Origin of the sequence: Cellulomonas fimi, assembly GCF_012952065.1 — a bacterium.
Taxonomy (GTDB): domain Bacteria; phylum Actinomycetota; class Actinomycetes; order Actinomycetales; family Cellulomonadaceae; genus Pengzhenrongella; species Pengzhenrongella fimi_A.
Genome location: NZ_JABCJJ010000020.1, coordinates 1 through 57671 on the forward strand (window position 1 = coordinate 1; position 57671 = coordinate 57671).

The window sequence follows — 57671 nt, forward strand, 5'->3', positions numbered from 1 at the left end:
GAACGGTCGGCTCGAGCACCTACGCGGCTCTGCCCTCGGCTTCCGCAACCTCACCAACTACATCGCCAGATCGCTCCTCGAGACCGGCGGATTCCGACCCCGACTACACCCTCGATCCGGATGAGCCCGTTACTGCTACGTTCAGTCCTGCCGGGGGCGACGTAGAGAGGCGAGGTCAGAATGCGGGTCGATCGCGAGAGCAACGTGACCAACCTTCCGCTCGTCCGGCCGACATTTCATGTCGTGCTTTGGTCGCGCTCGCCGTGGCACGAGGCGGGAACGACTCCCGGGTTCGTCGCTGACGAGTATCGGGTGCGAGACGTCACCGACGTAGTTGACGTCCTGGATTGGGCGCGCACGCGCTCCGCCATCTGGGGAGTTTACGTTGAACTCCAGGACGGCGATTCCACTCTTCTCGCGCGCATCGCAGGCACGGACCCGAGTGAAGGCGCCGCGTTTGAAGTGCGCGCCGTCCGGGACTGACCACAGGCTTCTTGACCGAACGAAGAAGGGGAAACCTCTCATGAACTTGCGATCAGTGCGCGCCGCATGCGCCCTAAGTCGTTGTCGCTTTGGTGGGCAGCCTGGGAGCGGCGCCGGCTGGTGCGGCCACCGGCCCCGGCGGGGCCGTCATCACATGTCTGGTCAAGTTCAACAACCCCCACGGGTCGACCCACGTGAGGGGGACGATCAACGCAAGCGTCACGACGACCTGCACGGCGCCAGTCGACGTGATTACGCCGTTCTTTAGACTCAATGATCTCACTCGCGGCCGCACGGCTTATGCCGCCAATACAAAGGTGTACAACACGAGCAGATCTTACGCTAATGCGGCATTGTCCTGCGCGCCGGGAACTTATCAAGGGACCGGTTCAGTGCAGATTCGATTCCCTGCGGGTTTTACACCGCGCTATCAATATCCCGAAGGCGCGAGTCAAGCACTTGGAATTGCGTGCGGAGTTGCGTATAGTGCGCCGACCGCGGCCGCGCAGGAGATTTCGCTCGCCCCCGGCACTCAGATCCTGGCCGACGGTTCGGTGGTATTGACTCTGACGGCCGAGCGCGAATAATCGAGTTCACCGCTTACAACGTTCGAGTACCGTCCGCCGCGGTTCGGGGAGCTTGGGCGCAGGACCACTGCCGCCATCTCCTGGTCGTCAGGCAGGCCAATGCGCTGCGCCTGGGCGGCGATGGCGCCGGATTCGACAATTCGAGCTCACCGACAACCGAGGTCACGGGTGATCCCCGCCCTTTCGGCGATTGCAGCATCGTCTGCCAGCGCTCAACTTGGTCAAGTTTAGATGAGAATCAACGACTATTCCGCAGGTGTCATGAGACAAGACGGCCGCCGGGGTGACCGCCGTGCAGATCGCGGAGAAACGCGGCGGGGTTCGGCGGGGTGTCGAGCCTCTCAGCTCGGCCCACGACGAGGCTGATCGCGCCGTCTTGCTCCAGGTTGACTAGGACCGTTTGCACGCCGGGTAGCGGGATCTCGGCCTGGGCATGACGCCGCCGGTGGCCAGCCCGCTGCCACGGTCGTCGGTGCGGTGGGCACCGGGTAGGGAGGCGCCACAGGGCCCACAGGTGGGTTGGTGACTTGTCGCGGCGCCGACCTGCCGCGATCCCGACGGCCGCTTCCACGAGCCGCCCGTTGCCTCGTGAGCGAACGGAGCCCTACCCAGTTGACTACGCCAGCAAAGCCGGGAGGCGGGGCATATCGAGCCACGCACGCAACTGGGACGTAACCTTGACAACCAGCACGTCTCCGCCCACGCCACCCGCGGCGTCGACCGTGTGCGCCCGGAAGTCCTCCGTCGTCACCACACCACCTGCGTGCCGCGCCGTCCACGACCGCAGCAGGTCGAAGAATCCCGCGTCCCCCAGCGCCCCCCGCACCGCGTGCAACGTCAACGCCCCGCGCTTGTAGATGCGGTCGTCGAAGATCCGCTCGTACCCCGGGTCGGCGAGCACCAGGTCCTGGGGACGACGTCGGAGCCGGGCGTGCCAGAGCCGGGCCAGCTCGTCCGCCGTCGGCCCGCCCGATTCCTCGGACCAGAGCCACTCCGCGTAGCAGGCCGGGCCCTCGTTGAGCCAGATGTGCTGCCATGACGCCACCGACACCGCGTTGCCGAACCACTGGTGCGCCAGCTCGTGCGGCACGAGCCGCTCGTCGTCGCTCCCGGGCAGGAGATGGTTGGCCCCGAAGATCGCCATGCCCTGCGCCTCGAGCGGGATCTCGAGCTCGTCGGCCGTGACGACCACGGTGTACTCGCCGAACGGGTACGGACCGAACAGGCTCTCGAAGTGCGTCACCATGCGCCCCTGGCTCGAGAACGCCGTGCGCGCGGCGGCTGCGAGCGTGGGAGGCACCACGGCGACCTGCCGGACCGGCTCCTCGGCCAGCACGACCTCGTCGTACTGCCCCACCTGCACGGTCGCGAGGTACGTCGACGTCGGCGCCCGCTGCTCGTAGACCCACGTGGTCGCCCCGGCCCGCGCGCGGCTCGACACGAGCGTCCCGTGCGCGACGGCGCGGTACGGCTTCTCGACCGTGATCGACGTGCGGTACGTCGCCTTGTCGTCCGGACGGTCGTTGCAGGGGAACCACGACGGCGCGCCCGTCGGCTGGTTCGCGCACAGGGCTCCGTCGGTGAGCTCCTCCCAGCCGACCGGCCCCCACGGGCTCGGCACCAGGACGGGTGCACCGGCGTACGTGACGGTCACCGTCAGCCGGGCACCCGCCGACGCCGTCTCCCGCAGCCGGAGCACGAGGCGTCCCGACCGGTGCGAGTAACGCGCGAGGGAGGCTCCCGAGACCGCGACCTTCCGGACCGCCAACCCGTGCAGGTCCAGGGCGATCGCGTCGACCGGCTCGAGCGTGACCACGGAGAGGGTCGCGGTGCCGTCCAGCCGGTGGCTCGCGACCCGGTACGTCAGGTCGAGGCCGTAGTGCTCGACGTGGAAGTCCCGCGCACCGTGGTTCGGCTGGTAGGGCTCGAGCGCGGTCGCGGCGCTCACGCGGCCCCGCCGCCCGCACCGACGCGCCGTCGTGCGTCGTCGGCCGCGTGCCACGGCGCGATCGGGTTGCCGACCCACCGGGTCCCGGCCGGGACCGCCTCGCCCCGCAGCACGAGCGAGGCCGGGCCGACCGTCGCACCGGCACCGATCCGCGCGGCCGGGAGCACGATCCCGTGCGGGCCGAGCGTCGCGCCGTCCTCCAGCACCACGGTGTCCAGGCTCATCACGCGGTCGTGGAAGAGGTGGGTCTGCACCACGCACCCCGGTCCCACGGTCGCGCCGTCGCCCAGGTGCACCAGGTCGGCCTCGGGGAGCCAGTACGTCTCGCACCACACGCCGCGGCCGACCCGCGCACCCATCCCCCGCAGCCACCACACCAGCGCGACGCTACCGGTCGCCGGGTCGGCGAGGTACGGCGCGGCCACGGACTCGGTGAAGGTGTCCGCGAGCTCGCCGCGCCAGACCGCCGAGCTCCACAGCGGGTGCTCCGTGGGACGGAACCGCCCGACGAGCACCCACTTCGCCGCGATCGTGACGAGCCCCGCGACCGCACCGGCCGCGCACAGCACCAGCCCCGCCGTCGCCGCCGCGACGCCCCAGCCCGCGGCCAGCGCGACGGCCTGCAGCCCGAGCACGACGCCGAGCGCGACGAGGCACGTGACGACGGCCGGCACGAGCCGGCACAGCTCCACCAGCCCGCGCAGCACCTTGAGCCGGGTGGGCGGCTCGTACGTCCGCGACGGGTCGTCGAGCGTCGCGGCGCGCGGCAGCTTGACCGGCGGGCTGCCCAGGTAGCTCAGGCCCGGCCGCGTGCGGTTCGGCGTCGCGGAGAGCACGGCGACCAGGCCGTTCTTCGCGACCGTACGTCCCGGCGCCGTCATGCCCGAGTTGCCCACGAACGCGCGGCGGCCGACCTTCGCCGAGGCGATCCGTACCCAGCCACCGCCCACCTCGTAGGGCGCGACCATCGTGTCGTCGGCCAGGAACGCACCGTCCCGCAGCCGCATCATCGACGGCAGCCCCACGACGGTGGAGATCTCCGTGCCCTGCCCCACCTGCGCTCCGAGCAGCCGCAGCCACGCCGGCGTCGCGACCGACGAGTAGAGCGGGAACAGGATCGTCCGCGCGGCGTCCATCAGTCGCTCGACGCCCCAGGCCTGCACCGCGACGCGCGAGCGGGCCGGGTGGTAGCCCTCGGTCAGGCCGCGGCTGCCGAGCCGGACGCCGACGACGACGAGCAGCGCGTAGACCGCGTACGCGACGAGCGCGGCGCCGGTCCCCGCCAGGAGCGCCGGGCCCACGGCCGCGCCGAGGTCGGGCGCGTCCCGCACCGCGAACCCGACCAGCAGGAGCCCGACCGCCGCCGCGACCAGCGGCAGCACGGCGAGCGCGAGCCCGACGCCCGCGTACGCGACGACCCACCGCATCCGCCCCGGGGAGTCGGGACGCTCCGCGGGCCAGGGGTGCCGCGCCTCGTGGGCCCGCCGCGCGGGCGACCCGATCCAGTACTCGTCGGACCCGGTGGTGCCGTGCACGGCCGAGCCGGCCGCGACGTCGGTCCCGGAGCCGACGACGGCGCCCGGGTAGAGCACGCTCCGCGCACCGACCGTGGCGCGCGGCCCGACGACGACGCGGCCGAGGTGCAGCGCGTCGCCGTCGACCCAGTAACCCGAGAGGTCGACCTCGGGCTCGACCGAGGACTCGCGCCCGAGCGTGAGCATGCCCGTCAGGGGCGGCACCGAGTGCAGGTCGACGTCGCGCCCGATCCGGACACCGAGCGCCCGCGCGTACAGGCCGACGTAGGGCGCGGTGGCGGGCGTGACCGCGCCGACGCCGTCCGCGAACCGCTCGGCCGCCCAGAGCCGCAGGTGGACCGAGCCCGCACGCGGGTACGTCCCCGGCCGCACCCCGGCCAGCAGCGCCCGCGCGGCGAGCGCGCTCAGGCCCATGCGACCGACCGGGCTGATGGTCAGCAGCCACCCGGCCGCGACCCACCACCACGAGACCGGGACGGCCCAGGGGACCGACCACGCCGCGTCCAGGAGCGCGTTGAGCGCCGCGAGCACGGTGAGCCATCGCAGGCCGACCACCGAGCGCACCACGACCAGCACGAGGAGCTGGAGCGCCTGCGCGCCGACCGGGACAGGGCGGACGGGCGCGACGACGGGTGGCGCGTCGTCGGGCGCGGTGCGGCGCAGCCCGTCCAGGTGCGCCGCCAGCTCACCCACGGTCGGGTTCGCGTAGACCGCCGCGACCGTCACCTCGGGGTAGCGGGTCCGGAGCGCCGAGACGAGCTGCGCCGCGGTGAGCGAGCTGCCGCCGCGCGCGAAGAAGTCGTCGTCCGAGGCCGCGGGGTGCACGCCGACGACCGCGGCCCACTGCTCCCCCACCCAGGCCTCGGTGCCGCGCAGCGTGCTCGCACCCGCCGGCCGGTCGAGTCCCTCCACCGGCCACGGGAGCGCGTCCCGGTCGACCTTGCCCGACGTGCGGGTCGGGATCTCGCCGACCGGCGCGAGCAGCGGCACCATCGAGCCGGGCAGGAGCTCGCGGAGACGGGCCAGCAGGTCCGGGGTGTCGAGGTCAGCCCCCTGCTGGTCGGCCACCACGTACCCGACGAGCAGCGACGCGCCGGCGGCCGAGCGCCGCACCGCCGCCGCGGCCGCCGCGACGCCGGGCAGCGTCCGGAGCGCCGCATCGACCTCGGCGAGCTCGATCCGGTGCCCGTTGACCTTGACCTGGTCGTCCGCGCGGCCGACGAACAGCAGGCCGGCGGGGTCGCGGACCACCAGGTCGCCCGTGCGGTAGGCGCGCTCGGGTCCGAGCAGCGGGACGGGCGCGAACCGCGCGCCGTCCAGCTCGGGGTCGAGGTACCGCGCGACGCCGACCCCACCGATGACCAGCTCGCCGGTCTCCCCCGCGGCCACCTCCTCGCCGTCGGCCCCGACCACAGCGAGGTCCCAGCCGTCGAGCGGCAGCCCGATACGGACCGGCTCGCCGGGGGTCAGGAGCGCCGCGCAGGCGACGACGGTCCCCTCGGTCGGGCCGTAGGTGTTCCACAGCTCGCGGTCGGGTCGCCACAGCCGGTCGGCGAACTCGGGCGGCACGGCCTCGCCCCCGAAGATCAGCATGCGGACGCCGTCGAGCGTCTCGGGCGGCCAGAGCCCGGCGAGCGTCGGCACCGTCGAGACCACGGTGATCTCGCGCTCGACGAGCCACGGACCGAGCTCCATGCCGGCGCGGACGAGCGCGCGGGGCGCCGGCACGAGGGTCGCGCCGTGGCGCCACGCGAGCCACATCTCCTCGCACGACGCGTCGAACGCGACCGACAGGCCCGCGAGCACGCGGTCTCCCGGGCCGAGCGGCGCGCCGGCGAGGAAGATCCGCGCCTCGGCGTCGACGAAGGCGGCGGCGCTCCGGTGCGTCACGGCGACGCCCTTGGGCGTGCCCGTCGAGCCGGACGTGAAGATGACCCACGCGCCGTCGTCGAGCGTCGGTCGCTCGGGTTCGAGCGTGCCGGCGGCACCCGGTGCACCCGGCGACGCGTTCCCCGCCGGCGTGGCGATCGGCGTGGTGATCGGCGTGGCGATCGGCGTCCCGTCCGGGCGCAGCAGCTCGACGTCGCCCATGACCACGTCGACCCCGGCCGCGGCGAAGATCGTCGCGGCGCGCTCCTCGGGGTCGTCGGCGTCGACCGGGACGTAGGCGGCCCCCGCGCGCAGCACCGCGAGGATCGAGACGTACAGGCTCACCGTGCCCGACGCCGCGCGGACCCCCACGCGGTCGCCGCGCCGCACCCCGGCGGCCGCCAGACGCTCCGCACGCCCGCGCACCGCCTCCGCGAGGGCCTCGTACGTCAGCAGCTCGTCGCCGTCGTCGATCGCCACGGCCTGTGGCCAGGCGGCGACCGTCGCCTCGAAGACGTCGAGCAGGGTGCGCGCTGCGGGTGCCCGGTGCGCGGCCCGGAGGGGGTCGCCGACCGAGCGGTCGTCATCCGCAGCACCGTCCGACGGCGTCGCACCGCTCATCCGCTCGGCCTCCCGACAGCGCCGCGGCAGGTCTGACGGGACGGTCCCGGAGGCCGCAGGTGTCCTGCGAGCGACTGTGGCACACCGAGGTGAACAGGGAGGGTTACGGAACACCGCGCCGCGTTCGCGCGTTCCCGTGTCCATGACGAGTGATGAACTTTCCGGCACCCAGCAGATCCGCCCGCAGCTCACGTTCGGTCTCGACACGTTCGGCGACGTGACCGTCGATCTCGAGGGCCGGCCGGTCCCGGCGCACCAGGTGATCCGCGACGTCGTCGAGGAGGCCGTCGTCGCCGACCAGGTGGGGATCGACCACTTCAGCGTGGGCGAGCACCACCGGGACGACTTCGCGATCTCGGCACCCGACGTCATCCTCGCGGCCATCGCGGCCCGCACCGAGCGGATCACGGTCGGGACCGCCGTCACCGTGCTCAGCTCCGACGACCCGATCCGCGTCTACGAGCGGTTCGCGACCATCGACGCGATCAGCAACGGCCGGGCGGAGATCACCGCCGGGCGCGGCTCGTTCATCGAGTCCTTCCCGCTGTTCGGCTTCGACCTGTCGGACTACGAGATCCTCTTCGAGGAGAAGCTCGACCTCCTGGCGAAGCTCCGCTCGGAGGGCCCGATCAGCTGGACCGGCCGCACCCGTGCACCGCTGCGCACGGAGGGCCTCCACCCGACGACGGAGCGCGGCAGCCTCCCGGTGTGGGTCGCGGTCGGGGGGAGCCCCGAGTCCGTCGTCCGGGCCGCGCGGCACGGCCTGCCGCTCATGCTCGCCATCATCGGCGGCGCGCCGGCGCGGTTCGCGCCGTTCGTGGACCTCTACCGCCGGTCGACGGCAGGCACGTCGCTCCCGGTCGGGATCCACTCCCCGGGGTTCGTCGCCGACTCCGACGACGAGGCGCGCGACCTGCTCTACCCGCACTTCAAGACGAACCGCGACCGCATCGGCCGCGAGCGCGGCTGGCCGCCCGTGTCGCGCGCGGAGTACGAGCGTGAGGCCCGCGAGGGCGCGCTCTTCGTCGGGTCGCCCGAGACGGTCGCGCACCGCATCGCGGACGCCGTGACGACTCTGGGCGTCGACCGGTTCGACCTCAAGTACGCCAACGGGCCGATGCCGCACGAGCACCTGACGCGGTCGATCGAGCTGTACGGGACGCAGGTGATCCCGCGCGTGCGCGAGCTGCTCGCCGCCGCGTGACCGCGGGCGCGCCCCGACGGGACGGCCCGGCCACTGCCACCGCCTACGCCGGCCGGGCGATGCAGTGCTCCTACTTCGACGCCGGACGCTGCCGGTCGTGCACCCTGATGGGCGTGCCGCACGCCGAGCAGGTGGCCGGCAAGGAGCGGCACTGCCGCGAGCTGCTCGTGGCGTACCCGGGGCTCGAGTGGCTGCCGCCGGTCGCCGGTGGCGGGTCCGGCTACCGCAACAAGGCCAAGATGGTGGTCGGCGGGACCGCCGCCGCCCCCACGATCGGGATCCTCGACGCCGACGGGCACGGGATCGACCTCCGGGCGTGCGGCCTCTGCAGCCCGGGCCTGCTCGCCGCTTTCCCCACGCTCGCGGAGTTCGTCACGCGGGCGAACCTCACCCCGTACGACGTGCCCGGACGGACCGGTGAGCTCAAGTACCTGCTGGTCACGGAGTCACCCGGCGGCGAGCTGATGCTGCGGTTCGTGCTGCGCTCGCAGGAGCCGGTGGCCCGCATCCGCAAGCACCTCCCCGCCCTTCGCGCCGACCTGCCGCAGCTGGCCGTCGTGTCCGTGAACCTGCTCCCCGAGCACAAGGCGGTCGTCGAGGGGGACCGGGAGCTCGTGCTCACCCGCACCTCGACCCTGCGGATGCACGTGGCCGGGCTCGACCTGCACCTGCGGCCGCAGAGCTTCTTCCAGACCAACACCGAGATCGCCGCGGCCCTGTACCGCCGTGCGAGCGAGTGGGTCGACGAGCTCGGGCCGGCGTCCCTGTGGGACCTGTACTGCGGCGTCGGCGGCTTCGCGCTGCACTGCGCCGACCCCACGCGCGACGTCGTCGGCATCGAGACCAGCGTCGAGGCCGTCGCCGGTGCGCGGCTGAGCGCCCGCGACGCCGGCCTGGGCCGCGTGCGGTTCGAGGCGGGCGACGCGACCGCGTTCGCGCTGGCCGCCGACGACGCGCCGGACCTCGTGATCGTCAACCCGCCGCGGCGGGGCGTCGGCGCGGAGCTGAGCGCGTGGCTCGAGCACTCGTCCGTGCGCCACGTCATCTACTCGAGCTGCAACGCCGTCTCGCTCGCGCGCGACCTGGCCGCGATGCCCTCGCTGCGGCCGCGGCGCGCGCAGGTCCTCGACATGTTCCCGCAGACCACGCACTACGAGGTGATGGTGCTGCTGGAGCGACCCTGACGGCGACCCGGTCGCGGCCTGGTCACGTTCGTCCCGTTCGACACCCGCGCGCGTGGCCGAGAATGGTGTCCACCGACGACCGATGAGGTGGAACCGTTCTCTCGGTCACCACACCAGCCCGAGAACCACGCCGGCTCGAGAACCACGCAGCAGGCGAGGCACGACAGGAGAACCCTCGATGCGCGACGACGCGGCCGGCGCGGTCCAGCACCGGGTCGTCCGCGTCGACCGGGACGCGCTCGCAGGGGCGGCCGGTCAGGGCGGCGCCTGGCAGCACCTGCCGGAGGTCGCCCGGGCCCGACGCCGCACCCTCGGCACCCTGCTCGTCGCCCAGGTCGCGGGGTCGCTGGGCATCGGGGCCGCGCCCGCCGTCGGCATCCTCCTCGCCGAGGCGGTCACCCGCTCGGAGACCTGGTCCGGCATCGCGCGCGCGTCGACGACGATCGGCGCCGCCTTCTTCTCCCTGGCCCTCGGTGCGCTCGCCGCGCGCCGCGGCAGGCGCACGTCCCTGACGCTGGCCTGGGCCGTCGCCGCCGTGGGCGCCGCGCTCCTCGTCGCCTCGCCGATCGCGGGCTCGATCCCCCTGCTCGTGCTCGGCATGCTGGCGATGGGAGCCGGGACGGCGGGCGGGCTTCAGTCACGCTTCGCGGCCACCGACCTGGCGCTGCCGGAGCACCGGGGTCGCAGCCTCGCGCTCGTCGTCTGGGTCGGGACGCTGGGCGCCGTCGTCGGGCCGAACCTCGGCGTGCCTGGGCTCGCCGTCGAGCGTGCGCTCGGTCTCCCGCCTCTCTCCGGAGCGTTCGCGATCGGCGCCGTCCTGCTCGCGCTCACCGCGACGCTGCTGCTCGTGATGCTGCGGCCCGACCCGTTGAGGATGGCGCAGCGGCTCGGGGCCCGCGACGGCGCGGCATCTGCACCGGCACCGGCACCGGCACCGGCACCGGTTGCAGCCGACCGTACGCTGGGCACGGTCGCCGGGACGCGCGCGGCGCTGCGGATGCTGCGTGCCTCGGCGGACGGCCGCTTCGCGTTCGTCGCCCTCGTGCTGGCGCACGTGTCGATGGTCTCCGTGATGACCATGACGCCGGTGCACCTGAACCGCCACGGCGGCACCGTGACCCTCATCGGGCTCACGATCAGCGCGCACGTCGTGGGCATGTTCGGGTTCGCACCCATCGTGGGTGCAGCCGCCGACCGGTTCGGCCGGGTGCCGGTCGTCGTCGTCGGCCAGCTCGTGCTCGCCTCCTCCGCCGCCGTGAGCATCGTCGGCGCCGGCTCGCACGCGGCTGTCGCCGTCGCGCTCGGGCTGCTCGGGCTCGGCTGGTCGGTCGTGACGGTGCCGGCGTCGACCCTGCTCACCGAGTCGGTGCCGGCATCGAGCCGCCCGCTCGTGCAGGGGGCGGGCGACGCCTCGATGAACGCGGCGGCCGCCCTGGGCGCGATCGCGTCCGGTCCGCTGATGGCCACGGTGGGCTTCCCCGGCCTCGCGCTCGCGGCGGGCGCCGTGGTGGTGCCGGTGCTGTGGATGGCAGCGCGACGGGGGGCTGCGCGCACCCGGTGAGTCGGCCCTGCCGTCAGCGAGCGACGCCGGACGGTTCGGCGTGCCGCGCCGCCACGGGTCCCGACGGCCGGGCACCCCCCAGCGTGATCCGGCGGCCGCGGATGACGAGCCAGAGGGCGAGGAGCAGCTCGCCGACGAACGTGAACGTGCTCACGGTGACCGGGAGACCGATCGGGAGCACCGTGCCGACGGCGTCGACCGCGTAGCCCACGCCCGCCACCATCAGCAGGACTCCGAGCCACGACGGGACGTAGGGCGCCCGGACGGCCAGCACGCCCAGCACCAGCAGGTGCAGGCCGAAGAGGACGAGGCCGGCGTCCCAGACGTCCGAGAACCCGGTCATCCCCGCGGCGACCTGGGTCTGCTGCGCCGCGGTGGCCACGCCTCCGTCGATCGTGTCGAGCACCCGGAGGACCTCGACCAGCTCCAGCACGGCGAGCAGGTACACACCGGAGTAGGCCAGGCGGAGCGCCGCGGCCAGCGCCGAGGCCGCCCGGTGTACGGGAGCCAGCACCCGGTACAGCGCGAACGAGACGACCACGTCCAGCGCGATCACCGCGACGAGGGTGACCACGCCGGCGACGAACAGCCCGTGCGAGGCCATCACGTCCGCCGTCGTCGCGGCGGCGTCGCCGACGGTGACGAGGCCCTCGACCGCGACGAGGGCGCCGAACGGGGCCAGGACGGCCATGACGAGCAGCGCCGTCCCTGCCAGGAGCCCGCCGCGGCGGACCGATCGCTCTGCGGTGGTGGGGCTGGCGCCGATCGCGTTCATGATGCGTCCGCTCTGTGAGGCCCGGTCAGGGCGGGGGTCGCCGCGACTCGATGTACCGTACTTTGTACGTGTACTAAGTACGGTACGGTCTTCCCCAGCGATCTGACAAGGACCGGGGAGGCGCCATGGCACACCAGGACGACGCGGCGGCGCGCGACGCGGCGGCGCCCGACGCGCGGCGACAACCCCTGACCCGGGCGCGGCTGCTGGCCGGCGCCATGGCGGTCGCCGACGCGGACGGCATCGCGGGGCTCACCATGCGATCCCTCGCCCAGTCGCTCGGGGTCAGGCCCATGGCGCTGTACCACCACGTGGCGAACAAGGACGAGATCCTCGACGGCGTCGTCGATGCCGTCTTCGCGGAGATCTACGTGCCGTCCACCGAGGGGGACTGGCGCACCGAGCTGCGCCGACGCAGCGTCTCCGCCCGGTCCGTGCTGCGCCGTCATCCCTGGGCGACGCCGCTCATGGAGTCACGGATGAACGCGGGACCGGCGACGCTCCGCCACCACGACGCCGTGCTCGGGACCCTGCGCGGCGCAGGCTTCTCGCTCGAGCAGACGGCCCACGCCTATGCGCTGCTCGACAGCCACCTGTACGGGTCGTCGCTGCAGGAGTCCGGCCTGCCGTTCGACTCCCCCGACGACGTCCCCGCGCTGGCCGAGGCCTTCCTTGCCCACTTCCCCGCGCCGTCGTTCCCGCACCTCGCCGAGTTCACCACCCGCCACGTGCTCCAGCCGGGCTACGACTACGGCACCGAGTTCGAGTTCGGGCTCGACGTCATCCTCGACGCCGTGGCGCGCCTGCGGGACCGGGCCGACGGACGGGAGGATCAGGCATGACCGATCCCGCGACCCTGCTCCGCCGCGCCGCCCTGCTGGCCGCGAGCGCCGTGCTCGCGGCGGCCGTGGGTCAGCGCACGATGGCGCGCGTGTGGCGCCTGCGGGCCGGCTCGCGCGAGTCAGTGACGCACGGCCGCATCGCTGTGCAGGCCGATCGATCGACGGGAGAACGCGATGACCCAGGAGCGTGACGAGGTGCGGGGCGGTGGCCGGGTGACGGACGGCGACGGCGTGCTGGACGGCTGCCGCGTGCCGGTCGTGCTCGCGCCGATGGCCGGCGGCCCCTCCACGCCCGAGCTGTGCGCAGGGGTGAGCGAGGCGGGCGGGCTGGGTTTCCTGGCAGCCGGGTACCTCACCGCCGCCGACCTCGCGGCACGCATCGACGCGACCCGACGGCTCACGGACCGCCCGTTCGGGGTCAACGTGTTCGTCCCGGGCTCGCCCGGCGACGCGGCGGCGGTCGCGGCGTACGCCCGTCGCCTCGAGCCCGAGGCGACGCGGCTCGGCGTCGGCGTCGGCCAGGCACGGGTGGACGACGACGACTGGACCGCCACCCTCGACCTGCTCGCCGGCGACCCCGTGCCGGTGGTCTCGTTCACGTTCGGCTGCCCCGCGCCCGAGGACGTCGCGCGGCTCCGCGACGCCGGGAGCGAGGTCTGGGTGACCGTCACCTCGGCGGCCGAGGCACGCCTGGCGCAGGGGTCCGGCGCCGACGCGCTCGTGGTCCAGGGAGCCGAGGCGGGCGGTCACCGCGGGGGCTTCACCGATGCCGACGACGCGACCGGGCTCCTCGCGCTGCTCCAGCTCGTGCGCGTGGTCAGCTCCCTGCCGATGATCGCGGCGGGCGCGATCATGACCGGGGCTGCCCTCGCCGGGGTGCTCGCCGCGGGGGCACGGGCGGGGGCGCTCGGGACTGCGTTCCTGCGTTGCCCGGAGGCCGGGACCGTCGACCTGCACCGGCAGGCGCTCGCGCGCGGGGACGAGCGGTCGACGCGGCTGACTCGGGCGTTCACCGGCCGCCTCGCCCGCGGGCTCGAGAACCGGTTCCTCCTGGAGCACTCGGCGCACGCGCCGTCGGCCTATCCCGAGGTGCACTTCCTCACGGCGCCGCTCCGCGCGGCGGCACGGGCGGCGGGGGACGCGGAGGCGGTCAACTTGTGGGCAGGGCAGGCGCACCCGCTCGGCACGGAGCTGCCCGCAGGCGAGGTGGTCGCGCGCGTCGCCGCGGAGGCCCGTGCCGCCGTGGAGGCGGTCGCCCGGCTCCTCGTCTGACTGCCGGCCGCCCGCCTCTCGCTCCTGTCCGGCCGCTGCCTCTCGCGCCTCTCCGGCCGCCCGCCTGTTCATCCGGCCGATCCGCACCGCCGCGCCCGTCCATCCGTCCGTCGGTCCGTCCGTGCGGAGCATGGTGCTCCTGGGGCCTGCGGGACGGGCCCACCGTGCGATCGGCCCTCAGGTGTCCCACCGGACACATGCTCCGCGCGGAACGACTGACGACGCCGGTCGACGACGGCGCGAGCGATGCAGCGTGGTATGGGCCGCCCAGCCCCCGTGCGATCAGGTGTTGAGAAGGATCGTCAGCGCGAGAGCGGTGGACACCGCCCCGAGCACCACGCCCGCCGTGACCCACCTCGTGCGCCGCTCGGCCCACGGGACGAAGGTGAACGGCGTCGCGAGAAGCGCGCCCGGCAGCAAGGCGACGAGCAGTGCCTGGTACACGTCCGAACGATGCGGCCCACCGGACGGGCACGACTCGAAGCCACACAGCATGAGGAGAGAGGCGAAGGCGATCGCCGCCGCAGGGTTGCACGCGAGCAGGACGAGCCCCACGAGGGCCCACCGAGCGGGAGCGCGGGGGCGCCCCGCCCGGGCCCCGCGGGAGGACCGGCTCCCGCTCACAGCTGCCGGTCCGACACTCGGCCGCTCCCGGTCAACTGCACCTTGCCCCCGATCACTCCTGCCACCTCGGCGACGGGCGTTGACCGCGACGCTCCACGAGTGGCGGATTCTGACGTTCAGCACGGTGCCACTGACGACGTGACGACGTGACGACCAGGCGGAGGGGCCCGGCATCGCCTGCGGGGCCCCTCCTGTCGCAGATCGCGCGGTCCGCGTCAGTCGTCGAACGTGAACCAGTTGAGGTTGACGATCCCGCCCGAGCCGCCGCCGCGGAACGTCACGTACACGTCACGCACGCCCCGCACCGGCTCGGTCACCGGTGCGCTCACGCTCGCCCACTGCTGCCACCCACCCGTGCTGGTGACCGGCACGCTGGCGACGACCGGCCCGGTCGGGCTGTCGAGCCGGTACTCGACCACTCCCCCGGCGGCGCTCTCGGAGGCGACGCGGGTCACGACCGCGCGCGGGCCCCTCGAGCCGAAGTCCATCCCCTTGTAGGTCAGCACGTCGCCCTCGTGCACGTAGCCGACGTTCATGCCGGGGCCGCCGTCCTCCGTGTCCTGGATCTCGGTACCCGTCTGCCGGTCGTGCGTCTCGGCCTGGATCTTGCCCAGCCCGGGGCGGGTGCCGAGCGTCCACGTGACCGAGTCGGTGCGCCGCACGCCGCCGATGGTCGCGGCCACCGTCACGACGTTCTGCCCGGGGTCGAGCGTGACGTCGTCCCATCGGAAGATCTTGTCGCCACTCGCGCGGCTGCCCAGCGGCCGACCGTTGAGCGTGGCCGAGACGGACGTCGCGTTCGAGTAGACCTTGAGGTCCGTCAGCGGGTCGGTGCGATCCGCCCAGCGCTCGCTCGTGATGTGCAGCGTCGGCGTCGACGCCCAGCTCGCCTTGTAGAAGTAGTACGCGTCCTTGCGCACCTGCCGGTCGCGGGTCACCAGGCCCTTGTCGTTGATGCCGGGCTGGTCGCCCTCGCTGCGCCGGTCGGACGCGAAGTCGAACATGTTCCACACGAAGCTGCCCCAGATGAAGGGACGTGCCTCGATGTCCTTCCAGACCCGCTCGTGGAACTGCGCCTGGTACTCCTCGGGGTGCCAGCGGCCGGTCGTCTCGGGCTTGAGCGGGTCGAGCGCGTGCTGCCTCGTGTTCGCGCCGGCCCCGTACTCGGAGATGCCGATCGCCTTGTCCGGCTCGGCGGCGCGCAGCTTGTCGGCCCACTGCCCGAAGCTCTCGCGATCCGGGCTGCCGTACCAGCCGAAGTACTTGTTGTAGCTCGACGTCTCGGCGTGCTCGGTGACCGGGCTGCTGTCGCTGAGGCAGCAGCTCGCGTACGTGGTGATGCGGTCCGGATCCTCGGCGTCGGCCAGGTCGGAGAGCCCGGCCAGCAGCTCGTTGGTCCGCGCGTCGTCAACCCGCTGCTCGTTGCCGATCCCCCAGAACACGATCGACGGGTGGTTGTAGTTCTGCCGGATCATCTCGGTGAGCTGCTGCCGCACGTTCTGCTCGAAAGCCGGCGTGTCCGTGTAGTCGTTGATGAACGGGAGCTCCGCGTACACCACGAACCCGCGCTCGTCGGCGAGCTCGTAGTCCTTCTGGTCGTGCTGGTAGTGCGCCATCCGGACGGCGTTGGCGCCCATCTCGCCGATGATGTCGAAGTCCTCGACGTGGTCGGCGTTGCTCTGGGCCCAGCCGATCTCGGCACGGTCCTGGTGCAGGTTGACGCCGCGCAACGGCAGGCGCGCGCCGTTGAGCGAGAAACCCTCGTCGGCGTCGACCGCGACGGTCCGCAGGCCGAGCGGCTCGGTGACGACGTCGACGACGCGGCCCGTCGCCCGGTCGATCACCTCGACGTTCGCGTCGTAGAGGTAGGGGTCGGCGACGCCGTTCCACAAGCGCGGCCGCGCGATCGCGATGATCTGCACGACCTCGGTCCCCTCGCCCGCCGCGAGCGTCGAGGTGCCGCTCGTCTGCTCGACGACGACGCCGCCGTCGGGCCGGGTGACGACCGTGCGGACCGCGAGGGTCCGGGCGTCGTCGTTGTTGTTCCAGAGCTTGGTCGTGACGTCGACCGTGGCGGACGAGGCCGAGACGTCGCGCTGGCGCAGGTAGACGCCCGGGCCCCCGAAGTCGAGCATCCGCACCTGCAGGGGGTCGACCGCCCAGAGGCTGACGTTGCGGTAGATGCCGCCGGAGAAGCTGAAGTCCGCGCGCAGCGGCGCGATGTCGGCGTCGGGCGAGTTGTCGACCTTCACCGCGAGCACGTTGTCGGCGCCGACCCGCAAGGCAGACGTCGCGTTGAACCGGAAGCGCGAGTAGCCGCCCTCGTGCCGGCCGAGGTAGACGCCGTTCACCCAGACGTCCGCGACCTGGTTGACGCCCGCGAACTGCAGGTAGAGCTGCTTCCCGGCCTGGTCGGCGGCGACCGTGAGGCGCTGGCGGTACCAGCCGATCCCTCGGTAGTAGTCGTCTCCTCCGTCGGCGCCGTCCGCGTCGTTCCAGGTGTGCGGGGTGGTGACGGCCTCCCAGCCGCGGTCGTCGAACTCGGGCGCCTGCGCACCGGCGACGTCGGCCCTGAGGAAGCGTCACCCGGCGTTGAGGTCGACGCGCTCGCGCAGGTCCGGTGGCGCGTAGGTGGCCGCCGAACCGGCAGTCGTGGCCGCGGTGGCTGGGGTCGTCGGGGTCGCGCCGACGAGCGCGGGCAGCAGACCCAGCAGGACGATGAGGACGACGGACTTCACGGCTCGCATGAGTGCTCCCCCTGTGGCCGCCCCGGGGGACCCGCGACGCTGCGGGTCGAGGCGGTGGGTGAAGTGTGCTCAGACCGGGTGAGATCGGCATCAAGTTGCCACTTGTTGCCCGCGCCGCAGCCTCGTCGGGGCGACGAACCGGTACACCGCCGCCATTCTGGGGGCCTCGAGGTCGAGGGCCGGACGTTCCCGCCGCCAGGGCCGACGTCCTCGCCCGGGTCTGAGCGCGCCGCCGGGCCATGGTCGTCGGCGTCACGCGGTCCGGACGACGTCGTAACGGGCGCACGCGAACTCGCCGTTGATGGCCAGCTCGGTCAGGCGCAGCTCGAGCCGTCTCGGCAGGAGCGGCGCACCCGACCCGAGCGTCACCGGCGCGTAGGCGATCACCACCTCGTCGAGCAGCCCCGCGTCCGCGAACTGGCCCGCGAGCTCACCCCCGCCCATGACCCAGACGTCACGCTCACCCGCCGCGTCCGCGAGCTCCGCGTGGACGGCGACGACGTCGCGGTCGGTGAACCGGACGTCCGCGTCGGGCGGCGCCTCGAGGTCGCGATGCGTGAAGACCCAGGTCGGGACGACGTAGTCCCAGGTGTCGAGGTGCTCGCGGATCCAGCGGTAGGTCGACGCTCCCATGGCGATGGCACCCACACCCTCGACGAAGGCGTCCGGCCCCATCGGTCCGCGCTGGTCGATGTCGCGGCTCACCAGCCAGTCGAGCGCATGGTCCGGTGCGGCGATGAAGCCGTCGAGGCTGCTGGCCACGTAGTAGGTCGTGCGGGGGGAGCGGCGTCCGGCGTCGACCATCCGCCCATCGTGACGCAGGACCGCCGCCAGGTCAGCCCGTGCCGCGGCGCAGACGGCTCCCCCCGCCCGCCCCCCACCGCGGCTCCGGGCCGGGGCGTGAGTTCGCTGGTCCGGCCTCGAGTTCGCTGATCCGGACCAGCGAACTGGGGACCGGACCAGCGAACTCGACGACACCGAGCGTGGGTGGTCGTCGTATCTGGCGCCGGGCACCCGCCTCGTTGGATCGTGGGCACCGGAGCACCGTGGCAGAGGAGCCTGGCATGCGCGACGACGAAGGTTCGGCGGGGCTCGTCCCGGCGCCCGTGCCGCTGGCCGGGCTCACCGAGATCCGGGTGCACGGGGTCGGCGGCACGACGCCCGAGACGCTGCTGGGCGACCTGAGCCCGACGATGGTCGCCGGCGACCGCGTCGCGGGCTTCTACCGCACGAGCGACGCCCAGGGTCGGCACCGCGAGGCGTACTCCTGGGGCGGGCTGACGTCGCGCTCCCGCTCGCGTGCGCTGTGGGCGCTCCTGCTCCCGTCGATGTTCGCCAACATGGCCGGGTGGATGGCCCAGCGCTGGGTCACGTCGGGCGACGTCGAGACGCGGGAGGCGCCGACCACCCGCCCCTTCCGGTGGGCCGCGCGGCTCGCGGCGCTGGCCCTCACCCTGAGCACGGCCGTGATGGTCACGATGGTGTGCCTCGACACGCTCGCGTACCAGTGCGGGGCCCAGGCGGCCTGCCGCCGCACCGGGTGGTGGACGGGGCCGCTCGACGTCGTCGCGCCGCTCGACCGTCCCGGCGCGCGGCTCGCGACGGGCGCCACCGTGGCGCTCGCGATCGCGCTGCTGTTCTACGTGCTCGCGAACCGCACCCGGTCGGCGTACGAGCGCGTCGAGCCGCCCACCCCCATCAGCGTCGACCAGGGCGCCCTCGACCCGGAGGCCTCGACGCCGACCCCGTCCCGACGGAGCGCCGCCGCCCAGGTGGGCGGCCTGCGTCATCCCGAGTTCTGGTCCGGCGCGCTGTGGCACACCCACCTGTCCCGGCTGCACCTCGCGGCGTGCCTCGCGGTCGTGGCGACCATGCTCGGCTGGCCGCTCGTGCAACTGGGGTCCGGCGCGCTCGCCGCAGCGGCGGTCGTGCTCGGCGGGCTGAGCCTCGTCGCCGTCCTCGCGGCCCTCGCGCTGGACGACGCCGCGCCCCGGCTCGCGATCGCCGTCGTGCTCGGAGCGCTGCTGGCGTTGGGGCTCGGTCTCTCCGCGGCCCTCGTGCTGCCGACCGCCGCCGCGACGGGGGCCCTGCCCGGGAGTCGCGAGGCCGTCAACGTGGGGTGGGGGCTCAGCCTGGTGCTGCTGGTCCCCCTCGTGGTGCAGCAGAGCGTCGCGTGGGCGCGGCGGCGGGCACTGGCGGAGTCGCCGGCCGGCCGGCGCCGCGTGGACGTGTTCCCCTGGGCCGGTCCTTTCGTCATGAACACCGTCGCGATGCTGATCGCGAACACGGTGCTGCTCTCGGTGATGGTGTTCGTGGCGCGGGCGCTCGGCCGGGTCGAGTGGGGGTTCGGGCCCGGGCCCGGTGCTGTGGGCACGCCCGGCCCCGCGACCCTGTGGGTCCCGCCGGCCGTCGGGTCGCTCGCCTCGGTCCTCTCGATCGGGCTGATCACGGTCACGGTGGTGTTCGCCGTCGTCGTCGGGCTCTGGCTCCGCCGCGCCGCCGGCAAGGACGCGGTCGCCGTGGAGGCCGATCTGCGATCGCGGTACGCGCGCGAGGGCGTCCCGCAGATCCAGTCGGTCGTCGAGCCGCGCACCGACGCGGCGTGGTGGCGGTCCGCGTTCGACCCGCCGCCGTTCGCCCCGATCTCCGCGCGGACTTCCGGCCACCCGAGCCGGTGGGTGCGCAAGGTCGCGCTCATGCGTCGCGTCGGGGCGCACTCGCGGGTCGTGGCCTGGCTGTTCGTCGTGTTCACGGGCTTCGCGCTCGTCGGCCTCGTGCTGTTCCTCGGGTACGTGTGGGTGCTCGGCCGCGGCGCGCCGATGGTGCTGGTCGAGCTCGGGACCACGGTCGCCGTCGCGCTGCCGCCGCTCTACGTGCTCGTCCTGACCGCGACGTGGCGCAACGAGCGCTACCGCCGCGTGCTGGGATCGCTGTTCGACGTGGGGACCTTCTTCCCGCGCTCGTTCCACCCGTTCGCGCCGCCGTCGTACACCGAGCGAGCCGTGCCGGAGCTCACGCGCCGCATCTGGCGGCTGCACGACAACGGCGGCAGCGTGGTGCTCACCGCGCACTCGCAGGGCAGCGTGCTCGCGGCGGCGGCGCTCGGCCGGGAGTCGGCGCGGCCCGGCGACGAGCCGCGCGTCGGGCTGGTCACCCTCGGCTCACCGCTCGCCAAGCTCTACCGGTGGGCCTTCCCCGCGCTGTTCAGCGACGGGTTCCTCGCCGGGCTGGCGAGCGGGGCCGCCGGCATCGGGCGGGTGCGCTGGCGCAACGTGCACTACCTGACCGACTACATCGGCGGCCCGGTCCGGACCGAGGGATCGGTGATCGCCGGGGGCATCGACGTCGAGCTCGTCGACCCGCCGACCCACCGCTACGTGTTCGACCAGCCGCTCCCCCGCGTGCTGAGCCACACGGGCTACTGGTCCGACCGCGCCTTCTGGCGTCAGGTCGACGAGATGTGCCAGGCGGTCCGGCCGGGCACCGCGGCGCCACCCGCGTCGGTGGACGGGCTCGGCACCGTGCACGACGGCGCAGGGGCCGTCGGCGACGCCGGCTCGCAGGACGCCGGCTCGCAGGACACGGTGGTGGCCGATCCCCGGATCCCGGTCCGGTACCGCTGAAGCCGGACCAGGCCGGGACAGAAGGTCCCTGCAGCGACGCCTGCCAGACTGGCTCCTCGGGGTGGGCGGCCCGACGCGCTCAGGCGGGCGTCCGCGCGCCCTCGACCGCTCGACCGAACCACCCCGTGATGGTCGTCGGGTGCGTGATCGCGGTCCCGACGCACACCGCGAACGCGCCCCGCCGGATGGCCTCGGCGGCATGCTCCGGGGTGTGGACTCGCCCCTCGACCATGACCGGCAGCGCGCAGGCCGCGACGACCTGGTCGACCAGCTCGAAGTCCGGGCCCTCGGTCTTCGGTCGCTCGCCCGAGTAGCCCGAGAGCGTGGTGCCGAGGATGTCGGCGCCCGCGTCCTGCGCCGCGAGCGCGTCGTCGAGCGAGCCGCAGTCCGCCATCACCAGCACGCCGGGGTGCACCGCCCGCAGCCGCTCGAGGGTCTGCGCCAACGTGAGCCCGTCGGGCCGCGGCCGGCGGGTGCCGTCGAGCGCCACGACGTGCGCCCCGGCGTCGGCCACCGCGAGCGCGTGCTCGAGCGTCGGCGTGATGAAGACGCCGTCGTCGCCGTCCTTCCACAGGCCGATGACGGGCACGTCGACCGCGGCCACGGTCTCGCGGACGTCCGCGATCCCCTGGACGCGCACCGCCGCCGCACCGCCGATCACGACCGCGCGGGCGACCTGCGCCATCGTGCGCGGGTCGCGCATCGGCTCGCCGGGGTACGCCTGGCACGACACGACCAGCCGGCCACGCATCGACTCGATCATCGGGTGCATCGTCACTCCTCCACGTCGCTGGGGTCGAGCAGGGCCCACGCGCCGCGGGCGGCGCCCACGATCGCCGCCGTCCCGCCGAGCGCCGCCGGCACGAGCGGCACGTCCGCCAGCACGTCGATCACCTCGGCGCGCAGCGCGCGCTCCATCGGTTCCCACCACACGGGCCCGGCCCCCGCGAGCCCGCCGCCGACGACGACCACGGCCGGGTCCAGCACCGTCACCACCGCGGCGATCGCGCGCCCGACGGCCGACGCCGACTCCTCGACGACGCGCAGTGCGAGCGCCTCGCCGGCCGACGCCCGCGCCACGACGTCGCGCGTGTCGAGCGCCGCCGCGTCGCCGCCGCGCGCCCGGTAGAGCCGGTGCAGCGCCGGCCCCGAGCCGATCGACTCGAGGTGACCGGGTCGCCCGCACGAGCAGCGCAGGCCGTCGGCCCCGCCGATCGGCAGGTGGCCCATCTCCCCCGCGACGTGGTGCGCGCCGCGCAGCGGCCGCCCCGCGAGCACGACCGACGCCCCCACCCCGGTACCGACCGCCACCATGAGCGCGCTGGACGCCCCCGCGGCGGCACCGAGCCAGGCCTCGCCGGCGGCGTGCGCGTCGACGTCGTTCTCGACGAAGACCGGCAGCGCGCCGCTCGAGCCACGGTCCTCGCCGTCGGCCGCACCGCCGAAGCCGGACGCGCCCGCGAGCCGCACCCGCACCCCCGCGGCGACCTCCGTCCCGGCCCAGCCCGTCAGCGCGTCGGTCGAGGACACGATCACGCCGCGGCCCACGTCCACCACGCCGGCCGTGCCGATCCCCACGGCCCCGACCCCCGGCACCGGCGCGCCGGCCGCCCCGGCCGACGCGACGGCGTCGGCCACCACCGCACGGGCGAGCCCCGCCACGGCGTCCAGGATCGCGGCCGGGCCGTCGTGCGCCGGGGTCGGCACGGTCAGCACCGGCCCCGGGACGCCGTCGGCCGTCACGAGCGCCGCGGCGATCTTGGTGCCGCCGAGGTCGACGCCGAGGACGGAGATGGTCACGGCAGGTCGGGTCACGAGCGCCGTCAGGCGGTCGGGGCGGCCGCGAGCAGGCCGGCCTCGCGCACGATCTGCTCGATGCGGTCGGCGACGTCGCCGTCGAGGGCCCGCACCGGGAACGCCATGGTCGGCGCGTCGATCAGGCCCTGGAGCGCGACCGCGGCCTTGAACGAGCCCACCCCCGCGGCGTCGCCCGAGCGGCCCGCGGCCTGGAAGACGATCTCGAAGAGCGCGGCGAGGCGGTCCTGCTCGCGGCGGGCGCCCGCCCAGTCACCGGCCTGCGCGAGGTCCCACAGCCGGGCGTAGCCCGCGGCGTCGACGTTGCCGAGCCCGGGCACGACGCCGTCGGCCCCGAGCAGCAGCATGCCGTCCACCACGACCTCGTGGCCCGTGAAGAGCGCGAGCGGCGAGCCGGCCGCGGCGTTCGCGGCGACGAGGCGGCGGAAGCCGACGTCGTCGCCGGACGAGTCCTTGACCCCCGCCAGGACGCCCTCGGTGCCGAGCCGCACCAGCAGGTCGTGGCCGAGCTTGACCTTGACGCGCACGGGGATGTCGTAGGCGAACACCGGCACGTCGCTCGCGGCGGCGATCGACCGGAAGTGGTCCTCGATCTCGGCGGCGTCGTTGATCGCGTAGACGGGCGCGGTCGCGACGACGGCGTCGACGCCGGCCTCGACGACCATGCGGACCTGCTCGACGACGCGGGCGGTGGTCAGCTCGATGACGCCGGCCATGACGGGCACGCGCCCGCCGACGGCGGCGACGACCGTGGTGACGGCCAGGCGCCGCTGCTCGTCGGTGAGGTACGCGACCTCACCGGTCGAGCCGAGCACGAAGATGCCGTGGACCCCGTGGGTGACGAGGTGGTGCGTGAGCCGCTCGAGCGAGGGCACGTCCACCTGACCGTCGGCGGTGAGCGGGGTGACGATCGGCGGGACGATCCCGCGGAAGCGTGCGGTGGACATGGTGGAGCTCCTTCGAGAACACGGGCGGGCGGGCCGCCCCGGGTGGGGCAGGACGGGTCGGACCCGTCCGGGTGAGTCAGGCTGGGAGCAGCGCGGACGCTGCACTGCGTCGCCTCAGAGCAGCGCGGGCGCTGCGCCGAGGAGGGTGCGGGTGTAGTCGTCGCGCGGTGACGCGAAGATGTCGGCCGACGGGCCGTGCTCGACGACCTTGCCGCGGTTCATCACGACGATCTCGTCCGAGACGTACCGCACGGTCTGGATGTCGTGCGAGATGAACACGAGGCCCAGGTCGAGCTCGGCCTTGAGGTCGGTGAGCAGGTTGAGGATCTGCGCGCGCACCGAGACGTCGAGCGCCGACGTCGGCTCGTCCGCCACGATCACGTCCGGCTCGAGCGCGAGCGCCCGGGCGATCGCGACGCGCTGCCGCTGGCCGCCCGAGAGCTGCGTGGGCAGGGCGTCGAGGACCGACGTCGGCAGCCCCACCATGCGGATGAGGTCGCGGACGCGGGCCTCCCGCTGCGAGCGGGTGCCGATCCGGTGGACGTCGAGCGGGTCGCGCAGCGCGTCGCGGATGATCATGCGCGCGTTGAGCGCCGTGGCGGGGTCCTGGAACACGACCGAGACGACGCGACCGATCTCGCGCCGGACGGGCGCCGAGAAGCTCTCGATGCGCCGGCCCTTGAACCAGATCTCGCCCGAGGTCGGGCGCTCCAGGCCGACGAGGATCTTCGCCGTCGTGGACTTGCCGCTCCCGGACTCCCCCACGATCCCCAGCGTCTTCCCCCGCCACACGGCCAGGCTCACGCCGTCGACCGCGGCGACGCGCTCGGCCTTGAAGAGCGAGCCGGTGCGCGACTTGTAGATCACGCGCACGTCCTTGAGCTCGATCACGGGCGGGTCGACGTCCTTCACCGGATCGCTCATCGCGTCGCTCCGATCGTCACGACGGGCTCGTCGCCGGCGTGCGCTGCGTAGTAGTGGTCGGTGCCGGGGATCTGCCGCAGCTCGGGCCGCTCGTCGAGGCCGAGCTCGGGGCGCGTCGACCGCGGGGCGAACCGGTCGCCCTTCGGGAAGTCGCGCGGCGACGGGACCGTGCCGGGCACCTGGTGGAGCCGGGCCGAGCCCGCCTCGATCGAGAGCACGGCGCCGAGCAGCCCGCGCGTGTACTCGTGCACGGGCTGCACGAGCAGCTCGCGCGTGGTGGCCTGCTCGACGACCTGGCCCGCGTACATCACCGTGATGCGGTGGGCGAGCTCCGCGACGAGCGCGAGGTCGTGGCTCACGAACACCAGGGCGAACCCCAGCTTCTGGCGCAGGTCGTTGAGCAGGTCGATGACCTGCTTCTGGACGGTGACGTCGAGCGCGGTGGTCGGCTCGTCCGCGATGACCAGCTTCGGGTCACGCGTCAGCGCCATGGCGATGAGCACGCGTTGGCGCTGACCGCCCGAGAGCTCGTGCGGGTAGCTCTTGAGCGTGCGCTCGGGGTCGAGGCCGACGAGCTCGAGCAGCTCCTCGGCGGTGCGCGTGCCCCCGCGCTTGGTGAGCTGGCGGAGCTGGCTGCGGATGAGCATCGACGGGTTCAGCGAGCTGAGCGCGTCCTGGTAGATCATCGCCATCTCGTGGCCCCGCAGCGCGTTGCGCTCGCTCGGCCTCATGGTGAGCAGGTCGCGACCGTTGTAGAGGATCTCGCCGCGGATCTCGGCCTTGCGGTCGAGCAGCCCCATGACGGCGAGGGACGTGATCGACTTGCCGGAGCCCGACTCGCCGACCAGCGCCATGGTCTCGCCGGGCCGCACCGAGAACGACAGGCGGTCGATGACGTCGACGTCGCCGTGCCGCTCGGGGAAGCGGATCGACAGGTTCCTGACCTCCAGCAGCGGCGGCACGTCGGCCGTGAACTGCAGCCGGCTCTCGCGCTCCCACTCGACGGCCCGCAGGTGCGCGAGCCGCTCGTCGAGCGGGACCTCGGCGCTCGCGTGGTGGACCGCCGGGTCGGTCGCGAGCACGACGTCCTCGCCCTCGGCCGCGAGGAGCTGGGCCTCGGCCTTCGTCTCCGCGACCTTGGGGGCCGCGGCCTTCGGGGCGACCATCGCGTCCGTCATGCCCTCGGAGAGCACGTTGAGGCACAGGACCGTGAGCATGATCGCGAGACCGGGGAAGAACGTCGCCCACCAGTACCCGCCCATGACCAGGTCACGACCTGCGGCGATGACGTTGCCCCACGACGGCGCGGGGTCCGGGACGCCGGCCTGGATGAAGGACAGCGACGCCTCGAAGACGATGGCGTCGGCGACCAGGACGGTCGCGAACACCAGGATCGGCGCGATGCAGTTGCGCGCGACGTGCTTCGCGAGGATCCAGGTGGTCCGGGCACCCATCACGCGCGTCGCGGCGACGTAGTCCTCGCCGTACTGCGCGAGGATGTTCGCCCGGATGACGCGGGTCAGCTGCGGCGTGTAGAGGAACGCGATCGTGAGCACGAGCACGGGCAGCGACCGGCCGAACACCGTCACGAACACGGCGGCCAGCGCGATGCCGGGGAACGACATGACGATGTCGAGCACCCGCATGAGCGTCTCGGAGACCCACTTGCGCGACGTGGCGGCGATCGAGCCGAGCACCGCCCCGGCGGCGAGCGCGACCGCCGTCGCCCCCAGGCCGATGACGAGGGAGTAGCGGGCCCCGTAGGTGAGCCGCGAGAAGATGTCGCGGCCCTGGCGGTCGGAGCCGAACCAGTTCTCGCCGCTCGGCGGCTGCACCGGGGTGCCCGACGCCAGCGGGTTGTGGGTCGCCACGAGGGGGGCGAAGATCGCGGCCAGCGCCACGACCAGGACGAAGGCCAGCGCGACCTTCGAGCCGAGCGGCAGGGCACGCAGACGGAGGCCGGGAGCGGAGAGCCGCTCGGTCAGGGTGCGTCGCATGTCAGACCGTCCTGATCCTCGGGTTGACCAGCACGTAGAGCAGGTCGACCACGATGTTGATGACCACGAACGCGAGGGCGACGGTCAGCGTGACGCCCTGGACGAGGTTCGGTTCGTTGTTCGTCACGCCGTTGAGGATCAGGGTCCCCATGCCGGGCAGCGCGAAGATGATCTCGATGACCACCGCGCCACCGATCAGGTAGCCGACGCGCAGGCCGAGCACCGTGATGGGCGTGATGAGCGCGTTGCGGAGCACGTTGCGCCCGACGACGACGCCGCGCGGGACGCCTGCACCGACGGCCGTGCGCACGTAGTCGCGGTCGAGCTCCTCGACCATCGCGGTGCGGACCACGCGGATCAGGGAGCCGGCCACCGGCACGCCGAGCGCGAAGGCCGGCAGGGCCATGCGGGAGAGGAAGCCGACGGGGTCCTCGGTGACCGGGGGCAGTGCGCCGCTCGCGGGGAGCCAGTCGAGGCCGAGGGTGAAGCCTTGGATCAGCAGCACGGCGAGCCAGAAGGACGGGGTCGCGACGGCGGCGATCGACAGGACGCGGATCACCTGGTCGACCCAGCTGTCGCGGTAGAGCGCGGCGAGCACACCGAAGATCAGCGCGCCGATGACGGCGATGACCAGGCCCAGGAACGTCAGCTGGAGCGTGATCGGGAAGGCGCGAGCCACCTCGTCGACGACGGGCTGCTGGCGGGCGCTGAACGTGCCCAGGTCACCCTGGACCATGCCGACCAGGAAGTCCCAGTACCGCACGAAGAGCGGCTCGTCGAGCCCCTGCGCGGCGCGGTAGGCGGCACGGGCCTCGAGCGAGGCGCCCTCGCCGAGCGCCGTGATCGCGGGGTCGACCTTAGAGAACTGCATCACCACGAACACCAGCAGGGTGATGCCCAGGACCATCAGCGGCAGCTGCAGGAGCCGCCGGCCGGTCAGGCGTAGGAGAGCGGCCACGCTCTTCCTCCTCTTCGGTGGTCGCCGCAGCGTCGCGGCCGACCGGGTGGAGCGGGGCGGCGGTGCCGCCCGGGGCCCGACGGGTTGCGTCGGGCCCCGGCGCGGGCCGCCTGCGGGCTACTCGATGACGCCGACGTCCAGGAAGGACAGTCCGGTCAGCGGGACGGGTGCGAACCCGGACAGTCGCTCCGAGTCCCACGCGGTCGGGAGCTGGCGGTGCAGCAGCGGGTAGAGCGGCACCTGCTCCGAGATCAGGTCGAACGCCTCGTTCCAGAGCTCCTGCTGCGCGTCGCCCTCGGCCTGAGCGGCCTCGTCGAGCAGCGCCGTCAGCTCGGCGAACTTCGGGTCGTCGTTCCAGCGGTAGCGGCTCTTCGACCACACGTTGTCGCCGTACCACCAGCGCATCAGGAGGTCGGGGTCGTTGCCGAACACCGACGGGTCGCCGGGGGCGACCATCACCTGCAGGTTGCCGGCGTCCACCTTGGTGTACTGGCCGCCGGACTGACCGATGTCGAGCGTCGTGCTCACGCCGATCGCGTCGAGGTCCTCCTTGATGAGCGGCGCGACGTCGGCCACCCAGCCGGTGTCGGTCGTCAGGAGCGTGATGTCGAGGTTCTCGACGCCCGCCTCGGCCAGGAGCTCCTTGGCCTTCTCGGGGTCGTACGTGTAGACCGTCGAGGCCTCGTTGTAGTTCGGGTGGCTCTCGGGCAGGAAGCTCGTCGCGGGCGCCGCGTTGCCCAGCAGCCCGTTCTCGATGATCTTGTCCATGTCGAGCGCGTAGAGGAAGGCCTGGCGCACGCGCGGGTCGTCGAACGGCGCGAGGTCCGTGTTGAACATCATGAACAGCAGGCCGAAGGACTGGACCGACTCGACGTCGACCGTGCCCTCGAGCGACGGGATGTCGATGTACGGGACGTCCTCGATCGCCTGCACGGTGCCCGAGCTCATCGCGGTCACGCGGGCGGCCGGGTCGGAGAGCAGGTTCCAGTTCATGCCGGCGGCCAGCGCGGGACGGGTCCCGGTGTAGTCGTCGAACCGCTCGAAGACGATCGAGTCGTCCGGCGTGGCGGAGACGATCTTGTACGGCCCGGTGCCGATGGGGAGCGCGTTGAAGGACTCGTAGTCGCTCTCGACGACGGCCTTCGGGACGATCTTGACGACCGAGAGGCGCTCGGGGACCAGGCTGAACGGGTACGCGAGCTTGATCTCGACCGTGTCCTCGTCCACCGCCGTCACGTCCGAGATGAACCGGATGAACCCCGCGTAGAGGGAGTTGTTCGCCGGGTCCATGACGCGGTCGAAGCTGAAGACGACGTCCTCGGTGGTGACCGGGCTGCCGTTGTGGAACACGGCGCCCTCGCGGAGGTCGACCTGCCACGTGGTCTCGTCGACCTGGGTCGGGAGCTCGGCGCCCAGGGCCGGCAGCACCTCACGGGTGACCGGGTCGAGCTCGGTGAGCCCCTCCATCGTGTGCCAGTTGGCCGCGACCGTGACGGCGCCCGTGGTGATCATCGGGTCGAAGCCACCGCTGAGCGTGTAGGAGATGCCGGCCTCGATGGTTGCGTCGGGGTTGATCTCCCCGGCCGCGGCCTCGCCGCCGGGGGTGGCGCCGGTGTCGTCCCCCGAGGTCCCGCCACCCGTGCAGGCGGTGAGGACGAGGGCAGCGGACGCCACGAGGGCGGTCAGGGCGAGCCCGCGCCGAGCGGGTCGGTTCGGCGACCCGGCCAGTATCTTCTTCATTGAATGCTCCTGACAGATGACGTCTGATGTCTGACGTAGTACGTTGGACACTAGAACCCACCGCCCCGAAAGGTCAAGCAGATGTCGATCGCGGACCGCCCCGTGTTCACCGGCGCGCAAGGTCGGCCCCGCGGGCTCGCGTCGTCACGCCGGGCGACGACCGCGGACCAGATCAAGGACTTCATCCTGACCCAGGGCCTCAAGCCCGGCGACAGCCTCCCGACCGAGTCCGAGCTGTGCGAACGCCTCGGCGTCTCGCGGTCGAGCGTGCGCGAGGCCATCCGGACCCTCACGACGCTCGACATCGTCGAGGTCCGCCACGGCCACGGCACCTTCGTCGGCGAGATGTCGCTCGGCGCGCTCGTCGAGGCGCTCGTCTTCCGCGGGGTCCTGAGCCCGGGCGACGACCTGCGCGCGCTCCGCGAGGTGCTCGAGGTGCGGCAGGCGCTCGACCTCGCGGTGGCGGAGAAGATCACGGCGGCGATGCGCGGCACGTCCAACGCGCACCTGCACGAGCTCGTCGAGGAGATGGTCGAGCTCGCCCAGGAGGGCAAGACCTTCGCGACGCAGGACCGCGCGTTCCACACCGAGCTGCTCGCCGGCATCGACAACTCGCTCGTCGGTCAGCTCGTGGCCGCCTTCTGGGACGTGCACACCGCGGTGCTCCCCCGCCTCGGGCTGTCCCTGCCCACCGACCTGGAGGCGACGGCCCGGGCGCACGGCGACATGCTCGAGGCCGCCGAGGCCGGCGACGCCGAGGCGTTCCGGCGCTCCGTCGTCGCGCACTACGCCCCGCTCGAGCGCAACATCGCCCAGGCCCGGCGCACGCTGGCCGCTCCCCGGGAACGCGACGGGGAGCGCGACGGGGAGCGCGACGGGGAGGCGACGGCGTGACCCTGCCCGTCGCCGTCGCCGTCGTCGGCACCGGCGACTTCGCCCGCCAGCACCTGCTCGCGCTCGCCTCGATCCCCGAGGTCGAGGTGCGCTGGGTCGCCGGGACCGACCTCGCCCGGGCGACCGCGCTCAGCGCGCTCGTCCCCGGTGCGCGGCCGACGACGGACGTCGCCGGTGCGGTCACGGACCCGGCGGTGGAGGCGGTCGACGTCGTCACGGCCACCCCGGGGCACGCCCCGTGGACGATCGCGGCGGGGCGCGCGGGCAAGCACGTGCACGTCGAGAAGCCGGCTGCCCTGTCGCTCGCCGACCTCGACGAGATGGTCGCCGGGACCGAGGGCAACGGGGTCGATGGCACAGGGACGACGCTCATGGTCGGGCAGACGGTCCGCTTCCAGCCGGCCGTCACCGCCCTGGCCGCAGCGGCGCACGCCGGGCAGATCGGGGACCCGCGCCTGCTGCACGTCACCTGGTACACCGGGCACGCCTGGCCGATGGGCTGGCGCGCGTGGCACCTGGACCCGACGCTCTCCGGCGGGCACCCGGTGCACAACGGCACGCACATCATCGACCTCGCGACGTGGCTGCTCGGCGCCCCGCCGGTCGAGGTCTTCGCGCGCGGCTTCCCGACGTTCGCGCCGGACATGCCGATCCCCGACAGCTTCCACGTCCAGGCCCGCACCGCCGACGGCGCGCTCGCGACGCTCGAGCTCTGCTACGCGCTGCGCCGCCGCGGCGACATGCTGCGGCGCGTCGTGCTGGTCGGCACCGAGGGGACGCTGCGCCACTCGACCGAGGAGGAGCCGGGTCTCGTGTCCGACGCCGCCAAGCCGGGTCCGGTGTCTCTCGAGGGCGCGCTGCGGCTGCAGCTGGCGCACTGGATCGACGTGGTGCGCGGGCGCGCCGAGGCGGTCGTGAAGACCGCCGAGGTGCGGGGCGCGCTCGCGGCCGCCCTCGCGGCGCAGCGGTCGCTCGAGACCGGCCGGCGCGTGCACGTGTCGGAGATCGAGGGGTACGACGGGGAGCGGTCGTCCGCTGCCCGGGCCGGAGGTGCCGCATGAGCAGCCTGCGGATCGGGTTCGCGTCGGGCGTGCGGCACGCGGCCGACTACCTGCGCATCCTCGGCGACGACCCGCGCGTCGAGCTCGTCGCGGTCACCGAGGAGCCGGACGCCCCGGAGTGCATGCGCGCTGCGTCGCGCGCCGCCGCCGAGACCGCCGGGGTCCCGTACCGCGAGGCGCCGGACGCGCTGGCCGAGGCGGGCGCCGTCGACGTCGTGGTCGTGTGCGCGGAGCCGACGCGGCACGCGCGCCTGGCCCTCGCGGCGCTGGGGGCCGGCGCGCACGTGCTGGTCGACAAGCCGCTCGCGACCACGCTCGCGGACGCCGACGCGCTCGTTGCGGCCGCGGAGCGCGCCGGGCGGGTGTGCGCCGTCGTCAACCGCACGCACGCCCCGGCCCTGCGCCGGGCCCGCGCGTGGGTCGACGCCGGGCACATCGGGCTGCCGCGGCACCTCGACCTCGAGTTCTTCGCGTCGGGCGCGCACTTCGGCACGTCGGTCGAGCGGCCCGAGCTCGTCGTCGACCGCGAGCTGTCCGGCGGCGGGGAGCTGATGAACTTCCTCGGCTACCTGGCCGACGCCGTCCACCACCTCACCGGGCTCGCGACGCGCGAGGTGCACGCGTTCGCCGCGCCGCTCTTCCTGCCGACGCACGTGGAGGCGGGTGTGGAGGACGCCGCGGTCGTCACGCTCGCGCTCGAGCGCGGTGTGACCGCGACCATCACGCTCGGCCGGATCCCGTACGCACCGGGTGGCACGCCGACGACGTCGTCCATCCGGTTGCTCGGCTCGCACGGCCACGCCGTGGTCGACGACGAGCAGCCCGCGGTCACCCGCTTCGGCGCCGACGGCACGACGACGTCGGCCCCGGACGCCGGGCAGGTCGCGCTCGAGGCGTACCTGCGGCACGTCGTGGACGCGCTGGTCGCGGGCGGGGTCCCGGACTACACGGCCGTCGACGCGCGCGCCGCGGTCGCGGTGATCGACGCCGCCTACCGCTCCCTCGAGACGGGCGACGTCGCCGACGTCCGCTGACCCCTTCGCCGAGTTGTCGGAGCGGGGTGCGCCTCCAGGCGCACGTACCCCTGACCACTCGCGAGCCCCGACGTGTCAGACGCAGCGCGCGCCCCCACCCGCGCCCGGCCTGACACGTCAGCCGGGTCCCGACGTGTCAGACACAGCGCGCGCCCCCACCCGCGCCCGGCCTGACACGTCAGCCGGGTTCAGCCGGGTTCGTCCGCGTAGTGGGACGAATCGCGCGCGCGACTTCACATCAGACATCTGACGTCATACGGTCGTCGTGCGGCGTAGGCCGCGTTCCATCAGGGGAAGGAAAACCAATGACGTTCTTCCGACGCGCCACCCGGCGCGCAACGGCGGGTCTCGCGCTCGCCGTCGGCCTCGTCGGCGTCGCACCGCTGGCCGCGAGCGCAGACGCTCCACCGGCCCGCGACTACGACGCCAAGCCGATGTGGGCCGGCCAGCCGTACTACGCCGAGCAGCAGCTCGCGACCAACGGCGAGGGCGGCTTCCCGAACTACCGGATCCCGGCGCTCACCGTCACGAACGACGGAGACGTGCTGGCGTCCTACGACGGCCGCCCCACGGCGGCGGACTCGCCCGGTCCCAACTCGATCCTGCAGCGCCGCTCGACCGACAGCGGCGGGACGTGGGGGGAGCAGACGGTCATCCAGGAGGGCAAGACCACCGCGCCCATCGAGGGCTACTCCGACCCGAGCTACGTCGTCGACCGCGAGACGGGCGACATCTTCAACTTCCACGTGAAGTCGTTCGACGCCGGCTTCGGCTCGTCGCGGCCGGGCGTCGACCCTGAGGCGCGCAACGTGATCCAGGCGGAGGTCAGCGTCTCCCGTGACAACGGCTACACGTGGCAGGACCGGGTCATCACGGCGGACGTCACGGCCGACCTGAGCTGGCGCTCGCGCTTCGCGGCGTCGGGCCAGGGCATCCAGCTCAAGTACGGCGAGTACGCGGGCCGCCTGCTCCAGCAGTACACGATCATCAACGGCGAGGGCACCTTCCAGGCCGTGTCGGTGTACTCCGACGACAACGGCGAGTCGTGGCAGGTCGGCGAGCCCGTCGGCGTCGGCATGGACGAGAACAAGACCGTCGAGCTCTCGGACGGGCGCATCATGCTCAACTCACGCGACTCGCAGCGCTCCGGCTTCCGCAAGGTCACGATCTCCGAGGACGGCGGCCAGACCTACGGCGAGGTCGTGATCGACCGCGAGCTGCCCGACCCGACCAACAACGCCTCGATCGTGCGCGCCTTCCCGAACGCCAAGGAGGGCACGGACAAGGCGAAGGTGCTGCTGTTCTCGAACGCCGGCTCCTCGACGCAGCGCGCCAACGGCGTCGTGCGGATGAGCTTCGACGACGGCGAGACCTGGCCCGTGGCCAAGGTGTTCCAGCCGGGCGGCATGGCGTACTCGACGCTCGCGACGCTGCCGAACGGCAACATCGGGCTGCTGTACGAGCCCGAGTCCGGCAACGGCGGCATCCGGTTCGCCGAGTTCAACCTCGCCTGGCTCGAGGGCCTGGCCGCGCCGATGGAGATCGCCGACGTCGCGACGAGCAGCGGCTCCACCGTCGAGGTCCCGATCACGATCACGAACCAGTCGGGCCGCGCCCACCCGCAGGCCGGGCTCACGCTCGACCTCCCCGAGGGCTGGGCGCTCGAGGGCGTCACGCTCCCGAAGCTGCGCCCCGGTGCCACGGTGAACGCCGTCGCGCGGATCACCGTCCCGGCCGGAACCGCCGCGGGCACGTACGACGTGACCGCACGCCTGACCTCGATCGGCAACTCGACCGAGGAGTCGTTCACGGTGACGGTCGACCTGCTCGACAAGACCGCGATGACCGCGACGGCGTCGAGCGAGAACCCGTCCTCGGGTGAGGGCGCGGCGCAGGCGATCGACGGCAACCTCCGCACGCAGTGGCACTCGGCCTGGTCCACCCAGCCGCAGCCGGCGCAGCCGCACGAGCTGACGCTCGATCTCGGCGCCACGTACGAGGTCCGCGCCCTGCACTACACGCCGCGCCAGAACGGCGTGAACGGCCGGATCGGCGCGTACGAGGTGTCCGGCAGCGCCGACGGCGTCACGTGGGGCGAGGCGCTCGCGACCGGGACGTTCCCGGCCGGCACGGCCGTGCAGCGCATCGCGTTCGACGCCACCGAGGTCCGCTACCTCAAGCTCGTGGCGCTCGACGCGCTCGACGGCTCGCGGTTCGCCTCGGTCGCCGAGCTCGACGTCGAGGGCACCCGCTGACCGCACCCTGATCCACCGCGACGTCCGCACTCCGTGGGGTCACAGCCCCACGGAGTGCGGACGTTGCGGCACGCTGGAACCGTCACCGACGTCTCCACCGGGAGCGTCACGTTGCTAGGAGGCTCGCCATCGAAGTCATCATCCGGCCCGACGCCGAGGACATCGCCCGCATCGTGGCGGACGCCTTCACCGGCCTGCTGACGCGCAAGCCCGACGCCGTGCTGGGCCTGGCGACCGGGTCGAGCCCGCTCAAGGTCTACGACGAGCTCGCGCGGCGGCACGACGCGGGCGAGGTCTCGTTCGCCCGGGCCCGTGCCTTCGCGCTCGACGAGTACGTCGGCCTGACCCCGGACCACCCGCAGCGCTACGCGAACGTCCTCCAGACGGAGATCGCGGGCCGCGTCGACTTCGCGCCCGGCGCCGTGCAGGCGCCTGACGGCCTGGCCGACGACCTGCCCGCCGCGTGCGCGCAGTACGAGGCCGCGATCGCGTCGGCCGGCGGCGTCGACCTGCAGATCCTCGGCATCGGGACCGACGGGCACATCGCGTTCAACGAGCCGGGTTCCTCGCTCGCCTCGCGCACGCGCCTCAAGACGCTCACGGCGCAGACCCGCATCGACAACGCCCGCTTCTTCGACGACAACGTCGACGCCGTGCCACGGCACTGCCTGACCCAGGGCCTCGGCACGATCATGGAGGCCCGGCACGTCGTGCTCGTGGCGACCGGCAGCGCCAAGGCCGAGGCGGTGCACCGCATGGTCGAGGGCGCGGTCAGCGCGATGTGGCCCGGCAGCATCCTCCAGTTCCACCGCCACGCGACGGTCCTGGTCGACGAGGCCGCGGCGAGCCGGCTGCAGCTGAGCTCGTACTACCGCGCCGCCTACGAGGGGAAGCCCGACTGGCAGGGACTCTGACGTCTCCGCGCCGCCGCGACGTCCGCACTCCGTGGGGCTCTGACCCCATCGAGTGCGGACGTCGCGCGTGGGGTCAGGCGTCCCGGCGGCGCATCAGGACGGCGGCCGCGACCAGCGGGACGACGGCGTAGGCCGCCACCACGAGCAGACCGGCCGTCGCCGTCAGCGGGCTGCCTCCGAGCTCCGACATGTCGCCGGTCGACAGGAACGCGCTCGCCGCGGGCAGCGGCAGGTAGCTGACGATCGTCTCGACCCAGTCCAGGGTGATGAACCCGAGGGTGCCCGGGAGCAGCAGGAGGACGGTGAGCGCCACGGTGACGGTGCCCGCCGTCGAGCGCAGGACCGTGCCCACCCCGAGCGCGAAGAACGCCGCGGCGACGAGGAAGTAGACCGTCCCGCCGAGGATCTGCCACGTCTGGGAGTCGTCGAGCGCGGGGACCAGGTCGTACGTCGTGAGCTGGGGCGTCGTCACGAGGTACGACAGCGCCATGCTCAGCAGGGTGACGACGGTCGTGACCACGGCGAGCACGATCGCCTTGGCGGCCAGCACCGGGAGCCGGGTGGGCACGGCGGCCAGCGTCGACCGGATCATGCCCGTCGAGTACTCACCGGTGACCAGGAGCGCGCCCAGCACCGCGATGGTGACCACCCCGATCTGCGAGCCGCCGGAGACGATCTCGGCGCCGTGCATCTGGGCGAGCGCGGGTGCGGTGAGCGGGTCCTCCGCCATGACGTCGAGCGACATCGCGGCGGCGAACGAGACGAGCGTCATGATCGCCACGGTCGCGCCCAGCACCCACCAGGTCGAGCGCAGCGACAGCAGCTTGATCCACTCGCCACGCATGACGCCCGCGAACGTGCGGTGGGCGTTGAGGGTCGGGAGCGCGGCGCGCTCCGGGACGACGGCGGCGGGAGCAGCAGCAGCGACGGCGCTCATCGGTTCTGGCCCTTCTGGGTGGCGGTGCCGGCGGAGGTGTCGGTGGCGACCGGGGCGGCCGCGGTGGCGTGCGAGTGGTACTCGACCGCGTCCTGCGTGAGGTTCATGTAGGCGTCCTCCAGGCTCGCCTTCTGGGGGCTCAGCTCGTGGATCGGGATGCCGTGCGCGGCCGCGGTGTCGCCGACCTGCGCCGGCGTGAGGCCGTGCAGGTCGATCGCGCCGTCGTCGGCGGGGGTGAGGGTGACGCCGTCCCGCTCCAGCAGGCGGGCCAGCTCGGGCAGGCGCGGCGAGCGCACGCGCACCGTCGCGCCGATCACGGAGTCGATGACCTCCTGCACCGGGCCGGCCGCGATGATCCGGCCGCGGCCGATGACCAGCAGCTGGTCGGCGGTCTGCGACATCTCGCTCATGAGGTGCGAGGAGAGGAACACCGTCCGCCCCTCCCCCGCGAGCAGCCGCACGAGCTGGCGCACCCACTGCACCCCCTCGGGGTCGAGGCCGTTGACCGGCTCGTCGAGGATGAGCGTCCGCGGGTCGCCGAGCATCGCCGACGCGATGCCGAGCCGCTGCCCCATGCCGAGCGAGAACCCGCCGACCCGCTTGTGCGCGACGCCGGTCAGGCCCGTCATCTCGATGACCTCGTCGACGCGCTTCGTCGAGATGTTGTGCGTCGCGGCCATCGTCCGCAGGTGCGACCGCGCGCTGCGGCCGGTGTGCACGGCCTTGGCATCGAGCAGCGCGCCGACCTCGCTGAGCGGGTTGCGGTGCTTCGCGTACGGCTTGCCGTTGACGGTCACCGTGCCCGCGGTGGGCCGGTCGAGTCCCACGATCATCCGCATGGTCGTGGACTTGCCGGCGCCGTTGGGTCCCAGGAACCCCGTGACGGTGCCGGGTGCGATGGTGAAGCTGACGTGGTCGACGGCGGTCTTGTCGCCGTAGCGCTTGGTCAGCTCGTGGGCCTCGATCATGACGCTGCCTCTCGGGAGGTCGCTCGGCCGGTCCGGGCGGATCGGCCGTCCTGCTGGGGAGCGCCGCCGCCCGCGATGCGCAGGACGACGTTGCCCTTCTTGCGCCCCGCGTCGACGAAGCGGTGCGCCTCGGCGACCTCGGAGAGGTCGTAGGTCCGGTCGGCGACCGCCCGGTAGCGGCCCTGCTCCGCGAGGGCGACCACGAACGCGAGGTCCTCGGCCCGCCACGGCCCGGGGCCCGCGACGAGCCGCTTCCCGCGTGAGCGGCGCCGCGTCGCCGCCCGGAGCAGCCCCGGCAGGTCCGTGATCTCGCGGTGGGTCCCGCGGCAGACGGCGGTCACCCGCGCCCCGGCGTGCGCCGCGAGCTGCACGACCGCCGTGCCCACGGCACCGGACGCGCCGGTGACGAGCACCGTGCTGCCGGCCCGGAGGTCCACCTGCCGCAGGAACGCCCGCGCGGTGATCCCGCCGAAGACGAGCGTCACGGCCTCCTCGGACGTCATCCCGCGCGGCGTGCGCGTGATCGCGCCGCCCTCGGGCACGACGGCGTACTCCGCGTGCCCGCCGCACCGGCCGCCGAGCATCGCGACGACCTCGTCACCCGGGCCGAAGCGCGTGGCACCCGGGCCGACGGCCTCCACGACACCGGCCACGTCCATGCCGAGCACGCGCCGGCTCGGACGGAACGTTCCGATCCCCGCCGACGCCAGGACGCGGAGCCCGCGCGGGACGTCGCGGCTGCGAGCGCGGTGGTCGGCGGCGCTCACCGTGCTCGCGTGCACCCGGACGAGCACCTCGCCCCGGCCGGGCGCGGGCGTCGGCACCTCCTCGACCCGCACGACGTCCGGACCGCCGAACCGGCGGTACACCGCGGCCCTCATCGGGACACCTCGTCCCAGGAGGTCGCGCCGAACCCCGCCGTGACGGGCGACGGCCGGAAGCCCTTGATCACCAGGTAGAGGCCCAGCGAGAGCTCCCAGAAGAAGATCCCCGGCAGGGCGAGCGCGGAGAGCAGGGAGAGCTGCTCGTTGACGCCGAACATCGTCGCCGTGTTGGACGCCAGGAGGAGCGGCACCCCGACGAGCCCCATCACGGGGATCGCCCGGGGCACGAGCCGCGACCGGTACATGAGGGTTCCCAGCAGGAGGGCGTTGGCGGCCGCGAGGCCCGGTCCGAACAGGAACGTCCAGTCGCGCACCGCGACGAGCGCGGCACCCGTGGTGACCAGCGCGTCGGGGTCCGCACCGGCGGTTCCGCCGAGGTCCTGCCGGAGCGTCACGACGGCGAGGAGGCTGACGATGCCGACGAAGATGATCGCGGCCTCGAGCACCCGCGCGGCGACGAAGCCGAGTGCGAGCGCCTCGCTCTGCCGCTTCACCACGGGGAAGAGCACCACAGCGGTACCGATGCACGCGAGCGCGTTGACGATGTCGAGCAGGGCCCCGAAGGTCACCCGGGTGTCGGCGCCCGGGCCGACGACGTACTGCGGGTCGTTCAGCACCGGGTCCAGGACGAAGACGGCCGGGATCGACGCGAGGAACGTGACGAGGTACAGCGCGCCGGCGAGCAGCGCGATCCTGCGGAGCGACCGCGTTCGGACCTCCGCCGTCGTGGTGCGCGGCGTGGGGGGTGCGGCGGTGGCCATGGTGGTGTCCTCTCGGAGAGCGGGGGTCATCGGGGTGTGGTGGTCGGGGTCGCCGGGCCCTCGGCGCCGTGCGGGCCCGCCGACGTGACCGAGAGCAGGGGCAGACCGGTGTCGCGCAGCTTCTGCAGCACGCCGTGGAGCGCTGCCTGGTCGGCGAGCGGACCGTGGAGGGTGGTGGTGCCGTCGGGATCGCGGCGCAGCTCGAGCCCGTCGAACCACGCGATCCAGCGGGCATCGAGGTGACCCCGGACGCGGATCTCGTACCGCTGGCTCATCGCCGTCTCCCCTGTCGTCGCGCCTGACGTCTGGTCAGTGCTCGCAACGTAGGGGCGGGGGTGGTGAGGGCGGATCACCAGGTGTGGTGATCCGGGTGGTGATCCTGTGCCCGACGACGCGGGACGGGCTCAGCCCGCGGGGGGCACGAGGCCCAGCTCGTGCGACCGGCGGACCGCGGCCCGGCGGCTGTTCACGCCGAGCTTGGCGTAGATGTTCTTCGTGTGGGTCCGCACGGTGTTGAGCGACACGACGAGTCGCCGGGCGATGTCGGGGCCGTCCAGGTCGGTCGCCAGCAGCCGGAGGACCTCGAGCTCACGGGCGCTCAGCGGCTCGACCAGCCCCGGCTGCGCAGCGGGCCCGACGACGTCGGACGCCTGCGTGGTCGCGCCGAGGACCCGACGGGTGTACTCGGGCGCCACCCCCGCACGGACGGCCGCGCGCAGCAGCGCGGCCATGGGCGGCCCCTCGTCCGCGAAGACCCGGACGTAGCCCTCGGGCTGCGCGAGCGCGAGCGCGCGCCCGAGCGAGCCCAGCGCGGCCGCGCCGTCGTCCTGCGCCTGGTGAGCGAGCGCCTGCAGCACGAGGACCTCGAGGACGGTCCCGACCCGGTCCCCCTCCTCGGCGGACCGCAGCAGCCGCTCGAGGAGTCGCACCGCCGCGTTGAGCGGGCTCTCGGCGGCCGGTCCACCGCGCGACCCGGCCGGCTCCGCATCCCCGGCCGCGTGCTGGGCGAGCAGCACCCGAGCCAGCGTGACGTGCTCGAGCTCGCGGAGGTAGACCAGGTCGTCGTCGACCGTGAGGCCCCGGTCGCGGACCCACGCCACGGCGGCGTCGAGCCGTCCGGCCGCGACCCAGGCGCGCGCGCGCCACGCAGCGACGGGCTGCACCTCGGGGAACATGTCGCCGGCGTACAGCCGCTCCGCCTCGTCGAGCAGCGGGAGGGCGCCGAGCGCGTCGCCCTCCGCGAGACGGAGCCGCGCCGTCGCCACGCGCGACCGGTACGGGTTCTGCGGCAGTCCGAGGTGGTCGCCGAGCGCTGAGCTCGTCGCCAGGTGGTGCCGCGCGGCGTCGAGCTCGCCGCGCTCGCGGAGCACCCCGCTCAGCCCGACGTGCATGTCGGCTGCGCCGCGGAGCAGCGGGGAGCCGTGCGCGGTCGCCACCTGCAACGCCCGCTCGTAGGTGCCGATCGCGTCCCGCAGCCGACCCTGGGTGATCCGGATGTCGGCGAGGGCGATCGAGCACCCCAGCGTGTCGGCGTACAGCCCTGCCCGCTCGAGGTTCGCCACCGACTCGGACCACCACCGGTGGCTCGACGCCAGGTCGCCGCTCGCCCAGTACGCCAGCCCGAGCAGCCCGGCCGCCGACCCGCGCTCGGCCGCGTCCTGCGGCCCGGTGACCTCCAGCACGCTCCCGGCGTGCGCGATCGCGCCGGTCACGTCGCCGCCCAGACTCGCGAGTGCCGCGCGGTAGAGGGCGACGCCGCCTCGCACGCTGCGCACGACGTCGGCGGCCGGGCCCGTGACGTCGGCCCCGGCGTCCGCCCGGGCGACGTGCCCGGCGTCGAGCGCCTCGAGCCAGCGCTCGGCCACGCGCGGGTGCGTCTCCACGCCTGCCGGCTCCCCGTGCTGGAGGAGCGTGCCGGCGAACACGAGGCTCAGCAGGGGCCGGTCGGCCAGCACGTCGTCCGGGACGGCCTCGAGCCAGCGACGGAGGGTCGTCTCCTGGCGGGCCTGGCGTGTCGCGGGCACGGCACGCTCGACGAGGTCCGCCGCGCGCTCGTGGTCCGCGGCGGCCGTCGCGTGGCGGATCGCCTCGGGGAGGTCGCCCGCGTGCTCGTACCAGCCGCTCGCCCGCGCGTGCAGCTCGCGGACGCGGTCGGGCTGCTCGTCGAGCAGACGGGCGTGCAGCACGTCGGCGAAGAGGTGGTGGTACCGGTACCAGCGGCGCCGGTCGTCGAGCGGGACGAGGAACAGGTTCGCGCGGTCGAGCTCCTCGAGCCGACCCCGCCCGCCGACCTGCCCGGTCACGGCGTCGACCAGCGGCCCGGTCAGCCGGCTCAGGATGGAGGTCTCGAGCAGGAAGTCCCGGACGTCGTCGGGCAGGCGTTGCAGCACCTCCTCCACCAGGTAGTCGACGATGTAGCGGTCGTCCCCCGCGAACCCCGTGATGAAGTCGCGCGCGTCGGCGCGTCCCTGCATCGACAGCGCCGCGAGCTGGAGCGCGGCGATCCAGCCCTCGGTCCGGCTCTCGAGGGCGGCGACGTCGTCCGCGGTCAGCGCCAGCCCCATCACCTCGGTGAGGTACGAGGCCGCCTCGCCGGCCGTGAACCGCAGGTCGGCCGCGCGGACCTCGACCAGGTCACCACGCCCCCGGAGCCCACCCAGCGGCAGCGCGGGATCGGCGCGTCCGGCGATGACGAGGTGGACGTGCCGGGGCAGGTGGTCGATCAGGAACGCCATCCCCTCGTGCACGTCGTGCGACTCGACCACGTGGTAGTCGTCGAGCACGAGCACGACGTCGTCGGGCACGGCCTGGAGGTCGTTGAGCAGGGTCGCGAGGACCTCGTCGCGCGACGACTGCGGCGACCCGAGCAGCGCGACGGCGCGGACGCCGACGCCGGGTGCCGCCCGCTCGAGCGCCTCGACGAGGTAGCGCCAGAAGACCGCGGGGTCGTTGTCGCGCCGGTCGAGCGAGAGCCAGGCGACGGCGCGGCGGTCGGTGGGCGCGACCGTCAGCCAGTCGGCGAGGAGCGTCGTCTTGCCGAACCCGGCGGGCGCCGAGACGAGGGTCAGCGTGGCCTCCGCACCACTGTCCAGGCGGGCTGTGAGCGCCGGGCGCGACACCACGCTGCGCCGTCGTCGGGGGACGTGGAGCTTGGTCTCGAGGATCGGGCCCGTCATGGTGACCTCCCTCGCTCTCGCGGTGACACCGACGCGAGGCTATCGTGGCTTCACAGTGAAACCAGACGTCTCCGACGCCTCGGAGACCGACACTCTCAGCGCCTCCCAGAGAACAGAGCACCGACGATGCCCACCCTGACACTGCGCCTCGACGACGACACGGCTCAGGCCCTCCGCCAGCAGGCCGAGCTCGAGCACCGGTCGATGAACGACGTCGCGATCCTGGCGATCCGCGACCGGGCCGCGTTCACCGCGCGCCGAGCGGCACGGACCCAGATCATCGGTCACCTGATCGAGGACAACCGCGAGCTGCTGTCGCGCCTGTCGAAGTGAGCCACGCGTACGCGTACCCGGACATCGCCGATGCCGAGGACATCTGCCAGCGGCTGGGTCTGCAGATCCGCGACGTCGGAGCGCTCGCCTCGGCGCTCGCCCGGCCGGCTCAGGTGGTCTGGGGGGTCGAGGCGTACGAGGGCATCCATCGCAAGGGCGCAGCGCTGCTGGACGCGATCAACCGCTCCCACCCGTTGCACGACGGCAACCAGCGCCTGTCGGTGCTGCTCGTGATGCTGTTGTACGCGCTCAACGGCCACACGCTCACGATCGACCCGGTCGAGGGTGACGCCTACATCCGGCAGGTCGCCGGGGATGTGCATCTCGAGCTGGACGACCTGGCGAAGTGGCTCGAAGAGCGCGCCACGGTGCTGTGACTGCCAGGCGCGACATCGAGCTCGCCGGTTACTCACGAATTTGCCTGCCACTACCGTCGCGATCAGCCGCAGAGCTGATCGACAAGTCCCTGCTCAATCGGCTTCGGATACCTACTACCAGCGGCTCGCATGAGCAGCGCGTCGCCACGGATATGCCCGAGGCTCATTCGCACGCCGAAGTGCTCAAGAATTGCTGTAGCCGTGTCGTTGACCGCCGACGGATCAAGGTTTGGGTACCGGCTGTTGACGTACAGCTCGTGATCCCGCATCCCTGCGATCTCGAGCAGCACGCCCTCGGCGGGGCCGCCACTGAGGTACTGGTACCAGCGCGTGACATCGCGACGGTCGATACCTGGCCACGACGCGATGGTCGTCACGACCAACATCGCGATCTGACGGGCCGAGTACGAGTCCATGGCAAACCGCAACGTGGCCACCCCGTCGCGGATGCTCGCGCGGGCCCACATCCGACTCTCGTGCGACGGCGCATTCGTCTCGATCGCCGCCCACCACTCCTGGCCCTCTTGGACGAAAAAGGACGCGACTCGCCTGAGTCCGTGCTGGGCTGCGTCGCTCTCGAGAATGTGAAGGACTTCCCCGTTCAAGCCGGCCGATTCGATGCGCGACGCCAGCCAGTCGATCAGGAGGCGGTCAACGCCGCTTCGGGTCGCGGACCGTGATCGCCTGCGTCAGGCCGTGCGCGTCCTGCGACGAGCTGCCGACGTACACCTGGTACTCGCCCAGCGGGGTCGTCCAGGTGTCGGCCGCGGCGTCCCACACCGAGAGCGGGTGGTTCGACGCGTCAGGGTCGATCTCGAGCTTGACCCGCTTCTTCTGGCCAGGCTCGAGCCAGACCTTCTCGAACGCGACGAGCCGCTTGGGCGGCTCCCCCGCCGCGGGGACCCCGAGGTAGACCTGCACGACCTCGGCACCCGCGACGTCGCCGGTGTTCTCGACCGTCGCGAGCACCCGGATCGTCTTGGACCCGTCGGTCCGCTTCGGCGTCGCGAGCAGGCCCGAGATCTCGAAGTCGGTGTACGACAGGCCGTGCCCGAACGGGAACGCGACGCACGGGTTGGAGCCGTCGGCGGCGTGCGCGCAGTCGCCGCTGACGTTGGCGTCGTACCAGCGATAGCCGATGTTCAGCCGCTCCGTGTACTCGACCGTCTGCGCCCCCTCGACCAGCACCCCCGGGAACTGCAGCTCGGACGCACGGTCGATGAAGCCCTTGCCGGCGTAGGGGTAGGTGAACGGCGACTTCCCGGACGGGTTCGCCACGCCGAGCAGCAGGTCGGCGACGATGTGCCCGTCCTCCTGGCCGGGGAACCACACCTCGAGGATGGCCGGGCCCTGCTCCCCGACGAGCGCAGGCTCCAGCTCGACCCCGGCGTTGTCCTTGAGGACCAGCGCGGTCTTCCCGGCCATCGTCGGTGACGCGCCCATGACGGCCGTGATCATGGCGACGGTGTTGCTGTTCCTGGCCATGTTGGTCCCGGCGACCGTGGCGGTGGTGTTCGGCCGGTCGACGTACCAGTCGAGGTTGTCGCCCACCTCGACCCGCTGCTGCCCGGTCGGGTCGGTGAAGGTCGTCCGGTCGGCGCCCTCCTCGGCGATGGTGCCGGCCATGACGACGACGGCGTCGGCGTCGGCTGCCTCGGCCAGCGCGGCCTCGAAGCTGACCTCCACGCCGTCGACCGTCGCGCTGGTGTTCGCGTCGTCGACCAGGACGAGTCGCACGTCGGCCGTCGAGCCGAGGTTCGCCAGGACGTCCTGGATCCCCTCGACCGGCGCCACGGTGTACGTCGGCACGACGTCCGAGCTCCCGCCACCCGCGCCCATGGGCTGGCCGACCATGACGCCGCCCGCGACCGCCTGCTGCGCGTAGACCTGCGACGCCTTGCCGATGACGACGATCTCCTCGACGGTCGGGTCGATCGGCAGCGCGCCGTTGTTCTGCAGCAGCACGGCGCCCTGCGTCCCGATCTCCCGTGCCCGCTCGCCGCCGGCGACGTAGTCGATCGGCGTCTGGACGAGCGGGCGGTCGAAGATGCCGTACGTGAACATCTGCACGTAGCGCCGGTAGAGCGCGCGGTCGATGTCGGACTCCTGGATCTCGCCCGCGTCGAGCGCGGCCGTCAGCAGCTCCGGCGCCCACTGCTGCGGGATCGGCATCATGTGGTCCATGCCGGCGAGCAGCGTGGCCACCGTGCTCTTCGTGGCGAAGAAGTCCGACTGGACGTAGCCCTCGAAGCCCCACTGGTCGCGCAGCACCTCGGTGAGCAGGTACTCGTTCTCGCACGACGAGACGCCGTTGACGTAGTTGTACGCGCACATGATCGAGGCGACGTCGCCGTCCTTGACGGCCATCTCGAACGGCAGCAGGTAGAGCTCGTGCAGGGTCCGCTCGTCGACGGTCGTCTGGATCGTCATCCGGTTGGTCTCCTGCTCGTTGGCCACGTAGTGCTTGGCCATCGCGATCAGGTCCTGGTCCTGGACCGCCCTGATCTCGGCGACCCCCATGGTGCCCGTGAGGTACGGGTCCTCGCCGAAGTACTCGAAGTTGCGGCCGAGCACCGGCAGCCGTGCCAGGTTGAGGCCGGGCGCCTCGAACACGTGCAGGGCCAGGTTGTTCATCTCGGTCGCGATCACGTCACCGAACTGGCCCGCCACCGCGGGGTCGAACGACGCGGCGACCGTCGGGCCCGACGGCAGCGCGGTGGCCTTGGCCGACGACGGGTCCGTGTACGCCGCGTACCAGGGCTTGGTCGGGTCGGTGGCCACCGCCGGGTCGATGCAGTCGTTCTGCCCGACGCCGACGGGCCCGTTGGTGATGCGCAGCGTCGGGATGCCGAGCTCCGCGATCCCGGTGACGTGCCGGCCGCCGTAGCACTGCGGCAGCTCGGGGAGGATCTCGGGCATCGCGCCGGTGAGCTGCTGGAGCTTCTGGTCGAGCGTCATCGCGTCCAGCAGGAGCGCGGCGCGCTGCTCGGGGCTGAGCGAGGTGTCCATCCAGGGATGGGCGGGCGCCGCGGCCTGTGCGCCGACCGCCGGTGCGGTCGCGGCGGTGCCTGCGCCCGCGGCGCCGGTCGTGACGAGCGAGAACGGCAGCGCGGCAGCGAGGGCGAGGAACCCCAGCCGCCGACGCCGGGAGTGTCGGGCCATGTGCGTGGTCTCCTTCGACCGTGGCGGGCGGGGGCGGACCGTGCCCCCTGGCGACGCCTGCTGCGCCATACGCTCCGTCGCGCCGGGCCCCGCAGCGCCGGAGTCGCCTGAGGTCCACGCTGCTCCGGTCCGGGCGGGTGAACAAGCGGTTGCCGCTTGTTGCCACGCCTCCTGCGCGGCCCGATCCGGCCCACCCCGCCGAGTGCGACGTCGCCCCGGTCATCGCGCGCGGGTGACCGGCGCAACGTCGCACTCGGCGCCGCGTCGGCGGCCAGCGACGGTGTCGCGGGTCAGGTCGGGTCCGACGGCGGGATGGGCCCGAACACCGGCAGCACCTCGGCCATCTCGATGTCGGCGGTCGCCTGGATGAGGGCCAGGAGCTCGGGGTCGAGCCCCGGCGAGAACTCCTCGAACCGCTCCTCGGCGATCGTGATCGGCACGCCCGCCGGCGCCTGCTCGGTCGCGTCGAGCTCGGTGCCGTCCTTCGACGGCGACATCCCGCGGAAGATCTTGCCCGCCTCGGACGCGCCCGTAAGGTCGAACGAGTACTGCTTGCTCTGCAGGCCCAGGTCGAGCAGCTTCTTGACCTCGGGGAACTTCTCGGCGTTCGTCTTGGGGATGGGCAGGACCTTGCCCCAGTCGACCCCGAGCGTCTCGAGCGCGCGGGCGTAGGCGTTCTCGTGCGCCTGGTCGCGGACGATGAGGTAGCTGATCGTCGAGCGGGCCGTCTTGTTGTCCGTCATCTCGTAGATGCGGCACTTCTGCAGGCGTCCCGTCGACTCGAGCATGAGGTTGTAGAGCAGGTCGAGCACGAGGTTGCCGGAGTTGTAGACGTAGGTGCCCGACCAGGGGTTGCCCGCGGCGTCGACCGGCAGCGCGCCCTGCGAGGCCACGAGGTAGTGGTGGATGTTGCTGTGGTCGAGCGCGATGCTCAGCGGCGTCGCGCCGCCCGCGCCCGGGGTGTCGAGCGGGTCCGTCTTCTTGCCGTTGTAGCGCGGCGAGCCGTCGAGCAGCCAGGCGATCGTGGTCCCGATCAGCTCGACGTGGCTGATCTCCTCCGTCCCGATGCCCTGGAGCAGGTCCCGGTACGGCTTCCCGGCCGGGCCGCGGAAGTTCATGCTCTGGAACAGGTACTGCATCATCGTCCGCATCTCGCCGAACTGGCCGCCCAGTCCCTCCTGGAGCGCGTTGGCGGCGGCCGGGTCCGGCTCGTCGGGGACGATCTCGTTGATGAGCCGCTGCACGTGCAGGTACATGCCGACCTCCGGGAGGTTCCACGGGACGGTGGCCGGTCGAACGGTGTGCGGCGCTGCCACCATCGGGACCTGATCATGGTCACCCGGCGCGGGTGGACCGGCATCTCGAGCCGTTCGGAGGGGTGGCCCTCAGCGCCGGGTCACCTTGCCCGTGAGGGACGCGACCGGTCCGAGGAACACCGGACGCGCGAGCACCCAGCCGGTGACGACCACCACGAGCGACGCGGCGAAGTACCAGAACCCGAGCCAGCCGCCGTCGTCCCGGGCCGCGTAGACGTGGTTGAGGTTGCGCAGCGCCCCGGTCGCGAGCACGAGCGTGACGTGCACGACGATGAAGAGGACGAAGTAGACCATCACCGGGAAGTGGAGGCGCCGGGCGAGGTCGAGCGGGAACCTCTTGCTCGCGCGGGTCCAGCGCTTGGACCACGCCGCGGACATGCGGAACCCCGTGATCGCGGCGAGCGGGGCGGCGACGAAGATCATCACGAAGTAGGCCAGGACCTGGAGCGCGTTGTAGCGCACCCAGCCGTTGTCCGTCGGCCAGTCCAGGGAAAGGTACTGCAGCCCGACCGACAGGGCGTGCGGCACGACGTCCCAGCTCGTCGGGACCACGCGCATCCACTGGCCGGTGACCAGCAGCAGGACGACGAAGACCACGCCGTTCAGCAGCCACAGCGCGTCGAGCGACAGGTGCAGCCACAGGGTCATCCCGATCTTGGTCGGAGCGCCCTTCGTCCGGATGAACCGCTTGTTGTCCCGGGTCCAGTACGCCTCGGGGCGCCCCGTGGTCCGGATGAGCCAGCCCGTCCGGATGATCAGCGCGAGGAAGAAGAAGTTCAGGAAGTGCTGCCACCCGAGCCACGCCGGCAGCCCGACCGGAGCCGCCTCGGAGGTGCCCCCGACGCCGGGATAGCGCTCGACGAAGTCGGCGACCGCGGGAACCGTCATGAGCCACCGCGCCAGGAGCACGACGGCGGCGAGGGCTACGAGCGCGACCACGGCCGCGGTCGCCGCACGGACCCACGGGCGGGTGGGCCTGCTGGTGGTCGTCGTCATGTGGTCCTTCGTCGGGTGCCCGGACGCCGCGCGTGGGGGCGCGGGCGGGCGGGTCGGCCAGGGTGCCCGCAAGCCTACGCAGCGGCCGCATCGCGGAGGTGCAGATCCGGACCGGGCGTTTCCCCGGGCGCGAGGTCAGGCGCGGCTCCGGAGGTCGCGAGCATGGGCGTACGCAGCAACCAGCGCGTCGTCCCAGATCCCGGTGGCCGGGCGACCGAGCGCGCGCTGGATCGCCGCTGTCGCGCGGTCGTGGGCACCGCGGGAGTCCCTGCCCCAGACGCCGTCGTCGACCACGCCGACCGCGCGCTGTGCGAACTCGACGCCGTGCGGGAAGGAGACGCCCATGAGGTTGCTGGCGGCCTTCACGGCCTCGAGACGCATGTCGGTGTCCGCACCCCACACCTGGTCGGGGACCGCGCGCACCGCCTGCTGGAGCGCCTCGGTCACGGCGTCGCCACCGCCCCGGGGCGTGAACGGCTGCGCGCCCAGGTGGCTGAACGGGCCCACGTCGACATGCAGGTGATTCTTGTGCTTCCCGGCCACTCCCTCCACGCCGTCCCGCGCGAAGATCACCGCGAGCCCCAGCTCCTGGGCGTGGTCGAGCGCTGCGATGAGCCGGTCGCGCTCGTCCGGGCCGTTCTTGTTGATGTCGGCGGCCTTGCCGAAGCCGCCGTCGGTGTCGAAGTGCCACGATCCCTGCGCATGCACGGGGTGGACCGCCGAGAACCCGTGCATCTCACCGACCGCGTACCCGTTGCGCTGCGCCCAGAGGGCGAACGTCACGAGCGTCTGCGTGGGTGAGAGCTGCTGTCCGAGCGCCATGGGAGGTTCCTTCTTCCTCACTCGTCGCGCGCCATGCCGACACGCTTCCTCGAGTGAGGGGCAGGCGCGGCCGGGCGGGATACGACACCCCGGCCAACGCCACCTCCGTCACGGTCGACGTGGCGCTCGCGGTCCTCGACCAGCGCGACCTCGCCGCCGGGCTGCGCGCCGCCCGCCGCCTGCGCGCGGCCGGGGCGAGCGCCGCACCCGGCCGGTCGGACCCGGCGTTCGGCAGCGCCCGCCACCCGTTGTACCGAGCGGCAATGCGCGGGGAGCCGCGCGCTACCGCTCCCGTGGCTCGACTCTCCGCGCCGCCTCGACCGCGGCCCGCACGAGGTCGGCGTCGGTGGTCTCGAGCGGGGCCGGCGTCCCGCCGCCCGGCCCGACCGGTCCGGGGTCGGGCCGTTCGGCCCGGGCGGAGAGGTGGACGCCGACGACGCCGGTGCTCGCGAGGGCGGCGACGTCCCCGGGGCGCACGCCTCCACCGGCCATGACCTGGACCGACCCCGCGTGCTCGACGAGCGCCGCCAGGCCTGTCAGGCCGTCGACCGCCCGCGCCGCCCCCGCGGACGTGAGGACGCGCGTGACGCCGAGCGCGTCGAGCCGCCGGATCACGGCCACGGGGTCGTCGACGACGTCGATCGCGCGGTGGAAGGTGACCTCCGCGCCGGCCGCGGCCTCCACGAGGCGTGCGATCAGCGGCTCGTCGAGCGTCAGGTCAGGCGTCAGCGCCCCCAAGACGACGCCGGCCGCACCCGCCGCGACCGCATGGCGGACCTCGGCGAGCAGCACGTCGGCCTCGTCGGCGTCGTGCACGAACCCGCCCGGGCGCGGGCGCACGAGGACGTGGACCGGGATGCCGACGTCGAGCACCGCGCGCAGCAGGCCGCCGCCGGGGGTGAGGCCGCCCGTGAGCCCGAGCGCGCTGCCCAGCTCCACGCGGTCGGCGCCGGCGGTGAACGCCGTGCGCGCACCCTGGAGGCTCTGGGTCGCGATCTCGACGGCGATCATGCGGGCGCGGTGCCGGGGGTTGCCGGGGGTTGCAGGGGACATGGTCGAGTGTCCCCGGTCCGCCCGCCGAACGGCCACTGGTTAGGGTCAGAAGGACCGCCCGCCCCCGTCGAACAGGAGGTCCGCGATGACCCGACCGGTCGACGACGTCGCACTCGGCGCCGCGCAGGACCCGCTCGTGCTCGCGGTCGACGTCGGCTCGACGGCGAGCCGCGGCGGGATCTACGACGCGACCGGCCGCCCGGTGACGGGTCTGCAGCACAAGGTGCCGCACGCCTTCACGGTCGCGCCCGACGGCACCTCCGTCATCGACCCCGATCAGGTCACCGCGGAGATCGAGCAGATCATCGACGCACTGACCCGGGACGGCGCGCTGGGCACCCGCATCGGGGGCGTTGCCATGGACACGTTCGCGGCGTCGCTCGTCGGGGTCGACGCGGAGGGTCGGCCGTTGACGCCCTGCCTGACGTACGCCGACTCCCGGTGCGCCGGTGAGGTCGCGGCACTGCGCGCGCAGCTGGACGAGAGGGCGGTGCACGACCGCACGGGGACGAGGATCCACACGAGTTACCACGCCCCCCGCCTGCGGTGGCTCGCGAGGTCGGACCCGCGCACCTTCGCGGCGGCGGCGGGTTGGTGGTCGCTCGGCGAGTACGTCTACCGGCGCCTCATCGGCGTCAACGCGGCCGGTACCTCCACCGCGGCCTGGACCGGCCTGCTGGACCGGCACACCGGCGGGCTCGATCAGGAGCTGGTCGAGGCGGCCGGAGCGCGGGCGGAGCAGTTCTCGCCGATCCACGACGTCGCGGACACGGTGCGCCCGGCCGCCGCGCCGAGGTGGCCGGCGCTGGCCGAGGCCCGCTGGTTCGCGCCCCTCACCGACGGGTTCGCCAGCAACGTCGGCGCGGGCGCGACCGATCCCACCGTCATGGCGGCGGCCACCGCCACGAGCGGCGCGCTGCGGGTCCTGCTCCCCGGACCCGCGCGTCCGCTGCCCTTCGGCATGTGGAACTACCGGGTCGACGCCGACCGGACGCTGCTCGGCGGAGCGCTGAACGACGTGGGCCGCGCGATCGCCTGGGCGACGAGCGCCCTGCGCCTCGACGGAGACCTCGGCCGCGTCGTGACCATCCCTCCGTCGCCCGCAACGCCGCTGGTGCTCCCGTACCTCACGGGTGAGCGCGCGCCGCACTGGGCCGGCGACGCCCGGGCCGTGATCACCGACGTCACCGCCGCCACCGACGGCGCGGCGCTCTTCCGCGCGACGGTCGAGGGGATCGCGATCACGTACGCGCGGGTCGCGGCGGAGCTCGAACCCGCCGCACCCCAGGCCGCGCAGATCGTGGCCTCCGGCAGGGTCAGCAACGACCTGCCGGACTGGCTGCAGATCCTGGCCGACGTCCTGGGCAGGCCGGTCACGCACGTGACGCTCAAGCGGTCCACCCTCCGCGGGACTGCCCTGCTGGCGCTCGACGTGCTGGCGCCGTCCACGCCCCGCGCCCCGCGCCCGACGGGTGCCACGTACGAGCCGGTCGGCGGTCGGGCCGACTACTACGCGGAGCGGGTGGCTCGGTTTGCCGAGGTGTACGACGCCGTCGTGGGGCGGTGATGAGAGAGGTATAGGTCATCTATGGGTGCTCACGCACCGGAGAGGTTTGCTGCGGCGTCTGCCAGACGAGCGAGCATGTACCCGGGTACACGCGAGCAACCGCCGGCCAGCCTCCCGGTCAGCTCGTCCTACGGAAAGCGCTGACTCCTTTCAGTCCACGCCCTCGGCGGCGAGCGCGTCGGTGAGCAGCCCGACCAGAGCCTCGAGCTGCACGTCGGTCGACGACGAGACGTCCTCGTCGCGCGCCCCGTCCAGCGCCCGGGCGGCCAGCCCCGACTTGCTGTCGATCAGCTCGGCGATCTTCGCGTCGATGGTCTGCGCGGCGATGATCCGCCACGCGGTGACGGGCTCGGCCTGGCCGATCCGGTGGACCCGGTCGATGGCCTGGGTCTGCTCGGCATCGGTCCAGGACAGCTCGGCCAGCACCAGGTTGGAGGCGACCTGGAGGTTCAACCCCACGCCGGCGGCCAGCAGCGAGCACACCGCGACCTGCACGTCGGGGTCGTTCGTGAACGCGGCGATGTTCTTCTCGCGCGCCTTGGGCGTCTGGTCGCCGCGGATCGAGGCGTACCGGATCCCGCGGTCGGCGAAGGTCTGCTCGGCCTGGTCCATCACGTCGACGTGCTTGGCGAAGAACACCACCTTGCCGACGTTGCGGGCCAGCTGGGCGGCGTAGTCGGCCGCCAACCCGGCCTTCGCCTGACCGATCCGACGGACCATCGTGAACACGTTCTCGCCACCGGCCTTCGAGCTCGAGTCCTTGAGCTCCGCCGCAGCCACCCGTCGAGCGAGCGCGACGTCGATCCCGTCCGCGACGGCGTCGTCCGTACGCGCCTCCACGGCCGACCGGTAGCGGCTGACCAGGCGTTGGGCGAGCGCGGCCTCGGCGGCGCGGAGCGAGCGGCCGACGGCGCCGTCGAGCTCGACGGGCAGGTCCGCCACCCGGCGAGCCGGGATGTCGGCAGCCACGTCGACCTTGCGACGCCGCACGATGCCCATGTCGATCACGCTGGTCCGCGCCGCGGCGTAGAACCCCGGGTCGGCCGGGGTGAGCCCGGTGTCCTCGAGGGCGGTCATGAGCCTGCCCAGCGGCTTGGTGTCGTCGATCCACCCGAGGAGCTGCCAGATCGCCCGGAAGTCCTCGATGTCGTTGATCAGCGGGGTGCCGGTGAGCGCCATCAGCAGCGGCCGGGCGGTCCGGGCGCGGATCCGTTCGGAGAGGGCGAGGACGTGCTGGGAACGCTGGGAGCCCTTGTTCTTGATGAAGTGCGCCTCGTCGACGACCATGCCCCGGAAGCCCAGGTCGCCGAGCCAGCCGACGTGCCGGTCGAGGAGCTCGTAGTTCACGATGACGACGTCCGCGAACGCGTCGACCCGCTCGCCGTCGCCGTGGACCACCGTGGCCCGACGCAGCGGCGTCCACATCCCGACCTCGTGCGCCCAGTTCGCCTTCACCACGTTGGGCACCACGACGAGCAGCGGGAAGGCGTCGGCCGCCTGGGCGGCGAGCAGCGCCTGTGCCGTCTTGCCGAGCCCGGGCTCGTCGGCGAGCAGGAACGTGCGATGGCCACCGGCGGCGGCCGCGACGACCTGTGCCTGGTGCGGCATCAGCTCGCGGCCGGGGGGAGCGAACACCGGGCCGCCCTCGGGAAGCGGCATGCAGGCGGGGGCGCCGGGGCCGGCGTACTCGAAGGACCGGAAGAGCGGCTCGAGCAGTTCCCAGCCGGCCAGCCGACGGGCCCGCGCCGCCGTCCGCTCGGCCGCGGCCTCGAAGTCAGGGGCGAGGAACGGGTTCGCCAGCCGGCGCGAGATCACCGACCGGGGCACCACCCGCTTCTCGGCGCCGGGCTCCGGCGCGGTCGGCGGAGCAGGCTCGGGCTCCTCGGGCGGCTCCAGTCCGCCGGCGCGCATCACGGTCGCCTTGAAGGAGCGCGCCGCGTCGGAGACCCGGGCATCGTCAGCGAGCAGCTGGAGCAGCGAGGTGTCACGGGCGGCGATCTTGGCCAGGAGGGTCGCCACGCCGTCGAGCCGCTTGAGCTGCTGCGTCCGCTGGGACGGGGTCAGGGCGCCGTCGGCCCGCACCCGGTCCCGCTCCTCGCGGACGAGCAGAGCCACGACCTGGAACTTGGTCCGCACCGCCGGGCGCGTCGGCGGTCGCTGCACGGCGCCGTCGACCTCGCGGGCGACCCCCGCGAGCACCGGGATGAGGCCTTCCTCGGAGGGACGCGGGGGACGACGGCGCTGCGCACCTGGGTCGGTACGCGCGCGGCCGGACCGGCGTTGTGCTGGTCGTCCCACATCTCCTCCTTCGTTGCGTCGGCGCTGCCGCCGAGGGGCAGCCCGCGGCTCGGGCGCCCCGCGAGCGTCGGCGTCGAGGGCCGCGACCGCAGCCGCAGGCAGTGAGAGCCAGGGCGCTCGGATCGCGGCCCCGGGCCGCGTTGCGGCAACCCCGCTCCCATCTGCTGGACCGGCCTCACGCCATGGTGAGCCGCCGCAGAACATCTCCGTGAACCGCCACGTGGCACGAACGGGCACGCTCGATCGACGGAGGACCTGAGCGTACCGCGACGGGTGCTGCAATCACTCCGATAGCTGGATCCCAGGATCGAGCGTCAGCGCTCTAACCCGACCACGTGCCAGCCGAAGCCGCGCCACCGAGAGGTGCACCGGAGCCCGGCCTCGGTGAGCACCCGCCATTGAGTTGCACAAACACCCTGTGCGCCGGGGCAGATTCGAACTGCCGACACCCGCTCTAGGAGTTCGATCTTGGTCCACACGGAACGCGCTGACCTGCGGAACTACACGCGGGTAGTTCGTCGGATGACAACGATCTGTCGTATGCGCTGACCACACGCTGACCACGCACGCCCGCCCGCCCTCGGCAAGCGAACCTTCGTCGTTGGGCGCGCCGCCGGCCCTCCGCGCGGCCAGGAGTCCAGCGACGGAGGGACGAGCCTGCGGGGCGATGGCAGTGCCTCCCTCTAGGATGCCCGTGTGGCCGGCAGACAGTTGAAGGAGATCTTCCGTGCGTACCACGCGCGGGACGACCTAGCCTTCCGTCGCGCGGCCCTGGAGATCATCGAGGAGGAACAGGCAAAGCATCACAACGCCCTGGCGCGCGACCTCCAGAAGCTCCTTGTTGCAGGCGGCCGCCCGGTAGATTCCGGATCGACCGTCGTGGTGCCTCTACCACCGAAAGACCGCGAAGGCGAGTGGGATCTCGGTGAGGTCCGGGAGCCAAACCGTCTGTTTGATGATCTTGTGCTCCACCCAAACGTCGCCACGGCGCTCGAGGGCATCGTGGACGAAGTTCGTAAGTGGCCATCGTTGGATGCCGCAGGAATACCGCGGAGACAAAAACTCCTCCTACAGGGACCGCCTGGCTGCGGAAAGACAACAGCGGCCGAAGCGGTGGCGGGCGAGCTCGGCCGCCCTCTGCTTATCGTACGGCTCGACGCAGTGGTGTCCTCATACCTTGGAGAGACCGCGAGCAACCTGCGACGCATCTTGGACTATGCAGATCAAGCGCCCTTTGTCGTGCTCTTCGACGAGTTCGATGCGCTAGGCCGATCCCGTGACGACGCTTCCGAGCACGGTGAAATGAAGCGTGTCGTGACAGCCTTTCTGCAGATGACGGACCGATATCGAGGGCCTAGCCTCCTGCTTGCCGCCACAAACCATCCGACGCTTCTCGACGAGGCGCTCTGGCGGCGGTTTGACGAAGTGCTTTCGTTCGGCCTCCCTTCCGTCCATCAAATACGGCGACTAATCCGACTACGACTGAGAAGCGTCTCGCACACAGGTATGGAAATCGATCGCTACGCGAGCACCTTAAGAGGACTGCCTCACGCCGCGGCGGAAAAGATGGTCCTTGACGCCCGGCGAAATGCCCTCTTGCGGAACTCGCCGGTTGTCGAGCGCGAAGACGCAGAGAAGGCCTTGCCGTTGATCACCTCGCGGCCCTGGTGAAGCGGTGCCCGAGCATCTTCTTTTGCCTGCGCCCCGGCCCACCGGGTCCCGACGCACGAGTCCTGCTGGCGGAGGGGCGCCCAGCCGGCAACAGGGGGATCACGGGCACCATCTACGTGACCAACTAGAGACCGCCCGCGCCCCGCGCCAGCTAAACGCGGGTGTCGACCCTGACCTCGTCTTCAAGATCAGGGCAGGATCCCGGCCGGAGGATTCAGCATTTGAAGGGCGCGGACTTCAGATCCTCGGCGAGACTGTCGACTATACGTACTTCGTGCTGGCCAGCGACCACGGAGAATCCCTCCATGCGGCCCTTCAGCTCTACGCGGCGACAGGCGAACTCCGCTCATTCTTTAATCAGATCGACAACATTGAACCATATGGGCCTGGTGACCGGACCGGTCCAGGATTAGACTCGCTCGAGCACAATTTCGCAGGTACACGCGTCATCGATGTGGCGGTTTGGCCGTCGGCAGCATACGCAGAGGCGCAACGTCGAGCAGCCATCGTTGAGACGATCGTCACGCAGAACGGCGGTGAAGTTCTACTTCGGTCGGTTTCGGCACGTAGAAGCTATCTTCGCGTTGCGACTACTGCACTTGGACTGGACGACCTCCTCAACACGAGCGTCGTCGAGCTGGTCCGAACCCCTCCCGTGCCGTTCCTTGACTTCCGCGACTGGCGTAGCATTGACATCGCAGCACTCACTAGGGCTCAGCAGCAAAGTGAAGTGGTCGGAGTGCTCGACGACTCACCCGAGTCGTCGCATCCCCTGCTAGCCGGGCTGGTGCTTTCAGACGAGTCCCTTGGTCCACCCGACTATCAGTGGCAGCAGCGCGGCACACACGGCACAGAGGTCGTCGGTCGGGTCGCCTTCCCCAGGCTCCACGAGGAGCTGCGCGACGCGCTTCCGCTAACTGCGGTCGGAGCAGTCAGAGTCGTTCGCATTCTCGAGCCCGATCCCGCTAGACCTGGCCACCCACCGCGGTTTCCAACGTTCGCGACACCGCACGAGTTAGTCGATCACGCAATCCGCCACCTGCACGGAACCTACGGGGTTCGGGTGTTCAACTTGTCGGTCGGATACTCCGAGCCTTTCAACGACCTCCACGTTGGGCCCCTTACCGAGACGATCGACGACCTCGTTCGCGAGTTGGGCGTCGTGGTCGTCGTCCCGACGGGCAACGCGCCGGCAGGCCTCGACGCCCGCACCCACAGCGGTCACCACATAATCAACGACAAACCCGAGTACTTCTTCAGCCCTGAGCATCGGTTGGCGGAGCCCGGCCCCGCTGCCCTCGCCGTCACGGTAGGAGCGCTAGCACTGAGCGGCGCACCAGCAGAGCTACCGGGCAGAGTGGGGTGGCTGGCGGCAGCCGACGCCGACGAGGCCGCGCCCTTCAGTCGCAGCGGCCCTGGCCTCGGGACCAGCAGCCGGCGGGCAAACAAGCCTGACGTGACCCACTACGGCGGAAACACCGTCATCAATGACGTTGGAAATGTCGTGCAGAACGACTTGGGCGCTTCCCTCGTCAGCACTTCGACCCAAGGTTCTGGCGGTCAACTCTTCGCAGCCGTGAACGGCACAAGCTTCGCCGCGCCAGCCGTCGCCCGAGTCGCGGCAGACATCGCATATACCTATCCTGACGCCTCCGCAAACCTTATCCGCGCGCTCCTCGCGAGTGGCGCTGAACCCACTGGGCCGGCCAAGACGCTACAAGAACATCACCGCCGCAGCCGTGTCTACGGGCTAGGACTGCCGACCGTTGAGCGGGCAACCACCAGCGAGGCTACACGCGTCACCATGACATATGACGGCTCAATGCCCGTCGACACGGTTCAGATACATCCCTTGCCCGTGCCTGAGGAGTTTCGTCGAGGCAGCCGCCGAGACAGGGTCATTAGTGTCGCCCTCGCCTTCGACCCGCCCGTGCGA

General features: G+C 72.7%; 45 protein-coding genes and 1 pseudogene (1 of these 46 running past the window's edge). 18 read left to right on the forward strand and 28 right to left on the reverse strand.

All coding sequences use genetic code 11. The features are described from left to right. Positions 1 to 180 precede the first annotated feature (180 nt). A complete protein-coding gene (locus tag HIR71_RS12055; RefSeq protein ID WP_169325320.1) occupies positions 181 to 483 on the forward strand; it encodes a hypothetical protein in 303 nt (100 codons plus the stop codon). Between the two features lie 1203 nt (positions 484 to 1686). Here the strand turns inward: HIR71_RS12055 and HIR71_RS17515 are convergent. Both HIR71_RS17515 and HIR71_RS12065 read right to left on the reverse strand, forming a co-directional pair. Next, positions 1687 to 3018 (reverse strand): M1 family metallopeptidase, encoded by a 1332-nt coding sequence (locus HIR71_RS17515; RefSeq protein ID WP_169325321.1) that lies wholly within the window; start codon positions 3016 to 3018, stop codon positions 1687 to 1689. Beyond that, positions 3015 to 7043: a Pls/PosA family non-ribosomal peptide synthetase gene (locus HIR71_RS12065; protein ID WP_169325322.1), complete on the reverse strand. Its 4029-nt coding sequence runs from the start codon at positions 7041 to 7043 to the stop codon at positions 3015 to 3017. Before HIR71_RS12065 ends, HIR71_RS17515 begins: the two co-directional genes overlap by 4 nt. A 142-nt stretch (positions 7044 to 7185) precedes the next feature. On the opposite strand from HIR71_RS12065, the gene HIR71_RS12070 reads away from it, so the two are divergent. The 3 genes from HIR71_RS12070 (at position 7186) to HIR71_RS12080 (ending at position 10992) form a co-directional block, all read left to right on the forward strand. Next, on the forward strand, positions 7186 to 8247 hold the full coding sequence (locus HIR71_RS12070; protein WP_169325323.1) for an LLM class flavin-dependent oxidoreductase: 1062 nt from the start codon (positions 7186 to 7188) through the stop codon (positions 8245 to 8247). 59 nt (positions 8248 to 8306) lie between these two features. Continuing rightward, positions 8307 to 9431 carry a 23S rRNA (uracil(747)-C(5))-methyltransferase RlmC gene (rlmC, locus tag HIR71_RS12075; protein WP_169325355.1) on the forward strand — a complete coding sequence of 375 codons (1125 nt, stop codon included), beginning with the start codon at positions 8307 to 8309 and terminating at the stop codon, positions 9429 to 9431. 178 nt (positions 9432 to 9609) lie between these two features. Beyond that, on the forward strand, positions 9610 to 10992 hold the full coding sequence (locus HIR71_RS12080; RefSeq protein ID WP_169325324.1) for an MFS transporter: 1383 nt from the start codon (positions 9610 to 9612) through the stop codon (positions 10990 to 10992). A gap of 13 nt (positions 10993 to 11005) precedes the next feature. Here the strand turns inward: HIR71_RS12080 and HIR71_RS12085 are convergent, their stop codons facing one another. Then, entirely contained in the window at positions 11006 to 11767 is a 762-nt protein-coding gene (locus HIR71_RS12085; protein ID WP_169325325.1) for a DUF4386 domain-containing protein, read from the reverse strand. A gap of 125 nt (positions 11768 to 11892) precedes the next feature. On the opposite strand from HIR71_RS12085, the gene HIR71_RS12090 reads away from it, so the two are divergent. The 3 genes from HIR71_RS12090 to HIR71_RS12100 are packed head-to-tail and all read left to right on the forward strand — an operon-like array spanning position 11893 to position 13881. Next, positions 11893 to 12609, forward strand: coding sequence for a TetR/AcrR family transcriptional regulator (locus tag HIR71_RS12090; protein ID WP_169325326.1), 717 nt, complete (start codon positions 11893 to 11895; stop codon positions 12607 to 12609). Then, positions 12606 to 12800, forward strand: a complete 195-nt coding sequence (locus HIR71_RS12095; RefSeq protein ID WP_169325327.1) for a hypothetical protein — start codon at positions 12606 to 12608, stop codon at positions 12798 to 12800. Before HIR71_RS12090 ends, HIR71_RS12095 begins: the two co-directional genes overlap by 4 nt. Continuing rightward, complete coding sequence (locus HIR71_RS12100) at positions 12784 to 13881, forward strand: nitronate monooxygenase (RefSeq protein WP_211374129.1); 1098 nt, start codon at positions 12784 to 12786, stop codon at positions 13879 to 13881. The genes HIR71_RS12095 and HIR71_RS12100 overlap by 17 nt, the downstream gene beginning before the upstream one ends. A 282-nt stretch (positions 13882 to 14163) precedes the next feature. Here HIR71_RS12100 and HIR71_RS12105 read toward each other — a convergent pair whose 3' ends face one another. The 5 genes and pseudogenes from HIR71_RS12105 to HIR71_RS12115 all read right to left on the reverse strand — a co-directional run bounded on the left by HIR71_RS12105 (position 14164) and on the right by HIR71_RS12115 (position 18056). Next, positions 14164 to 14325, reverse strand: a complete 162-nt coding sequence (locus tag HIR71_RS12105) for a hypothetical protein (protein WP_169325328.1) — start codon at positions 14323 to 14325, stop codon at positions 14164 to 14166. 395 nt (positions 14326 to 14720) lie between these two features. Then, positions 14721 to 16640: a carbohydrate-binding protein gene (locus HIR71_RS12110; RefSeq protein WP_249051832.1), complete on the reverse strand. Its 1920-nt coding sequence runs from the start codon at positions 16638 to 16640 to the stop codon at positions 14721 to 14723. 36 nt (positions 16641 to 16676) lie between these two features. Further along, positions 16677 to 17033: pseudogene (locus HIR71_RS16935) on the reverse strand (glycosyl hydrolase 2 galactose-binding domain-containing protein); the annotation flags it as partial. Between the two features lie 54 nt (positions 17034 to 17087). Next, entirely contained in the window at positions 17088 to 17252 is a 165-nt protein-coding gene (locus tag HIR71_RS16475) for a hypothetical protein (protein WP_211374131.1), read from the reverse strand. A gap of 252 nt (positions 17253 to 17504) precedes the next feature. Next, the gene (locus HIR71_RS12115; protein WP_169325329.1) at positions 17505 to 18056 is read right to left on the reverse strand and encodes a dihydrofolate reductase family protein; all 552 of its coding nucleotides are present in this window, start codon (positions 18054 to 18056) and stop codon (positions 17505 to 17507) included. Between the two features lie 260 nt (positions 18057 to 18316). Here HIR71_RS12115 and HIR71_RS12120 point away from each other — a divergent pair, with 260 nt between their 5' ends. Further along, entirely contained in the window at positions 18317 to 20875 is a 2559-nt protein-coding gene (locus HIR71_RS12120; RefSeq protein WP_169325330.1) for a hypothetical protein, read from the forward strand. A gap of 79 nt (positions 20876 to 20954) precedes the next feature. Here HIR71_RS12120 and HIR71_RS12125 read toward each other — a convergent pair whose 3' ends face one another. The 7 genes from HIR71_RS12125 to HIR71_RS12155 form a co-directional block, all read right to left on the reverse strand. Then, positions 20955 to 21647: an N-acetylmannosamine-6-phosphate 2-epimerase gene (locus HIR71_RS12125; RefSeq protein ID WP_169325331.1), complete on the reverse strand. Its 693-nt coding sequence runs from the start codon at positions 21645 to 21647 to the stop codon at positions 20955 to 20957. Between the two features lie 2 nt (positions 21648 to 21649). Beyond that, entirely contained in the window at positions 21650 to 22675 is a 1026-nt protein-coding gene (locus HIR71_RS12130) for an ROK family protein (protein WP_311836257.1), read from the reverse strand. Between the two features lie 23 nt (positions 22676 to 22698). Beyond that, positions 22699 to 23637 (reverse strand): dihydrodipicolinate synthase family protein, encoded by a 939-nt coding sequence (locus HIR71_RS12135; protein WP_169325332.1) that lies wholly within the window; start codon positions 23635 to 23637, stop codon positions 22699 to 22701. Between the two features lie 114 nt (positions 23638 to 23751). Beyond that, the gene (locus HIR71_RS12140; protein ID WP_169325333.1) at positions 23752 to 24561 is read right to left on the reverse strand and encodes an ABC transporter ATP-binding protein; all 810 of its coding nucleotides are present in this window, start codon (positions 24559 to 24561) and stop codon (positions 23752 to 23754) included. After that, positions 24558 to 26558: a dipeptide/oligopeptide/nickel ABC transporter permease/ATP-binding protein gene (locus HIR71_RS12145; protein ID WP_169325334.1), complete on the reverse strand. Its 2001-nt coding sequence runs from the start codon at positions 26556 to 26558 to the stop codon at positions 24558 to 24560. Before HIR71_RS12145 ends, HIR71_RS12140 begins: the two co-directional genes overlap by 4 nt. A 1-nt stretch (position 26559) precedes the next feature. Then, positions 26560 to 27516: an ABC transporter permease gene (locus tag HIR71_RS12150; RefSeq protein ID WP_169325335.1), complete on the reverse strand. Its 957-nt coding sequence runs from the start codon at positions 27514 to 27516 to the stop codon at positions 26560 to 26562. A gap of 117 nt (positions 27517 to 27633) precedes the next feature. After that, the gene (locus tag HIR71_RS12155; RefSeq protein ID WP_169325336.1) at positions 27634 to 29256 is read right to left on the reverse strand and encodes an ABC transporter substrate-binding protein; all 1623 of its coding nucleotides are present in this window, start codon (positions 29254 to 29256) and stop codon (positions 27634 to 27636) included. 81 nt (positions 29257 to 29337) lie between these two features. Here HIR71_RS12155 and HIR71_RS12160 point away from each other — a divergent pair, with 81 nt between their 5' ends. From HIR71_RS12160 to nagB, 5 genes are all read left to right on the forward strand, one after another. Further along, positions 29338 to 30150, forward strand: coding sequence for a FadR/GntR family transcriptional regulator (locus HIR71_RS12160; protein ID WP_169325337.1), 813 nt, complete (start codon positions 29338 to 29340; stop codon positions 30148 to 30150). Beyond that, positions 30147 to 31211, forward strand: coding sequence for a Gfo/Idh/MocA family protein (locus tag HIR71_RS12165; RefSeq protein WP_211374132.1), 1065 nt, complete (start codon positions 30147 to 30149; stop codon positions 31209 to 31211). Before HIR71_RS12160 ends, HIR71_RS12165 begins: the two co-directional genes overlap by 4 nt. Beyond that, positions 31208 to 32245, forward strand: coding sequence for a Gfo/Idh/MocA family protein (locus HIR71_RS12170; RefSeq protein ID WP_169325338.1), 1038 nt, complete (start codon positions 31208 to 31210; stop codon positions 32243 to 32245). Before HIR71_RS12165 ends, HIR71_RS12170 begins: the two co-directional genes overlap by 4 nt. 305 nt (positions 32246 to 32550) lie before the next feature. After that, complete coding sequence (locus HIR71_RS12175) at positions 32551 to 34500, forward strand: discoidin domain-containing protein (protein ID WP_169325339.1); 1950 nt, start codon at positions 32551 to 32553, stop codon at positions 34498 to 34500. A 128-nt stretch (positions 34501 to 34628) separates the two neighbouring features. Next, positions 34629 to 35414 (forward strand): glucosamine-6-phosphate deaminase, encoded by a 786-nt coding sequence (gene nagB, locus HIR71_RS12180; RefSeq protein WP_169325359.1) that lies wholly within the window; start codon positions 34629 to 34631, stop codon positions 35412 to 35414. Between the two features lie 73 nt (positions 35415 to 35487). Here the strand turns inward: nagB and HIR71_RS12185 are convergent, their stop codons facing one another. From HIR71_RS12185 to HIR71_RS12210, 6 genes are all read right to left on the reverse strand, one after another. Next, positions 35488 to 36351 (reverse strand): ABC transporter permease subunit, encoded by an 864-nt coding sequence (locus HIR71_RS12185; RefSeq protein ID WP_169325340.1) that lies wholly within the window; start codon positions 36349 to 36351, stop codon positions 35488 to 35490. Next, entirely contained in the window at positions 36348 to 37319 is a 972-nt protein-coding gene (locus HIR71_RS12190; protein ID WP_169325341.1) for an ABC transporter ATP-binding protein, read from the reverse strand. The genes HIR71_RS12185 and HIR71_RS12190 overlap by 4 nt, the downstream gene beginning before the upstream one ends. Continuing rightward, entirely contained in the window at positions 37316 to 38200 is an 885-nt protein-coding gene (locus tag HIR71_RS12195) for an NAD(P)-dependent alcohol dehydrogenase (protein WP_169325342.1), read from the reverse strand. Before HIR71_RS12195 ends, HIR71_RS12190 begins: the two co-directional genes overlap by 4 nt. Then, positions 38197 to 38964: a DUF4386 domain-containing protein gene (locus HIR71_RS12200; protein WP_169325343.1), complete on the reverse strand. Its 768-nt coding sequence runs from the start codon at positions 38962 to 38964 to the stop codon at positions 38197 to 38199. Before HIR71_RS12200 ends, HIR71_RS12195 begins: the two co-directional genes overlap by 4 nt. Before the next feature lie 26 nt (positions 38965 to 38990). Beyond that, entirely contained in the window at positions 38991 to 39239 is a 249-nt protein-coding gene (locus HIR71_RS12205; protein WP_169325344.1) for a hypothetical protein, read from the reverse strand. A 129-nt stretch (positions 39240 to 39368) separates the two neighbouring features. Beyond that, the gene (locus tag HIR71_RS12210; protein ID WP_169325345.1) at positions 39369 to 42140 is read right to left on the reverse strand and encodes a winged helix-turn-helix domain-containing protein; all 2772 of its coding nucleotides are present in this window, start codon (positions 42138 to 42140) and stop codon (positions 39369 to 39371) included. Between the two features lie 126 nt (positions 42141 to 42266). Here HIR71_RS12210 and HIR71_RS12215 point away from each other — a divergent pair, with 126 nt between their 5' ends. Next, entirely contained in the window at positions 42267 to 42473 is a 207-nt protein-coding gene (locus tag HIR71_RS12215; protein WP_169325346.1) for a hypothetical protein, read from the forward strand. Then, complete coding sequence (locus tag HIR71_RS12220; protein ID WP_169325347.1) at positions 42470 to 42850, forward strand: type II toxin-antitoxin system death-on-curing family toxin; 381 nt, start codon at positions 42470 to 42472, stop codon at positions 42848 to 42850. The genes HIR71_RS12215 and HIR71_RS12220 overlap by 4 nt, the downstream gene beginning before the upstream one ends. A gap of 62 nt (positions 42851 to 42912) precedes the next feature. Here the strand turns inward: HIR71_RS12220 and HIR71_RS12225 are convergent, their stop codons facing one another. From HIR71_RS12225 to HIR71_RS12250, 6 genes are all read right to left on the reverse strand, one after another. Next, a complete protein-coding gene (locus HIR71_RS12225) occupies positions 42913 to 43317 on the reverse strand; it encodes a hypothetical protein (RefSeq protein WP_169325348.1) in 405 nt (134 codons plus the stop codon). Positions 43318 to 43501: 184 nt separating this feature from the next. Then, positions 43502 to 46012: a beta-glucosidase family protein gene (locus tag HIR71_RS12230; protein ID WP_169325349.1), complete on the reverse strand. Its 2511-nt coding sequence runs from the start codon at positions 46010 to 46012 to the stop codon at positions 43502 to 43504. 290 nt (positions 46013 to 46302) lie between these two features. Further along, positions 46303 to 47268, reverse strand: a complete 966-nt coding sequence (locus HIR71_RS12235) for a manganese catalase family protein (protein WP_169325360.1) — start codon at positions 47266 to 47268, stop codon at positions 46303 to 46305. A 129-nt stretch (positions 47269 to 47397) separates the two neighbouring features. Then, the gene (locus HIR71_RS12240; protein WP_169325350.1) at positions 47398 to 48324 is read right to left on the reverse strand and encodes a cytochrome b/b6 domain-containing protein; all 927 of its coding nucleotides are present in this window, start codon (positions 48322 to 48324) and stop codon (positions 47398 to 47400) included. A gap of 135 nt (positions 48325 to 48459) precedes the next feature. Beyond that, entirely contained in the window at positions 48460 to 49146 is a 687-nt protein-coding gene (locus tag HIR71_RS12245; RefSeq protein WP_169325351.1) for a hypothetical protein, read from the reverse strand. A gap of 282 nt (positions 49147 to 49428) precedes the next feature. Next, positions 49429 to 50199 (reverse strand): copper homeostasis protein CutC, encoded by a 771-nt coding sequence (locus HIR71_RS12250; RefSeq protein WP_249051830.1) that lies wholly within the window; start codon positions 50197 to 50199, stop codon positions 49429 to 49431. Positions 50200 to 50284: 85 nt separating this feature from the next. On the opposite strand from HIR71_RS12250, the gene HIR71_RS12255 reads away from it, so the two are divergent. Further along, complete coding sequence (locus tag HIR71_RS12255; RefSeq protein WP_169325352.1) at positions 50285 to 51766, forward strand: gluconokinase; 1482 nt, start codon at positions 50285 to 50287, stop codon at positions 51764 to 51766. Positions 51767 to 51916: 150 nt separating this feature from the next. On the opposite strand, the gene HIR71_RS12260 is transcribed toward HIR71_RS12255, so the two are convergent. Beyond that, complete coding sequence (locus tag HIR71_RS12260; protein ID WP_169325353.1) at positions 51917 to 54064, reverse strand: DEAD/DEAH box helicase; 2148 nt, start codon at positions 54062 to 54064, stop codon at positions 51917 to 51919. Positions 54065 to 54760: 696 nt separating this feature from the next. On the opposite strand from HIR71_RS12260, the gene HIR71_RS12265 reads away from it, so the two are divergent. Both HIR71_RS12265 and HIR71_RS12270 read left to right on the forward strand, forming a co-directional pair. Beyond that, positions 54761 to 55735, forward strand: coding sequence for an AAA family ATPase (locus tag HIR71_RS12265; protein WP_169325354.1), 975 nt, complete (start codon positions 54761 to 54763; stop codon positions 55733 to 55735). Between the two features lie 274 nt (positions 55736 to 56009). Then, positions 56010 to 57671: the 5' portion of a S8 family serine peptidase gene (locus HIR71_RS12270; RefSeq protein ID WP_311836259.1), read on the forward strand. It continues 195 nt past the right edge of the window; only the first 1662 of its 1857 coding nucleotides appear in the window; the start codon lies at positions 56010 to 56012; its stop codon lies beyond the right edge, outside the window.

What these genes read in the sequence shown, in the direction of transcription:
- HIR71_RS12055 (WP_169325320.1), top strand. Translation starts at nt 181, where the DNA reads ATGCGGGTCGATCGCGAGAGCAACGTGACCAACCTTCCGCTCGTCCGG.
- HIR71_RS12065 (WP_169325322.1), bottom strand. Translation starts at nt 7,043, where the DNA reads ATGAGCGGTGCGACGCCGTCGGACGGTGCTGCGGATGACGACCGCTCG.
- HIR71_RS12070 (WP_169325323.1), top strand. Translation starts at nt 7,186, where the DNA reads ATGACGAGTGATGAACTTTCCGGCACCCAGCAGATCCGCCCGCAGCTC.
- rlmC (WP_169325355.1), top strand. Translation starts at nt 8,307, where the DNA reads ATGCAGTGCTCCTACTTCGACGCCGGACGCTGCCGGTCGTGCACCCTG.
- HIR71_RS12080 (WP_169325324.1), top strand. Translation starts at nt 9,610, where the DNA reads ATGCGCGACGACGCGGCCGGCGCGGTCCAGCACCGGGTCGTCCGCGTC.
- HIR71_RS12085 (WP_169325325.1), bottom strand. Translation starts at nt 11,767, where the DNA reads ATGAACGCGATCGGCGCCAGCCCCACCACCGCAGAGCGATCGGTCCGC.
- HIR71_RS12090 (WP_169325326.1), top strand. Translation starts at nt 11,893, where the DNA reads ATGGCACACCAGGACGACGCGGCGGCGCGCGACGCGGCGGCGCCCGAC.
- HIR71_RS12095 (WP_169325327.1), top strand. Translation starts at nt 12,606, where the DNA reads ATGACCGATCCCGCGACCCTGCTCCGCCGCGCCGCCCTGCTGGCCGCG.
- HIR71_RS12100 (WP_211374129.1), top strand. Translation starts at nt 12,784, where the DNA reads ATGACCCAGGAGCGTGACGAGGTGCGGGGCGGTGGCCGGGTGACGGAC.
- HIR71_RS12110 (WP_249051832.1), bottom strand. Translation starts at nt 16,640, where the DNA reads ATGCTCGACTTCGGGGGCCCGGGCGTCTACCTGCGCCAGCGCGACGTC.
- HIR71_RS16475 (WP_211374131.1), bottom strand. Translation starts at nt 17,252, where the DNA reads ATGCGAGCCGTGAAGTCCGTCGTCCTCATCGTCCTGCTGGGTCTGCTG.
- HIR71_RS12115 (WP_169325329.1), bottom strand. Translation starts at nt 18,056, where the DNA reads ATGGTCGACGCCGGACGCCGCTCCCCCCGCACGACCTACTACGTGGCC.
- HIR71_RS12120 (WP_169325330.1), top strand. Translation starts at nt 18,317, where the DNA reads ATGCGCGACGACGAAGGTTCGGCGGGGCTCGTCCCGGCGCCCGTGCCG.
- HIR71_RS12125 (WP_169325331.1), bottom strand. Translation starts at nt 21,647, where the DNA reads ATGCACCCGATGATCGAGTCGATGCGTGGCCGGCTGGTCGTGTCGTGC.
- HIR71_RS12135 (WP_169325332.1), bottom strand. Translation starts at nt 23,637, where the DNA reads ATGTCCACCGCACGCTTCCGCGGGATCGTCCCGCCGATCGTCACCCCG.
- HIR71_RS12140 (WP_169325333.1), bottom strand. Translation starts at nt 24,561, where the DNA reads ATGAGCGATCCGGTGAAGGACGTCGACCCGCCCGTGATCGAGCTCAAG.
- HIR71_RS12145 (WP_169325334.1), bottom strand. Translation starts at nt 26,558, where the DNA reads ATGCGACGCACCCTGACCGAGCGGCTCTCCGCTCCCGGCCTCCGTCTG.
- HIR71_RS12155 (WP_169325336.1), bottom strand. Translation starts at nt 29,256, where the DNA reads ATGAAGAAGATACTGGCCGGGTCGCCGAACCGACCCGCTCGGCGCGGG.
- HIR71_RS12160 (WP_169325337.1), top strand. Translation starts at nt 29,338, where the DNA reads ATGTCGATCGCGGACCGCCCCGTGTTCACCGGCGCGCAAGGTCGGCCC.
- HIR71_RS12170 (WP_169325338.1), top strand. Translation starts at nt 31,208, where the DNA reads ATGAGCAGCCTGCGGATCGGGTTCGCGTCGGGCGTGCGGCACGCGGCC.
- HIR71_RS12175 (WP_169325339.1), top strand. Translation starts at nt 32,551, where the DNA reads ATGACGTTCTTCCGACGCGCCACCCGGCGCGCAACGGCGGGTCTCGCG.
- HIR71_RS12185 (WP_169325340.1), bottom strand. Translation starts at nt 36,351, where the DNA reads ATGAGCGCCGTCGCTGCTGCTGCTCCCGCCGCCGTCGTCCCGGAGCGC.
- HIR71_RS12190 (WP_169325341.1), bottom strand. Translation starts at nt 37,319, where the DNA reads ATGATCGAGGCCCACGAGCTGACCAAGCGCTACGGCGACAAGACCGCC.
- HIR71_RS12195 (WP_169325342.1), bottom strand. Translation starts at nt 38,200, where the DNA reads ATGAGGGCCGCGGTGTACCGCCGGTTCGGCGGTCCGGACGTCGTGCGG.
- HIR71_RS12200 (WP_169325343.1), bottom strand. Translation starts at nt 38,964, where the DNA reads ATGGCCACCGCCGCACCCCCCACGCCGCGCACCACGACGGCGGAGGTC.
- HIR71_RS12205 (WP_169325344.1), bottom strand. Translation starts at nt 39,239, where the DNA reads ATGAGCCAGCGGTACGAGATCCGCGTCCGGGGTCACCTCGATGCCCGC.
- HIR71_RS12210 (WP_169325345.1), bottom strand. Translation starts at nt 42,140, where the DNA reads ATGACGGGCCCGATCCTCGAGACCAAGCTCCACGTCCCCCGACGACGG.
- HIR71_RS12215 (WP_169325346.1), top strand. Translation starts at nt 42,267, where the DNA reads ATGCCCACCCTGACACTGCGCCTCGACGACGACACGGCTCAGGCCCTC.
- HIR71_RS12225 (WP_169325348.1), bottom strand. Translation starts at nt 43,317, where the DNA reads ATGTGGGCCCGCGCGAGCATCCGCGACGGGGTGGCCACGTTGCGGTTT.
- HIR71_RS12230 (WP_169325349.1), bottom strand. Translation starts at nt 46,012, where the DNA reads ATGGCCCGACACTCCCGGCGTCGGCGGCTGGGGTTCCTCGCCCTCGCT.
- HIR71_RS12235 (WP_169325360.1), bottom strand. Translation starts at nt 47,268, where the DNA reads ATGTACCTGCACGTGCAGCGGCTCATCAACGAGATCGTCCCCGACGAG.
- HIR71_RS12240 (WP_169325350.1), bottom strand. Translation starts at nt 48,324, where the DNA reads ATGACGACGACCACCAGCAGGCCCACCCGCCCGTGGGTCCGTGCGGCG.
- HIR71_RS12245 (WP_169325351.1), bottom strand. Translation starts at nt 49,146, where the DNA reads ATGGCGCTCGGACAGCAGCTCTCACCCACGCAGACGCTCGTGACGTTC.
- HIR71_RS12250 (WP_249051830.1), bottom strand. Translation starts at nt 50,199, where the DNA reads ATGTCCCCTGCAACCCCCGGCAACCCCCGGCACCGCGCCCGCATGATC.
- HIR71_RS12255 (WP_169325352.1), top strand. Translation starts at nt 50,285, where the DNA reads ATGACCCGACCGGTCGACGACGTCGCACTCGGCGCCGCGCAGGACCCG.